The sequence below is a fragment of the Streptomyces sp. NPDC091972 genome, from assembly GCF_044756385.1.
GTDB lineage: Bacteria > Actinomycetota > Actinomycetes > Streptomycetales > Streptomycetaceae > Streptomyces.
The window spans coordinates 1,700-58,881 of sequence record NZ_JBIVSV010000022.1 but is presented as its reverse complement, the minus strand read 5'-3'; the positions used below and the strand labels follow the sequence as shown (position 1 = coordinate 58,881).

Here is a 57,182-nt window from a genome sequence, read left to right as displayed (position 1 = left end):
TGCGTTACGGGGGGCGTGGACTCCAGCAGGTGTGAGGGTGAGTGGTTCAGCGCGGTTCGGTCAGCGGGGTGGCCGGGGCGGGGGCCAGGGCGGCGGCCTCGCCGGTGCGGGTGGCGGTGCGGGTGATCCAGACGCCGACGACGGCCGCGGCGGCGCTCAGCGCCGCCGCCACCAGCCACGCGGCGCGGAAGTCCTGCCGCTGGGCGGGGCCGACATGGGTGCCGACGATGGCTACGAGGAGCGCGACGCCCACGGTGGCGGAGATCTGGCGCACGGAGTTGACCAGGGCCGATCCGGTGGCCGCCCGGTGGGCGGGCAGGGAGCTGACGCCGGCGGCGACCAGGGTGCCGAGGGTCAGCCCGACGCCCACGCCGCCCAGGACCTGACTGGGCAGCAGGTCGAGCCAGTAGTCGGCGTCAAGCGAGGCGAAGCACGTGCGCCAGAGCATCGCGGCGGCGAAGAGCAGTCCGCCCGTCGTCACCAGCGGTCCGTGGCCAAGACGTTGCGCGGCGCGCGCGGTGAGCAGGGTGACCACGGGGACCAGGGCGGGGCCGGGCACCATCGCCACGCCGGTGCGCAGGGCGCTCCAGTGCCAGATCTCCTGGCACCACAGGACGTTGGACAACAGCATGATGGCGAAGGCGACGCCGAACACGAAGGTGCCGGTGCTCGCGGCTCCGAACCGTGGGAGGCGCAGCAGCGGCAGCTCGAACAGCGGGTGGGTGTGCTGGAGCGAGCGGCGGACGAACACGGCGGCGCTGATCAGCGCGAGAGCGAACAGCGCGACACTCCTGGCGTCCAGCCACCCCCAGTCCGGTGCCTGCACCAGTCCGCCGGACAGGGCGGCTATCGCCAGGGTGATCAGCAGGGCGCCCGCCAGGTCGGGCAGGCGGCCCTGCTCCCTGCGCATGGTCGTGGGCAGGGTCCTCAGACCCGCCGCCACGGTGGCGATACCGATGGGGATGTTGATCACGAAGACCCAGCGCCAGTCGACCTGGACCAGCAGTCCGCCGGCGACGGGGCCCGCGGCGGCTGCGAGCCCGCCCACGGCCGCCCAGTTGCGGGTGGCACGGGTCCGGTGCTCCGTCGGTACGGAGGCCAGCAGGAGCGCCAGGGAGGTGGGCAACTGGGCGGCGGCTCCTGCCGCTTGCAGGGCCCGGGCGGCCACCAGGGTCCCGAGGTTCGGTGCCAGGGCGCAGGCGAGCGAGGCGAGGGTGAAGACGCTGACGCCGGTGAGGAACACCGGCCGCTGTCCGATCCGGTCCCCCGTCCGGCCCGCGACGACCAGGAGGGCCGCCAGGACGATGGCGTAGGCGTTGAGCACCCAGGACAGGGAACTCAGTGTGGCCGCTCGGCCGGAGGAAGAGGCGAAGGACGAGCCCATGGCGGGCAGTGCCACGTTGACGATCCACAGATCGAGGTTGGTCATGAAGACCGCCAAGATGATGACGGTCGACGCCACACGTTGCTTTGAAAACCAAACCGATGGGCTCATGAGGGCCAGCGAAGCACGATGCGTTTTGATATTCAAACCACAGCGGGGGCGGACCTCCCGACATTGCCCAAGCTTTGATAATCAAAGCCCACGCGGGATACTCAAAGGTGTGACCACACAACGCATCGACCCGTACGAGGTCCCCGGCCGCCCCTGCTCGATCGCCGCCGCCCTCCAGGTGGTGGGCGACCGCTGGTCCCTGCTCGCCGTCCGCGAGGTCACCTTCGGCAACCACCGCTTCCGCCAGATCGCCAAGAACACCGGCGCTCCCACCGACCGCCTGTCCGCCCGGCTCAAGAGCCTGGTCGCCGACGGGGTCCTGGAGCGCCGCCCGCTGTCCGACGAGCCCCGCCACGACGGCTACTACCTCACCGAGGCCGGCCGCGACCTGCTCGGCGTCATCCGCGAACTGCTGCGCTGGGGGGACCGCTGGCTGGCCACCGACCCGCCCATGAAGCTGCGCCACCACGACCATGACTTCACCGCCCGCCCGATCTGCGCCCACTGCGGGGAGCCGGTCACCCAGGGCGAGGTGCACGCCGAGGTGACCGCGGAGGGCTGGACACTGGCGGGGCCGGTCGCAGACTCCCCCGGCCACTAGGGCGACGACCGGGGGTGAGCCCGTCACACCCGACGCGGGCTGCGCGTGTTCGCCCGAGCGTGGCCGCACGAGGTCGTGCGTGAGGAAATGCGGGACGCGGCCGGCCGAACCGACTCCTGATGAGGTGCCTTCACCGCCTCACGCCTCGTCCACGCGCGGCAGCCCCGCCCCGACCCGCGCGGCCGTCTCGCGCAGCCAGATGTGGGCCGCGTCATGGGTGTGGACCGGATGCCACCACAGTGCTTCGCGCAGTGGCACCGCCTCGTACGGCGGCTCCAGCACCCGCACGGCGGCGATCGGGGCCATCAGCCGCGCCAGCCTCGCCTGGACCAGAGCGATGCGCCGGGTGTCGGCGATCATCAGGGGCAGGAGCTGGAAGCTGTCGACGGACACCTCGACGCGCGGTTCGATCCCGAGCATGCCGAGCTGCCGTACGGCGGGCGCGTCGTAGGTGCGCTGGTACGTCACCCAGGGCAGCCTCGCCAGGTCGTCACGGGTGAGCCGGTCCCCCACGTCGGGGTGGTCCCGTGCCACGAGGAACACCCACCGGTCGTCGTAGAGGTCGGTGGCGGGAAAGTCGCTGATCACGCCGTGGGGCATGAGCAGGCCGTCGGTGGCGCTCAGCAGGGTCGCGGTGCTGTCGATGACGGTCGGCGGGGTCTGGGTGAAGCGCAGCCGGATGCCGGGGGCCTCCTCGTGCACGAGGCGGGCGAGTTCGGTGCCGAAGACGGAGACGGCGTAGTCGGAGGCGACCAGTTTGAACTCGCGGGTCTCCTTGGCCGGGTCGAAGTCCGCCTGGCTGGAGAAGAGGCGTTCCAGCAGGTCGTAGGCGGAGGCGGTGCGGTCGAGGAGGACCTGGCCGAGTGCGGTGAGCTCGTAGTGGCCGCCGACGCGTGCGAGCAGGTCGTCGCCGAAGTGCCGGCGCAGCCGGGCGAGGGCGGCGCTCATCGCGGGCTGGCTCAGACCGATCCGCTGCCCCGCGCGGGTGACGTTCCGCTCCTCCAGCAGGGCGCGCAGGGCTACGACGAGATTGAGGTCGAGACGGGCCAGGTTCACGGATCGGTCCCTTGCGGTGGAGCGGCCAACGATGAAGATAAACGGGGTGGATGCAGATCATCCACAGAATCGATTTCCCTGATCACGTGGTGCGGGTCCAGATTAGTCCCACCGCAATCAGGAGGACATGTCCGTGAAACCCGAACCCGCGTCCGTGCTCTTCGCCGGACCGTTCGCACTCGCCACCCTCTCCGCCCCTGACGGGCCCCGGTTCCCCGCCCTGGTCACCCCCGACGGTCAGGCCCTCGATCTGCGGGACGCCTTCGGCGACGACCGGCTGACGACGCTGGACGTGCTGGACAGCTGGGAGACGGCCCTGCCGCGACTGCGCGTCCTCGCCTCCGACACCGGCCTGAGGCGTACGGCCGTCGCGGACCTGCACGTGCACGCGCCGGTGGCTCCCCGTCAGGTGTTCCAGTCGGGTGCGAACTACCGGCAGCACGTGATCGACCTGCACGTCGCCCACCGCGCCCCGGGAGACGACCGGCCGGAGAGCGAGCGGCGCGCGGAGGCCGCCGAGATCATGGACCGGCGGGCCACCGAGGACCTGCCGTACGTCTTCATCGGCCTGCCCACCTCGATCACCGGCCCGTACGACGACGTCGTCCTGCCCGGATGGGCCGAGCAACCCGACTGGGAACTGGAGCTGGCGGTCGTCATCGGCAAGGCGGCCTACCAGGTGTCGGTGGAGGAGGCGTCCGAACACATCGCCGGCTACACGATCGCCAACGACCTGACCGACCGGGCCACCGTGTTCCGCCGGGACATGCCGCAGATCGGCACGGACTGGCTGCGCAGCAAGAACGCGCCCGGTTTCACCCCGCTGGGCCCCTGGCTGGTGCCGGCCGAGTCGATCGCCGACCCCGACGACCTGCGCGTCACGCTCAAGCTCAACGGCGACACCATGCAGGACGAGTCCACCAAGGACATGATCTTCAAGGTCGCGCGGATGGTCGCGTACGCCTCCCGGACCGCACGCCTGCTCCCCGGCGACCTGGTCCTGACCGGCAGCCCGGCCGGCAACGGCATGCACTGGGGGCGGCTGCTGCGCGACGGCGACGTCATGGAGGGTTCGGTCGCCGGACTCGGGCTCCAGCGCACCCGTTGTGTCGCGGAGGGCGCCGTATGAACCGCCAGGACCCCGAGGGCTCGATCGCCGAGGCCGCCAAGGCGTACTCCAACTGGGGGCGTTGGGGCGAGGACGACCGGCTCGGCACCCTGAACTTCCTCGACGAGGACAAGCGCCGTGAGGGCGCGGCCCTGGTCCGGCGCGGCGTCAGCTTCTCGCTGTCGCAGTCCTTCGACATGAACGGCCCGCAGAAGGGCTGGCGGCGCCGCACCAACCCGGTGCACACCATGCTGGACACCGGCACCGACGCGGCCCTCGGCACCCAGGGTTTCCCGCACGGGATCGGCGGCGCCGACGACGTCATCGCGATGCCGCTCCAGTGCTCGACCCAATGGGACGGACTCGGCCACATCTTCGACCACGGCAAGGCGTGGAACGGCCGCCCGGCCGAGAAGGTCGTCACCTCCGACGGCGACCTCGTCACCGGCATCGAGCACATGGCGCCGCACGTCGCCGGTCGCGGTGTGCTGCTGGACGTCGGCCGGGTGATCGGCACGGACGGGGAACTGCCGGACGGGTTCGCGATCACCGAGGACCATCTGACGGCGACGGCCGAGGCGCACCGGGTGAGCGTCGGACGCGGTGACATCGTGCTGGTCCGCACCGGGCAGTTGGCCCGCGCACGCCGCGAGGGCTGGGGCGACTACGCGGGCGGCAGCGCGCCGGGCCTGTCGTTCACCACCGCCGGCTGGCTGCACTCCAGCGAGATCGCCGCCATCGCCACCGACACCTGGGGGTTCGAGGTCCGCCCCAACGAGTTCGACCACGCCTTCCAGCCCCTGCACCAGGTCGCCATCCCGAACATCGGCCTGCTGATCGGTGAGATGTGGGACCTGGACGCTCTCGCCGAGGACTGTGCCCGTGACGGCGCGTACGCGTTCTGGCTCACCGCCGCACCTCTGCCCATCACCGGAGCGGTCGGCTCACCCGTCAACCCGATCGCGGTCAAATAGCCTACGGAACAAGGGAGTTCCCTCATGAGCAGCCCCCGCACAGTCCTGGTGATCGGTGGTGGCGCCGCAGGCAACGCCGCGACGGTCTTCCTGCGTCGCGCCGGCTTCACGGTGGACCTGACCGAAGCCAAGGACGACTGGAACGCCACCGCCGGCTCCGGAATCACCCTCCAGGGCAACGCCCTGCGCGTCCTGCGTGAACTCGGCGTCTGGGAGCAGGTCGAGGCGTCCGGCTTCGGTTTCGGCTCCGTCGGCATCACCGCTCCCGACGGCACCGTCCTGCACGTCGCCCGGGACCTGCGCACCGGCGGCGACGATCTGCCCGCCACGATCGGCATGCAGCGCCCCCAGCTCCAGCAGATCCTGATCGACGCCGTCCGGGCCAGTGGTGCCGGCGTGCGACTCGGCACGACCGCCGAGATCCTCGGCCAGGACGCGGACGGGGTCTCGATACGGTTCTCGGACGGCAGCGAGGCCCGCTACGACCTGGTCATCGCGGCCGACGGCCTTGCCTCCTCGACCCGCGCGGCGATCGGCATCCACTACAAGCCCGAGCCCACCGGCATGGCCATCTGGCGCATCGCCGCCCCGCGCCCGGCCGGAGTGACCCGCACCGACCTCGCCTACGGCGGCCCCGCCTACATCGCCGGCTACTGCCCCACCAGCGACGCCACCCTGTACGCGTACGTCGTCGAGGCGAACCGCGACCGCGCCGCGATCCCGCCCGGGACGTACGCCGACGAGATGCGGCGCCTCGCCTCCGCCTACGGGGGCCACTGGCCGGAGATCACCGAGCACATCACCGACCCGGCGAAGGTCAACTACACATGGTTCGACCGGCTGTTGGTGGAGGGTGTCTGGCACCGCGGCCGGGTGGTGCTGATCGGCGACGCCGCGCACTGCTGTCCGCCCACACTCGCGCAGGGCGCGGCCCTGTCCCTGGAGGACGCGTGGGTGCTCAGCCAACTGCTGACCGAGTCGGACACCTGGGACGACGCTCTCTTCCAGGCCTACTACGCGCGGCGGATGGCCCGCGTCCGACCGGTCGTGGAAGCGTCCGTGCAGATCGGGCAGTGGCAGCTCGACGGCGTCCGTGACGCCGACGTCCCCGGCCTGATGGGCCGCACCATGACGATGCTGCGGGAGCTGCCGTGACCCCGGCCCCCACCGTGGACGTCCACGCCCACGTCCTGCTGCCCGAAGTCGAGGCCCTGGTGGCCGACCTGCCGGGACTGGCTGAGGCGAAGGCGCTGGACGCCCGGCGCAACGGTCCGGCGGCACTCGCCGTCAACGGGCCGATGGTGCGCGAGCGTGTCCCGCGCATGACCGACCCCGCCGTGCGGCTGGCCGCGATGGACGCCCAGGGGGTGGACGTCCAACTGGTCAGTCCCTCGCCGTCGCACTACCACTACTGGGCGGACGAGGAGACGGCGGAGAAGGTGTACCGGCTCGCCAACGAGGCGACGGCGGCGCACTGTTCCGCCGCTCCCGACCGGTTGCGCGGCCTGGGTCTCGTACCGCTGCAACACCCCCGGCAGGCTGTGCACGCCCTCGAACACGCCATGGAACAGGGCCTGTTGGGCGTCGAGATCTCCAGCCACGCACCGGGGCGGGAACTCTCCGACCCGGCGTACGAGCCCTTCTGGACCCGGGCCGAGGAGTCGGACGCGATCGTCTTCCTGCACCCCTTCGGCTGCACGCTCGACGAACGGCTCGACCGCTGGTACCTGTCCAACACCGTCGGGCAGCCGGTGGAGAACGCCGTCGCGCTCTCCCACCTGATCTTCTCCGGAGTCCTGGACCGCCATCCGGACCTGCGGCTGATCGCGGCCCACGGAGGCGGCTACCTGCCCACGCACATCGGCCGCTCCGACCACGCCTGGCGGACCCGCTCCGACGCCGGAGCAGGCTGCGCCCGTCTGCCCAGCAGTTACCTCAGCCGCCTGTACTTCGACTCCCTGGTGCACGACCCGCACGTGCTGCGCGAGCTCATCCGCGCCGTCGGACCCGACCGGGTGCTGCTCGGCTCCGACTTCCCCTTCGACATGGGCACGGACGACCCGCTGGGCGCACTGCGCGCGGCGGACCTGACCGACGCCGACTTCGACGCCGTACGAGGTGGCAACGCGGCCGCCCTCCTCCGGAAGGACTGACACCATGCGCCTGCTCACCCACCTGCGGCACGTCGACCTCGCCGTGCCCGACTACGACAAGCAGCTCGACTTCTACGCCGGCGTCTGGGGGCTGACCAAGGTCGCCGAGGACTCCGGCATCTCCTTCCTGGCCGCCGAGGGCTCCCCCGAGCAGTACGTCGTACGCCTGCGCAGGGCCGACGAGAAGCGCCTGGACCTCGTCTCCTACGGAGCCGCGTCCGCCGCCGACGTCGACACGCTCGCCGAGCAACTCCTCACCCAAGGTGTGCAGTTGATCAGCCAGCCGGGCAAGGTCGACACTCCCGGCGGCGGCTACGGCTTCCGCTTCTTCGACGTCGACGGCCGCACCATCGAGGTCTCCGCCGACGTCGAGGTGCGGCAGCACCGCAAGATCGAGGAGAAGGAGGCGATCCCGGTCAAGCTGTCGCACGTCGTCCTCAACTCCCCCGACCTGGACCGCACTCGCCAGTGGTACGAGGAGCACCTGGGCTTCCGGCTCTCCGACACCCTCAGCTCCCCGCACATGGGCGAGGTCATGCACTTCATGCGGATCAGCAACCAGCACCACTCCATGGCGCTGGCCAAGGGCCCGCACACCGCGCTGCACCACGTCTCCTTCGAGATGCGCGGCCTCGACGAGTACATGCGCGGCTCCGGCCGGGTCATCCGTGCCGGTCACCGCAAGATCTGGGGCCCGGGCCGGCACATGGCGGGCGACAACACCTTCACCTACTTCCTCGACCCGCACGGCAACACCGTCGAGTACACCACCGAGCTGGAGCTCCTCGACGAGGACACCTGGCACCCGCACGTCTACGACTTCTCGCAGCCCGAGGTCACCGACCAGTGGGGCACGGCCAATCCCATGAACGAACTGATCGCCAAGGAGTCCTTCAACGACGTCGACCGCGGCGTCTTCGTCGCCCCGCCGGTCTGATCCCACGCCCGCCCCCGGGGGCGCGGCCGACCCTGTCACCCGCCCTGACCCGGTCCCGCCGCGCCCCCGGGCCCCAGCCTGCCCGGAGCCGCACCATGCGTTTCGCCGCATACGAACACCAGCGCCGCCGTCGCGTGGCCGTCGTGGAGGACGACGGCACCCTGCTGCCGCTGCCCGGAGTCACCTCGCTCACCACCCTCCTGTCGGAATGCGGCGGTCTTGCCGGCCTGCTCACCGCGGGCGCCGCCGCGCTCGACGCAGCACCCGGCCCGCACGTGTCGGAGGTACGGCTGCTGCCGCCGCTCCAGCCCGTGTCCGTAAGGGACTTCGTCACCTTCGAGGAGCATGTCGAGGGCGTCCGGCGCTCGGTGGACGGGGCCGCCGTCGTGCCCGAGCAGTGGTACGCCGCGCCGACGTTCTACTTCACCAACCCGCACGCGATCCACGGCCCGCACGACGACATCCCCGTCCCGCCCGGCTCGAGTGTGCTCGACTTCGAACTCGAGGTGGCCGCCGTCATCGGCCGCGAGGGCCACGACCTCACCCCCGAGCGAGCCCGCGACCACATCGTCGGCTACACCGTCTTCAACGACTGGTCCGCGCGCGACCTGCAGTCCGCGGAGATGAGGGTCGGTCTCGGCCCCTGCAAGGGCAAGGACACCGCCACCACCCTCGGCCCCCACCTGGTCACCGCCGACGAGCTGGAGCCGTACCGGGACGCCGACGGTTTCCTGCGACTCGCGCTCACAGCCGAGGTCAACGGCGAGGTCGTCGGCCGGGACTGCCTGTCCAACATGAGCTGGACGTTCGAGGAGATGGTGGCCTACGCCTCCCGCGGCACCCGCGTCCTGCCCGGTGACGTCCTGGGTTCCGGCACCTGCGGCAACGGCGGCTGCCTCGCCGAACTGTGGGGTCTGCGCGGCGAACAGACCCCGCCGCCCCTCAAGCCCGGCGACACCGTCACCCTCACGGTGGAAGGAATCGGCACCGTGTCCAACACGGTCGTCCCCGGCACCGACCCGGTGCCGCTGCCGACCGGCCGACGCCGGTCCCGGGAGCGGCCGTGAGCGACCTGCACCCCAAGCGGCTGCTCGGCAAAGTCGTCGTGGTCACCGGTGCGGCCCGCGGCCAGGGCGCCGCGGAGGCGGAGGCGCTGAACCGGGAGGGTGCCCGGGTGATCGCCACCGACGTACGGCCGGAGGGCGGCTGCCGTCGCCTCGACGTGACCAGCGCAGAGGACTGGGCCGGCCTCGCCGCCGAACTGAGGGAGTCGTACGGGCAGGTGCACGGGCTGGTCAAGAACGCCGGCATCACCTGGCGCGCCCGCCTCGGCGACGTCCGGGCCGAGGACTTCGACCGGGTCCACGCCGTCAACGTCACCGGCCCGCTCCTCGGCATCCAGCACCTCGCACCGCTCATGCCGGCCGGCTCGTCCGTCGTGAACGTCGGCTCCTCCGCGGCCCTCACGGCCCATTACCCCGTCGCGTACACCGCGAGCAAGTGGGGGCTGCGGGGACTGTCCAGGACGGCCGCGCTGGAACTCGGCCCGCGAGGCATCCGCGTCAACACGATCCACCCCAGCTACATCGAGACCGAGATGACCGCCTCGGCCGCCCCCGCGTTCCGCGAGGCCAACATCCGGGAGACCCCGCTGGGCCGCACCGGAACCGTCGACGAGGTCGCTCCGCTGGTCGTGTTCCTGCTGTCGGACGAGTCGTCGTTCATCACCGGTGCCGACATCCCCGTCGACGGCGGGATGACCGCGCACGGCGGGGTCAAGTCGGTCTCCGACGCGCTGCGCGAGGTGTCCTCGTGAAGCGGCTCGAGGGCAAGGTCGCGCTGATCTCCGGCACGGCCCGCGGGCAGGGCCGGGCCGCGGCCCTGCGGTTCGCCGCCGAGGGCGCGCTCGTGGTCGGCGGCGACGTCCAGCAGGACTTCGCCTTCACCGTGCGCGCCGGACTCGACTCGGTGTGGCTCACCGTGCGGGCCGCCTGGGCGCACCTGATCGACAGCCGCGGCTGCGTCCTCACCCCGTACGGCGTCCGAGCCAACTGCGTCAGCCCCGAAATGATCGACACGGACGGCTCCCCCGCCGACCTCCTCGCCGCCGACCACCCGATGCGCTCCATCGCCCGGCACATCCCGCTCGGCCGCACCGGCACACCGGACGACGTGGTCGACGCGGCTGTGTTCCTGGCTTCCGACGAGGCGTCGTACATCACGGGCGCCAATCTCGTGGTCGACGGCGGCTGGTCGACCGTCCCGCCCGGTGCCGTCCCAGAAGCAGCCTCCTGAAAGGAGACCCCCCACGTGAACAAGGTCCGCGGCAGCGCCGCAGAGGCCGTCGCCGACATCGCCGACGGCGCCTCACTCGCCGTGGGCGGCTTCGGCCTCAGCGGCGTACCGGAGGTCCTCATCCGCGCCCTGTCCGAGCAAGGCGCGCAGGGCCTGGAGGTCGTCTCCAACAACTGCGGTGTGGACGGCCGGGGTCTGGGCGTCCTGCTGGCGGCCGGTCGCATCACCCGCGTGACGGGCTCCTACGTGGGCGAGAACAAGGAGTTCGCCCGCCAGTACCTGTCCGGCGAGCTGGAGGTCGAGCTCACCCCGCAGGGCACCCTCGCCGAACGCCTGCGGGCCGGCGGCGCCGGCATCCCCGCCTTCTACACTCCCGCCGGTGTGGGCACCCAGGTCGCCGGCGGCGGACTGCCCTGGCGCCATGCCCCGGACGGCTCCGTGGCCGTGGCCTCGCCGCCCAAGGAGATCCGCGACTTCGACGGCCGCCCGCACGTCCTGGAGCACGGCATCACCACCGACTTCGCCCTCGTACGGGCCTGGCGCGGCGACCGTCACGGAAACCTCGTCTTCCGCAGGGCCGCCGCCAACTTCAACCCCCTGGCGGCCATGGCGGGCAAGGTGACCGTCGCCGAGGTCGAGGAACTGGTCGAACCCGGCGACCTGGCGCCCGACGCCGTCCACCTGCCCGGCATCTACGTCCAACGGGTCGTGGCGCTCAGCGCCGCCGAGGCCACCGACAAGCAGATCGAGAAGAGGACGGTACGTTCCTGATGGCCTGGACCCGCGACCAGATGGCCGCCCGAGCGGCAACCGAACTCACCGACGGCTCCTACGTCAACCTCGGCATCGGCCTGCCCACCCTGATCCCCGGCCATCTCCCGCCCGGCGTCCAGGTCGTCCTGCACTCCGAGAACGGCATCCTCGGCACCGGGCCCTACCCCACGCAGGACGAGGTCGACCCGGATCTCATCAACGCCGGCAAGGAGACGGTCACCGTGCTGCCGGGGGCGTCGTTCTTCGACTCGGCGCTGTCCTTCGGTATGATCCGCGGCGGCCACATCGACACCGCCGTCCTGGGCGCCATGCAGGTGTCACAGGGCGGGGACCTGGCCAACTGGATGATCCCCGGCAAGACGGTCAAGGGCATGGGCGGGGCGATGGACCTGGTCCACGGCGCCCGCCGCGTCATCGTCCTCATGGAACACACCGCCAAGGACGGCAGCCCCAAGATCCTCAAGGAGTGCACCCTGCCGCTCACCGGCGAACGCTGCGTCCAGCGCATCATCACCGACCTCGCCGTCCTCGACGTCACGGCGGACGGACTCGCCCTCGTCGAGACGGCTCCCGGCGTCACCGTCGAGGACGTCGCGGAGCGCACCGACACGCCCCTGACCTTCAACGGCCGTACGGTGGCTTCCTGTTGACAGGTTTCCGCCGTGGAACGAAACCGAATCCGGCATCAGCGCGTGTGCCACCGCACCGGGGTTCCGTCACTTCGCCTGGGCGAGCCAGTGCGCGTCGGGGCCGGCGGGGAAGCGCAGTTGACCGGTCGTGTCGTGGACGGCTCGCCACACCGCCTCGGCGACATCGGTCTCCTCGGTGAACTGCTCCTGGGCGGTGAAGGAGTCCATGGCCTTCTTCGCCCACGCTGCGTACGGTTCCGGGACCATCTCGTCCAGCGAGGCGCCGTTCGTGGCGCGCACGGCGAAGTTCGTCGTCAGACAGGCTCCCGGTTGGACCGTCCTGACCCGCACACCGAAGGGCGCGAGTTCGAGCGCGAGGGACGCGGTGAAGCCCTCGACCGCCATCTTGCTCGCCTTGTAGACGGCTGAGAGCGGCATGTGCCCGAGCACCACACTGGAGGTCACGTTGACCACCACACCTGAGCCGCGTTCGCGGAAGCGGGGCAGCACGGCCTGCGTGGTCGCCATGACACCGAAGGTGTTGGCTTCGAACACCTCCCGAACCTGAGACATCGGGGTGCCCTCGAAGACACCGATCGAGGGCACGCCCGCGTTGTTGACCAGGACGTCGACGGGGCCCGCCGCCTCGAACGCGGCCGTGATGCTCGCGGGCTCGGTCACGTCGAGTTCGACGACGCGCAGGCGGTCCGAGTCCGGCAGCACGCCCTCGCGCGGCGTGCGCATCGTGGCGATGACGTTCCACCCCTGCTCGTGGAAGTGGAGGGCGGTGGCCCGACCGTATCCGGACGACGTACCCGTGATCAGAACAGTGTTCATGCTGTGCCCCTCGGCGATGTGACGGGATGCGCGGAGCAACGGCGTCTTCCTGCTCCGCTGAAGAACTTCCAATCCCATTGGATCGCTCTGACCTGCGGGAACGATAGAACGATCCTCTCGCCGCCTTGCCTGATCCTCCTTCGTGACCGCCGTGCCGCTCAGGCCAGGACACCGCTGGGGGCGCGCACCGCATCACGCAGGCGCGCGGCATCCTGACTGGGCGGCGCGCCGAACTGGCGGCGGTACTCCCGGCTGAACTGGGAGGGATTGTCGTAGCCGACGCGCTGGCCGACTCCGGTGACATCGCCCGGGTGGGTGGCGAGCAGCAACCGGGCTTCCTGGAGGCGGATCTGCTTCTGGAACTGGATGGGGCTCATCGCGGTCACCGCCTGGAAGTTGCGGTAGAAGGCCGAGGCGCTCATGCCGGACATCCGGGCCACGTCCTCGACCCGGAAGGGCTGCGCGTAGTTCTCGCGGATCCAGCGCACGGCCCGGGAGACATGGCTGAGGCTGCTGTCGGCGAGGCCCAGCTGACGTACCGTCGCGCCCTGCTCGCTGGTGATCAGCCGCCACAGGATCTCGCGCCTGACGAGCGGCGCCAGTACGGCCCGGTCGCGGGGCTCGTCCAGCAGCCGCAGCAGCCGTACGACCGCGTCTAGCAACGCGGGCGGGGCATCGCTGACGGCGATCGCCGAGGGCGCGCCCGCACGGGTGCTGGGGGTGTCACCGGGGCCGGCCTGGAGGAGCAACTCGGCCACGGCGGACGGCTCCAGGGTGAGTCCGAAGCCGAGGGCCGGCTGTTCGGGATCGGCCTGGGTGAACTGTCCGGTGACGGGGAGGTCGACGGACGCGACCAGGAACTGCCCGGGACCGTACGCGAAGACCCGGTCGCCCAGAGCTAGTCTTTTGGCGCCTTGCGCGATGACCGCGAGCACCATGCCGGACATGGACAGCTCCGGCGGGTCCGAGCGGTCGACCTTGGAGATGAGCACGCCGTCGATGGCAGTGGTCCAGTCAGGCCTGGCGTGGCGGGCCAACAGGGTGCGGAGCTCTTCGAGAGGCATGGGGACATTGCACCACCGTGACAGGCTGGTTCTCCTGTGCTCGGGAGGATCGTGCAAGTACCCGACAGCATCGTTCTAACGTTTCCGCAGGTCAGATGGCTCTAATGGAAGTCGCCCCACTCCACAGCCGACCGAGAGGACGACCATGATCGCCACGTATGGCTTCAGCGCCACCCTGACCGCCGAGCCCGGTGCGGGAGACCGGCTGATCGACCTGCTGCTGACCGGCATGGACGAGGGCAGCCCGGGTGTGAGTGAGCACTGCCTGGTCTACCTGGTCTCCCGCTCCGCGTCCGACCCCGACGTCGTCCAGGTCACGGAGGGCTGGACCAGCGAGGAGGACCATCACCGGGTCTTCGCCGGTGAGACCGCTCAGGCCATCGTGGCGCAGATCGGCCCGCTGCTGGCCAAGGAGCCGGAGTACAGCGACCACGTCCCCGTCGGCGGCAAAGCCGTCCTCGGGAAGCCCTGACCAAGCCCCCACCCGCTCCCCCTGGACCATCCAGCACCTACGAAAGGCCACCACCATGACCACGGCACGCCCCGCTCTGGACCCCGAACTGCGTGACCTCCTGGCCGACATGCCCCTCATGTCCGAACTCACCCCGGACATCCTCGCGCAGCTGCGCCAACTGCCCTCGACGCCCATCGAGTCCCTCCTCGCGCACCGACAGGTCGAGCGGCGCGAGATCACCGTGCCGGCCACGGACGGCACCCCGATCCCCCTGTCGATCCTCAGCCCCGTACGCACCGACGCCGACAACGACGGCACCGCCCTCCCCTGCATCTACTGGATGCACGGCGGCGGGATGGTCATGGGTGACCGCCACTCACAGATCGACATCCCGCTGGAGTGGCTCGACCGGTTCGGCGCGGTCGTGGTCTCGGTGGACTACCGGCTCGCGCCGGAGGCCACCGGCTCCGTCCCGGTCGACGACTGCTACCGCGGACTGCTGTGGGTCGCCCGGCACGCCGCCGAGCTGCGCATCGACCCCGCCCGTATCGTCGTCGCGGGCGTCAGCGCGGGAGGCGGCCTCGCCGCGGGTGTCGGCCTGCTCGCCCGCGACCGGGGCGGTCCCGCGATCGCCGCGCAGATGCTGATCTGCCCCATGCTCGACCACCGCAACACCTCCACCTCCAGCCGCCAGTACGCCAGGACCCCCGGTGTCTGGACCACTGAGATGAACGCGTTCGGATGGCACTCGCTCCTCGGGGACCTCCCCGACGCCGAGGTCTCCCCCTACATGTCGCCGTCACGGGCCCAGGACCTCTCCGGCCTGCCGACCACCTACATCGACACCGGCTCCGCGGAGGTCTTCCGCGACGAGGACACCGACTACGCCACCCGTATCTGGGCGGCGGGCGGTCAGGCCGAACTCCATGTGTGGGCGGGCGGTTTCCACGGGTTCGACGCCCTGTACCCGCAGGCGCACATCTCGACCACAGCCCGCCGCACCCGCACCGACTGGCTCACACGCCTCCTGGGCTAGTGGCTCGTCCCTCGGCGTCGGCCGGGTGGTGGATGTGTCGTCCGGTGGTCGGCAGGCTGCCTTCGTCACCATCGTGTCCGGAGTCGGACCGCCGGCAGTTTCAGCCGCCGGCGGTTCCACCTACCGTCCCTCAGTGCCGACGCTGAGCGGCCATCCACTGCCAGACATGCGTCCCGTCGATGCTGGGGTCGTTGCGAGCGACGTAGATCCACGAAAAGTGGCCGTTGAACTGCCGGCCGTTCCAGATGACGTGGTCGTAGAGCGTCATGAGCGAGCCGGGGATCACATCGTGCGCGTGGACGGTGTTGGCCTGCGCGTCCACGACGGGGTCGTCGGCGGAGGTGACGAGCCAGCTGGGGGTGCTGATCCGTGCCAGCTCGCTGTCGGGGATCAGCGGTGTGTCTCCGGACGGGAAAGGCGCGACGATCCCGCAGATCGGCACGGCCGCGGCGAACAGGGTGGGATAGACGGTGGTCATCTTCATGCTCATGTACCCGCCGTTGCTGCACCCGGCGACGTAGATCCGGGCGCGGTCGATGCGGTTCTTGCGCGCCACGTCGTTGACGATCTCGTGGATCAGGGGGGCGAAGCGGGGGCCGTCCTCCATCCAGTACGAGGTGCTCTGCGGGGCGACGACGTAGGCGCCGTCGAAGATGCGCTGGGCCTGGGGGGTGGCGAAGCCCAGGGCGCCGCGGTTGGCTCGTAGCGGGGTCTCGTTGTCGTAGTAGTTGTTGGGCAGTGAGGCGCCCTCGCCTCCGCCGTGGAGCCAGACGATCAGCGGGCGCTTCCTGTGCCGGGAGAAGTGTGACTCGGTGGGCGAGTACAGCCGGTACTTCATTCCCGAGCCGGAGATGTGTGAGCTGAACGCGTCCACCTCGGGATCGGAGAGCCGAGGGTTCTGCACGAACGTGTCGATGACGACGGATCGGTGGTCGCGCAGGACGATCGGGGTGTGCTGAGTGAGGGTGTAGACGAGGTCGAGCATCACGTTGCGACCCTCGGCCGGCAGGTAGCTGAGTGTGCTGCCTCCGATCTGGCCTTCGCCATGGCTGAGTTCGAGCACGATGTTGCCGTTGCGGTCGAGCCGGACAGCGGTCACCGTGCGGTCGAGGTCGTAGTCGGTGACAACGCCGCCGTCGGAAGCAGTGGCGAACGGCCTGGTGCCCTTGGCGTGCACGCCGAAGGTCGCGGTGGTCAGACAGGCCGGGTCGATCGGGCCGAGCCGGGCGGTCCCCAGGGTGATCGAGGTGACCTGTTCACCGCCGTCGAGCACTTGGGCGTTCAGAGTGAATCTCACGCGGGTTGGCGCACGGTCGGCGGCGTACGCGGCGACGCCGGGCAGGGACAGGCCGGCGGCGCCCACGCCGGCGGACAGCACGGTGCGACGGCTGATACGTGATGCCATGCGGACTCCTTGTGCGGGTCGGAGGCTTCACCGCGGTCCGCGCACTGAACTCGGCGGGGCCGCAGTCGCTGAGAGGAGGGAGTCGACCTCGTCTGCCGGGACTCGCACGAGCCGATCCTTGCCTCTGGTCGGTGGAGGTCGTCATGGAACGTGAAGCGGCTGACGCGGATACAGCCGGCACGAGGTCAGGAGGAGAGAGGCGCGCCAGGTGGGCGAGCCTCCGCCGGACAGACAATCGCACTGCATTGTCTGCGAGTTCGGGTCGCCACGGAAGTCGAGATGTGGCCTTGCAGGGCAGCCGTGCGACGTTCCTGGCAGAGCTGTGCGGCGATCTCACGGTTGGCCCGGCCGCGTGCCACGAGCCACAGAAGGTGATCTCGCGGGGACTGAGGGCGTCGGCGAGTTCCGCCGCGCCCGAAGTGGGCGCCGGCAGGGGGGCGCGTGTCGGCCGCCCACCGAGGCGTCGAGCTGGGTCATACCCGCGTGCGCGAGGCGGATGACCTGAGCGTGTTCGTCGGCCGGCAGGTTCGCCGCTTGAGGAAACGGAAGGTGACCCGGACCCACATGCCGCCCGCCGCCCGGCCCGTCGGGCAACGTCTGGAACTGCCTGCGCCCAGCGATGATCCGCGCAGTCACTCCGACGTGGCCGTGATCACCGCCGTTTCTTCCGGCGCCGTGACGAAGGGCTTCTGACCGGCCGGCCGCACGCCTACGCATGCGAGGGTGAGCATGGCGGTGACGGCCAGGACGACGACGGCGGCCCCCGAGAGCAGGAAGGCGCTCTTCAGTCCGGCGAGAGTGATGGCGGTGGAGGCCACAAAGGGGGAGATCGCCAGGGCTCCTGCCACCCCGGTTTCCCACAGCCCGAGTGCCTTCGCCAGGTGATGGCCCGGTATGCGCCGCTGCACCAGTGCGATCAACGGAATGTCCGTGAGGGCCGAGGCCAACCCAGTGGCGGTCAGGAATGCCGCCGCCACAGCAGGGGAGGTGACCGTTCCCAGTGGAGCCCGGAAGATCCCGAGCAGGGCCCACGCCAGCACAGCGGCCAGTGCGAGTCTGCGGATGCGCAGGCCGGCCAGGAGCAGGGCGCCGACCACTTCGGCGACCCCGGCGACGCCGAGCAGCAGACCGTACTGGCCGCCCTGTCCCACGACTGCGACCAGCCCGACGGTCAGGAAACCGTTCGTCAGGGCGAGGGCGAGCACGAACGTCACGATGACCACGAGTACGTCGGGAGCAGCCAGCACTGCCCGCAGCCCGGCGCTGAGATCGCGCCACAGTCCCGTCTGAGCGCCGGTCGGAGAGGGGCGGGTCACGCGGATGGCGGCCACGGCGGCCGCCGAACCCAGGAAGGTGAGTCCGTCCACCACCAGCACCGCCTGCAGTGAGCCGAAGGCCAGCAGCGGTGCCAGCATGAGCGGGCCGACGAAGAAGGCCGCCCGGAAGGCGACCTGTAGCAGTCCGTTGGCCTGCTGCAAGCGGTCGTCCGGCACGATCTGCGTGACGATGGCGTTTCGGGCCGGGGCGAACGGGGCGCCGATCAGCGCCAGCAGTGCCGTGGTCGCAACGAGCAGGGGCAGGTGCAGCAGGTCGAGGGAGAGCAGGAGGGAAGCCACGGCCACCACGGCGACCCGGGCCAGATCGGTGAAGATCATCAGCTTCCGACGGTCGCGGCGGTCGGCGTACGAGGCGACGACGAAGGTCGCGACGAACGCGGGCGCGAACGCGGAGACGCTCACCACGGCGACGGCCGTGGGGTCCTTCGTCAGGGACCAGGCCAGCCAGGCGGTCGCGGCGGTGTACAGGCCGTCGCCGAAGCGTGAGATGCCCTGGCCGGCGAAGAGAAGCAGGAAGTTGCGGTCCTTCAGCAGTGGCATGCGGCCACTGTCGGGTCCTGCCGGGCCCCTGATCCACTTATTAGGCAGATGGCTAATCAGTCGTGGTCGGACACGTCACCGGACCCCTCACCGGAGCCGTCGCCGTGCAGAAAGCTCTCCAGGCTGGGGGCCAGCCCTGCCAACTGTCCGGAGGCAAGCCGGTACAGGACGTAGTAGCCCTCGCGGCGGCGCTCCAGCAGGCCCGCGTCCGCCAGCACCCTCAGGTGCTTGGACAGGGCGGCCTCGCTGACCCCGACGAGCGGGGCCAACTCCTGCGTGCTGCGCGGACGTTCGGCGAGCAGTCGCAGGGCGCGCAGCCGGGTGTCGTCGGCGAGCGCGCGCAGGGTGCCGACGAGCCTGGTCGGCGGAATCCGCGGGCGGGCTTCCCGGACGATCGAGGAGACGGGGAAGACGAGCCCGAGGGGCCACGGACCGTCGCAGTTGACGCGTACGTGTGGCCACACATAGGCACTGGGGGCGAGTACGAGTGTGTCGTCCGGGCCGATGGCGACCTCGTGGTCGTGCGGCCGCTCCAGCCAGAAGCGTTCGGCCTGCGGATCGCTGCGCACCTCCGGCCACAGGCCGCGGAGCATCCCGTACAGGCCGCGCTGCTCGATCTGGTGGCCGGCCTCGCTGACGCCGGCGGCGAGTTCGGGCTCGAGCCGTGCCCATTCCTCCTCGAACGCCTCCCGCCAGTAGCGCTCCAGCATGCTCAAGAACCGCTCCAGCAGCGCGCGGGGGTCGTCGAGGAGCATCCCGGCCATCGCTTCGTCGCTGTCCCGTGCGAGGCGCTCCCGCACCAGACGGCGTACCTCCGGTTCGTCCAGCACGTGCGGATCCCTGCCCTCGCCGCCGCCCGGCCAGGGCGTGAGCAGAGGGACGGCGAACTCGAGGCGGACCAGCTCCGGATCCGCCCCGCGCAAGTCGGCCAGTCCCTCCGCGAAGTCCGCCAGGCCGCCGGTCGGCCGGGGAAACAGGAACTCGGGGAAGTACGAGCGCACCGCGTAGGAGAACGCCTCGATCTCCCGCTTCAGAGCCGGGGACAGCTTGCGCATCGCACGCACCCAGGCGTGCTGGACGGGGTGGTGCTTGGGCTCGACCAGCACGTGGAGACTCAGTACGGCCTCCATCGTCGGCGAATAGGCGAACCCCACCCGCTCCGCACCGCCGGCGGGGACCCGGAACACGATCGTCATGACCCGTCATCCTCGCCGAACGGCCTCCGCTACGAAAGCCGCGCCACCCGGTGCACCGTTGGCCTGCGCCGCGGTCACGGTGACCGGCCCCGTCCGCCGCCGTCTGCACCGGTTGCCCCGTTCGGGGCAGCGTGACGGCAGCAGGTCAACTCCGTTCGCCGAGCGCTGTTTCGAGGGTGGCGATGTGCTGTGCCTCGGCTTGCCTGCGGATGGCGGCGAAACGGCGGTCGACCATGAGGACGGGGAGGCCCCAGAGGAACCCCCAGACGCTGAAGGTGTCGACGACTCCGGTCTGGCGCAACACCGTGTTGGTCAGGACGCACAGGATGCCGCTGAGGACCCAGACGGCCGTGCGATGGCGACCCAGGAAGCGTACGGGGGCGTTCCACGGCCCGGACAGCGCCTCGACGGTAGCGGCGCGTACGACGGCCTCGCGGTCGTCGACGTTCAGGTCCCCGGTCGCCGCCTCGTCGCCGTGCCGGAGATCCACGGCCAGGGCACGGGCCTGTGCCTCGGTGTCGCGGCCCGCGACCGTGGCGGCCGCCGCTCTCATCCGCAGGTCGTCCCAGTAGCCGCGCCGCGCCCAGCGTTCCGCTGCCGCGAGCCGGTCGGCCTCGGCGGACCGCGGTGCGAGCTGCTTGAGGCGCTTGGACAGAGTGACGGCCCGCGCGGCCCGGCCCGGGTACTCGAAGGAGTCGGCACGAAGGCACAGTTCGGCGTAACCCGCCAGGAGCCCCAGGTGGTCACCGTCGAGAGCGAGTCCGGCGCGGAAGGCCTCCTCCGCGCGGTCGTCGTGTTCGTCGTCGTCCTCGGCGGCGTGCCCGAGGGCCAACCAGCAGTACAGGTCGGGGTGGGGGCCGAGCTCGTCCAGAGCTGCCTGGGCGGCCCGCCTCACGGCCGCGTTCCCTCCGGCCATGAACAGCTGCTCGCAACGCCGCTGGTACTCATCGATCGTCGTCACCCGGGCTCCCCCACTGTTGCCACCCCGTTCCGACAGGGTGTGCACATCTGCGGACCGATCTTCGCAGGTCCCGATCTCCGCGATGGACCAGGGGTGTGGCATGTCACCGCCTCGGGCATCCGTCACGTCGGGTAGCCGAGCCTCCGGAGGTTGGACTTCATGAGGCGGGTGGCTGCGGCTTTCTGCAGCGGGTTCATCTCCTGACGCCAGCGATTCGTCTTCGCCGCGTTGAAAGGCTGCCGGTACAGCTGCTGGGTGAAATAGGCTCCCTCCAGCACTACTCCGACTTCCTGTTCGGTGATGTTCTCCGGGTGCATCTGCCGTTCCTCCGTCTTCAGTCCGAGGAACTCGAAAAGACGGCGGACCTCGTCCTCGGGACGGGTGACGAGGTCTTCGAAGACGACGTGGTGGACCCGTTCGCTCAGGTCCGGTCGGGCCATCAGGTCGAAGTACGCCGAGATGCAGGCGTTCCAGTGCCGGCAGACGCTGAGGAGCGTGTCCCGCTCCGGGTTGCGCTCGCCACGGGCTCGGTAGCGGCGGTTGACGTCCAGGTGGGAGAGCACCACGTCGCGTCCGTCCCGGACCACGTTGACGAACACCGCGTCCGGCCACAGTTCGAGCAGGGTCTCGGCGGCGAGGATGTTGCTGGGTGTCTTCTCCGACAGGAAGGCGGCGTCCGGGTCGCGTTCGGTCACCTGCGTGAAGAAACCCTCGTAGAAGGCCCGGAAACCGTCGGCCAGTTGACCGGCCGTATAGTAGAAGGCCTGGCGGTCCAGGCGCCAGGGCTCGGACATGCGCCGGTACAGGTCGACGATGGCGCCGGTGTGGTCGAACTCCGGCCCACCCGCGATCGCGGAGTGGCTCACCAGGAGCTTCTGAACCAGGGAAGTGCCGGAACGAGCCGACCCTCCGACGAAGATGAAGGGCATAGAGGTTGTCTCCAGGGCGTGCGGCAGGGAAGTGCCGGTGCGGGTGAGGTGGACCGGTGACGGACTGTCGCGTCAGGAGGCACGCTGCAGTGCGCCGCGGCGACCGCCCGGTCGTGCGGTCCGGACCGGAGTGGTGCCCCGCAGGGGTGCGGTGGCGTGGGAGGTCGTGCGGGTGGGTGCGGTGTCCGCCAGGATGGCGTCGTGCAACTCGCGCAGGGGCCGCGACGGTTCGATGCCCAGGTCCTCGACCAGCAGCCGGTAGCCGCTGCGGTAGGTCGACAGTGCGGCCGAGCGGTCACCGGCTCTGCTGAGGGCCAGCATCAGCTGGTAGCGCAGCAGTTCCTGGCGGGGGTAGGCGGCCACCATCCGCCGCAGCTCGGGGATGGCCGCACGGTGGTGACCGGTCTCCAGCATCAGTCCGAAGTACTCTTCGCACGCCATCAGACGCATGTCCTCCAGCACTCCGACCTCGGCGTCCAGGGCGACCGTGCAGGCCAGCGTCTCCAGCGGCTTGCCGCGCCAGAGCTTCAACGCGTCCCCGAACAGCACGACCGCCTGATCGAGGCGGCGGTCCCGGCGGGCACGCGAGGCGTCACGGACCAGCCGGCGGAACACCTCGGTGTCCACCCGCTCGGAGTCGACGTCGAGTCGATAGCCGCGGTCCACCGTGTGCAGGCGGCAGACCGATTCGACTCCGGCGAGCATGCGCCGGATGCGGCCCACGTACAGCTGGACGTTCTTCACCGCGGACGGCGGCGGGTCGTCCCACAGGGCCTCCAGCGAACTGCGCACCGAAACGGGTCGGTTCGCGTTGAGCAGGAAATGCGCCAGCAGTGTGCGCTGCTTTCCCGGACCGAGGGGAATGCTTTTCTCCTGATGGACGACCGACAAAGGTCCGAGCAACAGGAATTGGGCGTCATTCCCGTCGGCCTCTGTGCACCCACGAAGTTCCGCAGGAGGCATCCACGTCATCTCGCATCTCCGTCGCCGGTCCTAGCGCAGGAGAATTGGTCTGCGCTCATTCCACCGTAGCGACATCGTCCCCGGAATTAAGTCACGAGAATCCGCCTCTCGCGGCCTCGCCACCTCACCGCCTCCGTCCCCGGTACCGGTGGTGGCACTGCCCGTTGTCCATCGCCGCCACGGACCGGTGTCGTTTTGAGGCGGCTTGGGAGGTTCATACCCCGGAGGCGCTTGATGCAGGGCAACTTGGTGACGGGCCTCCCTCCCCGTCCCCGCATCCCGCACGGCCAACAATGAAGGCAGACGGCCAGAGAGGAAATGGGGAGCTTGTGAGCAGTCAGGCCACGATGAACGCGTCCGCGCTCAGCGCTCGGGAGATCGAGGTGCTGAAGAACCTGGTGCAGGGCAGAACCTATTCGGCGACGGCCCGGAGAATGCAGATCAGCCCGCACACCGTCGACACCTATCTGCGCCGGATCCGCCTCAAGACCGGTGTGAACAACCGCGCGCAGCTCCTGCTGCTGGCCCTCTCGGTGGCCGGTAGCGACATCGATGCATGACGCCTGACACGGGGCGGCACGTGCGCTGGGTGAACCGGCAGCGCGCGTGCCGCCCGTGGCGTTCCCGCCGGTTCACACGACTCCGGCGAGACTGCTCACGGCTCGCGAGAGCACGACACGCCCTCCCGAGCGGGCTGCAAGCACGTCCGCGGCTTCACTGAACTCCAGCTGCTGTGGCGGGGCGGGCTGCCGCAGGGCGCGCGCGAGCAGGTCCAGGGCGCGCCGCTCGACCGCCGCGCTCGCTTCGTCCACCGCGTTGGGCACGAGGCTCCCGGCCGGCAGGAACTGCTCCCAGAAGCGCGCCGCGTGGTGCAGGCAGCCCCGTACGTTCACGCCGCGCAGGAAGGGCGCCACAAGTTCGTCGGTGAGCTGGCGGACATGCCGGCGCGGGCCACGACTGCCCGGCCGCACCCCGCTGAGGGCGAGCAGGGCGAGAGTGCGGCAGCGGTCGTTGAGCACGCCGCCGTCCGCGACGCCGACCAGGTACAGGGGTGACAGCAGGTCGTGGTACGCCTCCTGCCCTCCGGCCGCCGCCCAGGCCATCCGCTCGAACGAGAAGCCGCAGTCTATGACCGAGAAGTCCGGGGCGGTCGGGCCGTCCACCTCGAAGTACCAGTTGATCTCGCCGAGTTCGATGCCGCCGCTGTTCACGTCGGCCCGGATCCCCCGGTAGGGGCCGTAGGCGCATTCCTCGTCGGTGAGCGCGACGGTGATCTCTCGGGCGTGCAGACCGATGGCCGACAGCCCGTCCAGCCACAGGTCGAGGTGTGCGGGCACACGGTCCACCAGGTCCCCCTCCCCTGTCTCCAGGGAGGAGAGGTTGACGAACGACGAGGAGACGCCCTCTTCTCGGCCGGCGCCGGGCAGGTATCGCCACCGGACGCACGGCTGGGAAAGGATCTGGGTGCCCTGGGGCGGCGGTGCCCCGTCGTGCACGACGGGGTCGAGGTACTGCAGTGCGGAGACGATCAGGTCGGTGTCGCGGGCCACGCCGGTGGGGTCGATGGCGAAGGGCGTCAGGCCCCTGCCGCGGAACACGGCGTGCATCCGCTGCCACTGGGCCGGGACCGGACGGGCCGGCGGGCGGCCGGCGTCCGCCCCGGGGACGGACGCCGTGCCCGGACACCACGGGCTGCCGCACGCCGCCGCCTTCTTGGCGAAGTACCGGCGTCCGCAGTGCGTACACCGGCTCTGCCGCCAGTTGCGTGGGCCCAGGTATTCCGCGAGGGCGCGGGCGAAGGCGGCTGCGGGCGGACGTGTCATGTCAGTGGACCTTCGGGCGCTGTTCCTGCACGGGACGGACGGTGATCACCTCGGTGCCGAGGTAGGGCACCAGGAGTTCGGGGACGCGGACGGAGCCGTCCTCCTGCTGGCAGTTCTCCAGGATGGCCAGGATGAGACGGTCGCAGAACCCGGTGGCGGAGATGGTGTGGGGGAAGCCCTTCTCCCCGCCGATCTTGAAGCGGATGCGTCCTCGTCGGGCCTGGTAGTCACCCATGTTGGTGTTGGACGTCATCTCGCGGTACCGGCCCTGGGACGGCAGCCATGCCTCGGTGTCGTACTTGATCCGGCCGGGCGCGCCGAGGTCCTTGGAGCCGGTCAGCACGACCTGGTAGGGAATGCCGAGCTCCGTCATCAGCCATTCCTCGTTCTCGAGGCACAGCTGGTGGTAGTGCTCGCTGTCCTCCGGACGGCAGTAGATGAACTGCTCGAGCTTGTAGAACTGGTGGACGCGCAGGATGCCGGCGGTGTCGCGGCCGTAGGAGCCGGCCTCGGTGCGGAAGCACATCGAGTCGCCCAGGTAGAGCAGCGGAAGCCGGTCGAGGGTCTCGCCGACGTGCATGCCCAGCAGTGCCTGCTCGCTGGTGCCGATCAGCGTCAGGTCGTCGTCGACGGCGAAGTTGTCCTTGCTCTGGAACGGCAGGTAGCCGGAGGCGAAGAGGGTCTCCCGGCGGGCCAGGTAGGGCGGGGAGACCAGCTCGAATCCCTGCCGGCGGGCCCGCTTGACGAAGAGGTCGGTGAGCGCGTAGCGCATCTGCACGGCCTCGTTCATGAGCAGGTAGAAGCGGGAGCCTGCGACGTTGACCCCGTGCGGGATGTCGATGGTGGCGGTGAGCCGGCCGATCTCCTCGTGGGGGCGCGGCTCGAACCCCAGGGCGGGCGGCTCGCCGACCTTGCGGACGATCTGGTTGTCCTCCTCCCCTCCGACGGGGACCCGCTCGTCGAGCATGTTCGGCAGCCAGGAGAGGACCTCGCGCAGTTCGGCCTCGGCCTTCTCCGCCTCGGCCTCGCGACGGGACCGTTCTTCCTTCAGGGCGACGGCACGACGGCGGTGTTCGTCCTTGTCGGTGGCGTTCTTCCACTGCTGGCCGAGCACGGTGATCTCGTGCCGTGTCTCGTCGAGCCGTCCGATGGCGGCCCGGCGCTCGCGGTCGAGGCGGACGATGCGCTCGATGTCGATGTCGTAGCCCCGGTCGGCGCAGTTTCGGACGACCTCGTCCTGGTGCTGGAGCACGTAGTTCAGGTCAAGCACGGGAATTCCTCACATTGTTTCTCTGGCCGTGGGCTGAGGCACCATGCCTCGGAGCCAGCAAGGCCTGGTAGGCGGCGTACTCCGCATCAGCCACGGTGCTCCAAGAACAGTAACGGCTGGCGAAACGGAGGGCTTCTTCCGACCCTCTCAACTGCGCCTCGTCGGTAAGGAGTTGGTCAAGTCGTCGGGCCATGGCCCGGGCCGATCCGTAGCGCACCGTACTCACCGCGGGTGTGTCCCCGTACACCAGTCGGGCGAAGGGAACGTCGTAGCAGACCGCAGGGAGGCCGCAGCCGAGAGCCTCCAGCAGGCACAGGGAGAAGGTGTCGGCCGATCGCGAGGGGTAGCAGAAGGTCCGGGCCGAGCCCAGGAGCCGGTACTTCTCGTCACCGGTGAGCCAGCCGGCCAAGTGGATCGCGTCGCGCAGGCCGAGCCGGTCACGGGCGGCGAGGTAGGCGCGCTCGACGCGGCGGCTCTCGAAGGAGCCGATCACCACCATGCGCGCTCCGGGGCGGACCCTGCGCAGGTGCCGCATCACGCGGAGGGTGTCGAACAGCCCTTTGCCCTTGGTGAGTTTGGCCATGAAGGCTACGTCGTAGCGGGTTTCGGCGGGTTGCGCGGCGGTGATCGCGGACAGGTCCACCGCGTAGCCCGGGATGGCCCGTGCGGTCGGGGCCCCGGGGAAGTAGCCCTCCAGGTAGTGGTCGACGGTCTCGTTGATGACGACCCGGGGCAGGGTGCGCATCAGGCCGACCTGGTGGACGTGGGTGAGCAGGTACCGCCAGGCGTGGCCGCGGCGCTCACCGGGCAGGCGGCGCAGCAGGTCCCAGGTGAACGACCGGGTGGGCCGGGACACCGCGTCCAGGAACGGCACCGAGTGCGGCATGACCGCGAACGGCACGCCGAGCCGGGCCAGGACCGGTGGCAGCGCGTGCATCAGGTCCCAGATCTCGCGGTAGAGGACCACCAGGTCGGGCCGGTCCTGCGCAACCGCTTCGCGGATCCGGTTCACCAGCGCGGGCAGGTCCCTGACCCGCCAGCCGTCGAGGGCGAACGGCACCACGCGGGTGGACACCTCACTGTCCGCCAGGGCGCGGCCGCAGACGGCGTCGGCCGGGCCCAGCGCGATGAGCGAGACCTCGGCCCGCCGCGCGAGGTGGGGCAGTACGTGGGCGAGGCGGGTCACGGGTCCACGGCCGCTCTCCACGTCCACGTCGCTGATCAGCATGATTCTCATGGGGTTGGGTGCTCCAGTCGGCCTGCGCGGGCGGCGTCGGCCAGCAAGTGGGCTGCGCGGGTGGCCAGGGCCATGATCGTCAGGGTCGGGTTCTGCCAGCCGGGGGTGGTGAAGGCGGCCCCGTCCGCGACGAGCACGTTCGGGGCTTCCCACAGCCGGTTGGCCGCATCGGTCACGGAACGGTCGGGGGTGGTGCCCATGGCCGCGCCGCCCAGTTCGTGGACGGAGGTGCCGGGCACGGCGGGCGCGTCCGTGACGTCGGTGACGTCCCAGCCCGCCGCCGCGGCCATCTCGGCCATCGTGGCGGCCTGTTCGGCGGCCAGCTCACGCTCCTCGGCGCCGTAGCGCAGACGGATGCGGGCCTGGGGGATGCCCCAGGCGTCGGGGGCGTCGGCGAGCTGGACGCGGTTGTCCCGGCGGGCGGGGATCTCCCCGCAGGACCACAGGCGAAACGGTGTGGTGCCGGCCGCCGCGGACGCCGCCCAGTCGGCGCTGCGGGCGCTCAGGGGCAGGACTTCGGGGGCCAGGAGGGTGATGCCGTAGCCGGGCCGTTCCCGCTCGTCGCCGAAGTGGGGCACGTGACTCACCGGCACGAACCCCGGGGCGGCCGACGGCTGCGGCGCGGTGCCGGCCCCCGGCAGCGTGCCGCTGACGGACGGGCCGCTGAGGTGGTCGCAGAAGTAGCGTCCCAGCAGGTCGTGCCGATTGCCCAGGCCGTCGGGGTGCTGTGGGGTGCGGGTGTTCAGCAGGATGCGGACGGACTCCACCGCGGAGGCGCACAGCAGGATCGCCCGGGCCCGCCGCCGGTGCCAGCGGCCGGTGAGCCGGTCGGCGAAGACGACCCCCCGCGCGCGTCCCCCCGCCGGGTCGAGTTCCAGGTGGGAGACGACGGCGTTGGTGCGCAGGGCGGTCCGTCCGGTGTCCAGGGCGGCCGTCAGCACCGCGTCGGCGTCCGCGCGGGCCACGCGCCCGGCCAGGACCTGTCGCTGCGGCCACCGAGCGGCGAGCATGTCGGCGAGCTGCCGCTCCGCGTGCGACGGCCGCCGGTCGTCGACGCTCCGCGGAGCCGGCGCGGCCGGGGAGTGCTCGCCCCCGCCCGTGACCCGCATGAAGGACTCGACGCGTTCGTAGAAGGGGGCCAGGTCCCGGTGTCCGAGAGGCCAGGCCCGTGGCGTGTCCCCGGGCGCGGGACGGGCGGTGAACTCCCGGTCCGACATGCGCAGGCTCACCCCGGCCCACAGGTGAAGCCGGCCGCCGAGCTGCCGGCCCCTGAACCAGTGGAAGGGGGCGTCCTCGTCCGTCTGGTACGGGTGTTCGGCGTCGTCGACGAACAGGTGGGCCGTCATGGGCTCGTAAGCCGAGCACAGGGACTGCACCGACTGACGGCGCGCGCTGTGCACGGCCCGGTCCACCCGGTGGTCGCCGGGCAGCAGCGGGCCGGCCTCCAGGACCAGCACGCGCGCGCCCCGCTCGGCGAGCGTGCGGGCGGCCCAACCGCCCGCGGCCCCCGAACCGACGACGATGGCGTCGTAGTCGTCCGTGTCGCTCATCGTCCGGCCGCCTCGGGCACCGCCGCTAGACCGAGGCGCTCACCGGCATCGCTCAGGAGGCGCGTCAGCTCGTCGTCGTCCAGGACGACCGGCTCCAGACAGGGGGCTTCCGGCAGGAAGGGCTGGGCCAGACGCTCCCCGGGAGGCGCCGTCATCAGCCAGCGCACCACCGAACCCAGCAGGCCGTGGCCCACCACCAGACGGGGACCGGGCACTTCGAGACAGGCGGACAGCCCGCTCAGCATCCGGGCGACCGCCCCGCTCCAGGACTCGCCGGCGCCCGGCGGGGTGGCGTCCCGGCCCGCTTCGGCGAGCCAGTTCCCGTACCGGGTCCACGGGCCCCCTTCGAAGACGCCGTAGTCGATCTCGTCGAGCCGGTGGTCGCTGCGCAGGACGACGTGCCGGTCGCCGAGGAGTGCGTGCGCCGTCTGCCGGGTGCGGGTGAAGCCACTGGTGACGCAGGTGGCGACGGTGTCCAGCCACGGGGCCGACAGGGCGTGGCAGGAGGCCGTGCCCTCCGCGTCGAGGGGCACGTCCACCTTCACGGAACCGTTGACGACGTGACGGGCGCTGTACGCCGTCCGCGCGTGCCGGACGAGGTAGGTGGTGTGCCTGGCGGAGGTCATCGCGGTGTTCCTTCGTTCGTCAGCAGGGGTTCGTACTCGCTCAGTGGCCCGTCGCCGAGCCCCAGCAGTCCGGCGACCGCGGCGATGCAGCGGCCGGTGGCGCGCCCGTCACCGAACGGGCTGACCGCGGCCGCCATCCGTGCGTGCCGGTGGGGGTCGTCCCACAGGGCTTCCACGGCGGCGCGCACCTGCTGCGGTTCCGTGCCCACCAGCGCCACCCCGCCCGTGGCGGTGGCTTCCTGCCGCTCCGTCACCTCCCGCAGCACCAGCGCCGGCGTGTGCAGGCCGGTGCACTCCTCCTGCACTCCCCCGGAGTCCGTCACCACGATGTGCGCCCTGCGGATCAGGCGCAGGAAGGTGGAGTACGGCTGGGGCCCCACGGTCACGATGTTGGACCGGCCGCGCAGTGCGGGCAGCAGCGCGTCGCGGACCCGCGGGTTGGGGTGTACGCAGGCGACGATCAGCATCTCGGGGTGCCGGTCGGCGAGTTCGGCGAAGGTGCGGGCGATTCTGCTCATCGCGGTGCCCCACGACTCACGGCGGTGGACGGTCAGGAGCACCATGCGGCGGGGGTCTCGGTCCAGGACGTCCAGCGCGGGATCGGCCCAGGCGTCGGCCGAGCCGAGCTGGAGGTGCATGGCGTCCAGCACGGTGTTGCCGGTGACGACCACGGTGGACGGGTCCACGCCCTCGTCGAGGAGGTTGTCGCGGGCCTGGGGTGTCGGAGCGAGGTGGAGGTTGGTCACCAGGGAGGTGACCCGGCGGTTGATCTCCTCCGGGTAGGGGGCCCAGCGGTTGCCCGAGCGCAGGCCGGCCTCGACGTGGACCAGGGGCACCATCCGGTAGAACGCCGCCAGGCTGGCGCCCAGGGTGGTGGTGGTGTCCCCGTGGGTGAGCAGTGCCTGCGGACGGTACCGGGACAGCACCTCGTCGACGCCGGTGAGGACGGCGCCCGTGAGTTCGGCGAGGGTGTGCCGCTCGCGTCGGACGCCCAGGGTGATGTCGGCCTCGACGCCGAACTCCGCCAGCGCCTGTTCGACCATGTCGGTGTGCTGCCCCGTGGTCACCACCAGCGCGCGGAACTCCTCGCGTGCGGCGAATCCCTTGATCAGGGGAGCCATCTTGATGGCCTCCGGCCGGGTGCCGAAGACGAGCGCGACGGTCCGCCGCTGCATGTGGGTCACTCCTTCGCGATGGGGCCGTGCGCCCGGGCGTCCTGCTCCGCCCGCTGTCACACCAGCAGCCGGATCCACTCCCGGGGTAGGGGCTGCCCGCGGGCCACCCGGTCGTGGAAGGTCAGGGCCTGATGGGCGAACATCGCGCACCAGGTGTTGCCGTGGCCGGCCACCGCGGACGCACGGGACACGGCGGGCTCGGCGGGCTCGGCGGGCTCGGCGGGACGGGTGCCGCCGTCCTCGAACGGCAGTGCCCCCAGGGGCGAGACCATCGCCGTCAGCCGCCGGGCGAGCAGGGGGAGCGCGTGCCTGCCCGCGGTGTCCAGCCGGTCCTGCGCGGCCAGTACGCATCCGACGCGCAGCATCTGGGCGATGACGTCGCTGCGTACTCGGCTGTCCGGCTGCCGGGCGTACTCGGGCAGGACGCCGTCGGCGACGTGTGCCAGCAGCAGGGCGTAGGACTCCTCCAACTGCCCCCGGTAGGCGTGGTGTCCGGCCAGCTCCGCCTGCAGGAGTCCTTCCAGTGCGTACAGCGCCGGGTGGCTCATCGCGGGCAGTCCCGCCACGAGGCCGGGCGCGTGGCGGTGCAGGGTGGCCGTCGCCGCCGCGGTGAGGGACGGCGTCTCGGTGCCGCGCGCCAGCGCCAGCACTCCCCCGGCGACCTTGAGCAGATGCGGGCCCGCCGTGGTCGACCAGCGCGGTGGCGGTGCCGGGGCCCCGGGGTGGGGCAGGCACGCCAGCCAGCTGCCGTCGCGGTCCCGCAGCCGGTCCAGCAACGCGGCGGTCCTGGCCAACGGCGCCCAGGCGTCCGACTGCTCGGCCCCGGGGCCTGCCGGAAGCGCGGCCGCGAGTCCCCGGTGGACCATGCCCAGGTCGAAGGCGAACAGGGCGTGGTTGCGCCACTCGTCGGCCGGCTCGGCCGCGGGGCGGAGGTAACGGCGCGTGCGCGGGCCCCGCTCCGCGGCCAGTTCCCGTGCGAGCCGGCCGATCACCCCGGCCCGGACGGCGTCGGCCTGCGCGGCCTGCGGCGCGCCCGTGGCTTCGAGGAAGGACAGCCAGGTCAGGTAGTACCCGGCGATCTCCGGATAGACGTAGTCGTGGTCCGGGCCGCAGACGCTCCCCCGGACTCCGCCGGCGTGCGGGCCGGTGGTGACGAGGGGGCGGTCCAGGAGCCAGTCCGCCAGGGCCGTTGCCGTGGCGGGAGGCGTCACGGCCCGTGCGGATGCCGTATCGGTGCGCATCGTCAGTAGAGCCGGATCGATGCGGAGAGGAGGTCGTCGGTGATGCCGGTGACGTTGGACAGCACCGACTTGACGGTGACCTCCACCAGGTTGGCGTCGACGGGGCCCTCGTGGGCGACCACGACCTCCCAGGGGTCGTCGAGAGCACGCCCGGCCTGCCCGACCACCCAGACGCGGAAGCCGGTGTCGAAGGCCGCGGCGAGTTCGTCCGCGATGCGCTGCGCGGCCACGGTGTAGATCTTGCCGGTGTGGTAGACCGGGTTCTTCCCGCAGACCCCCTCCATGGTGTACGGACGGGCGGTGGCGATCAGTCCGTTGGCGCGGTTGCCGCGGCCGACCAGTCCCTCGTCGCCGCTCTCGATGGAGGAGCCGGTGGCGGTGAGGTACAGCTCCGGGATGTCGTACTTGTCGCGGGTGTTGGTGAACAGCTCGACGGTGTGACCGGGCAGCATCCGCGCCGCGAGGTCCAGGACGATGGCGCGGGCGGTCTCGATGTTCGCCGCGTACGCCGCGAGGTCCTGGACCTCGTCGGCGATCTGGGGCAGGCACATCGTCAGGTCGAGGCTCGTGCCCCTGCGTACGGCGAGCACCTTGATGTCGGTGCCGAGCCACGGCAGATCGTGTTCCTCGTGGAGCTCCTTCTCGACCTGGAGCACGAAGGTCTCCAGCGGGCTCAGAGGTGCGTAGGCGGTACCGATCGACGTGTCGTTGCAGACCAGGTGCGTCAGTTCGCGCAGGTCGGACAGGTCGCGCGGCGCGAACCAGTGCCGGCGGTAGGACTCCTTGTCGGAGGAGGCGTCGACCTGGCCCGGGCTGCTGCCGCTGCTGAGGTTCCACAGGAAGGTCAGGTCCTGCTCCGGGTCGATCTTCGGCAGCCTGGCTCCGAGGAACTCCCGGGTGGCGCTGACGATGATGTCCTCGACGGGGATGTCCTCGTCACCGAAACGGTTGCTCGTCCGGCCGTTGACCAGGACGCGGATGGGCGAGGTCATGCGGCCGCGGCCGAAGTCCACCTCGCTGCGGCCGCCGAGGAGACCCACCTTGTCGAAGTTGTGGTGCAGGACCGCACCGAACCGTTCCCGCGTGTAACGGGAATACGCGACAGAGAGTGCTTCCGCCAGTCCGTCGGAAAGCGAGTCCGGGTGGCCCGTCCCTTTCCGCTCGACGACCTCGATATCGGCGACGGGGCCGGCCTCGATGAGGTTGAACCGCATGACTGCTCTCCTATGGCAAGGCGAATGGGAGGGCGTCCGGGCCAAGTGGCCCCGAACACAGGCCAATTGTTGGCAGCGGCCCGAGGAGGGTGTCAAGCACGAGAGCGAGGGGCGGATTCTTTGTATTCCGCGAATATACCGGCGCCGCTTAGCGTGTTGACCATGATGGATCCAATGGCCGCTGACGTGCGACGACTTCGCCAGTCCGGGCTTCCGCGTCCCGTTCCGCGACGTATGAGCATGCAGATCACGAATCTGTGCAACTCCCGGTGCACCATGTGCTCGATCTGGGAGATATACCGGAAGGAAAAGGGGCTCTACAGCACCGAACTGACCGGCGAGGAATGGCTGCGGGTCACCGAATTTGCCCTCAGTCAGGGCGTCACGTCCATTGACGTGACCGGCGGCGAACCCTTCCTCAAGGAAGGCGTGGTGGAACTTCTGAGCCTGGTTCTCCGCAGGACCGGTTTCGTCGCCGTCACCACCAACGGGCTCCAGCCGAAACGGATTCTGGGCATGGTGCGGAAGATCCTCACCGAGGCCCCGGAGGACTCGCTGTTCGTGGTGAGCGTCTCCCTGGACGGCTTCTCCGACACCTACGGCCGGATCCGCGGCGTCAGGAACGGCTACGACCGCGCCCGCGCCCTGCTGCGCGACCTCGGTGAACTGCGGAAGTCCTACCCGCAGCTGAGCCAGCAGATCAGCTTCACCATCATGGACGACAACGTCGACGAGCTGCCGGCCCTCATGGCCGACGCACTGCGCACCGGGCTGGTCAGGGAACCGGACGACTTCGCCTTCCGGCCCGTCGCCTCCGGTCACTACTACGCGAAGAACAACACCCTGGAGGGCAGGCAGAAGCTGATCCGCACGGTGGAGCAGCTGAACCGGGAGTACCGCTTCGAGCGGACGCTGCCCTTCGTCGAGCGCATCCCGCAGAGCGTCAACTCGCCGAACGAGATGATCGTTCCGTGCTACGCCATGTTCGCCTCGCTGTGGATCGACCCCTACGGTGGCATCGCCCCCTGCGTCACCATGACCGAGGACGTCATCGGCAACGTGCGCGACACCGGCTACGACATCCTGCCCCTGTGGACGGGCAACCTCGCCCAGCAGGCCAGGGACCGGATCAGGCGCAACGACTGCGCGATCTGCTGGACGGACTGCCAGGCCATGGAGAGCATCGAGTACGAGAGCGCCGGTGCGCGATGACCGTCCGCGACCAGACCCTGCCGCCCGTCGTCACCCCCGCCAGCCGGCTCGACCCGTACCCGCTGTACCGCCTGCTGCGGGACCGCAGCCCGGTGCACTGGGACGAGGAGACCCGATCCTGGTACGTCAGCCGCCGCGACGACACGGTCGAGCTGCTGCGCGATCCACGACTCGGCGCGCACACCTACCCGGACTGGGTGCACAGCCTTCCGCTGCCCGAGCGTCGCGACGTCGTACCGGTGGAGGACCACCTCGCCCGGTGGCCGGTCTTCTCCGACCGGCCGGCGCAGCAACTGCTGCGCCGGCGGCTGCAACCCGCCTTGTCCCGCACGGCCGTCGCCCCGATGGGTGACGCCATCAGGGAGGTCATCCGGTCGCTGGCCCGCGGGCTGGGCGAGGGGGCCGCCGATCTGCTGACCGGCTTCGCCCGGCCCGCGGCGACCTGGACACTGAGCCGTCTGCTCGGTAGCTCCCCCGACGAGGACGGCCCCCGACTCGTGCGGTGGTCGGACGCGTTGGTGCGCTATCTGGGCAGTACCGGGGTCGACGTACGGCTGGCCGGGGCCGCGCGTGTCGCGGTGGAGGAGCTGACCGGCCACGTCGTCTCGCGCATGCTGAACGATCCCGTGACCCCTGTCGCCCAGGCTCTGGCCCGAGCCCTCGATGAGGAGGAAACGGTCGAACTGGACGACGTGGTGGCGATGGTGGCGCAGCTGGTAACCGGCGGTGTCGAGCCCACCGCGACCGCCACCTGCGTCATGGCCCTGCGGCATGCGCAGTCCCAGGAGCTGCCCGCGCCCGGTACGGACCGCGGCGCCGGCGCCGCGTGGGCGGACCCCGAGGTGTGGGCGGACGCCCAGGTGGAGGAGGCGTTGCGTTTCGACCCTCCGTTCCACTTCGCGCCCCGGGAGGTGAAGGCGGACTTCGACTACCGCGGGCACCCCTTCGTCACCGGGCAGCGGGTGGTACTGATCCTGGCCTCCGCGGGGCATGACACCGCAGGCGGCGAGGCGATGTCCCGCTGCCCGGTGACGGGCGCGGCGGGAGCGACGGCGGTATCGGACAGCGTGGGCCGGCCGCCGGTGGCGCGGGCCGAGCAAGCGGCGGGACACCTGGCCTTCGGACGTGGCCGCCATTACTGCCTCGGCGCGTCGCTGGCCCGGCTCCATCTGCGCATGGCCTGGTCGGCCCTGGCGGAGGCGCGGGTGCTGGAGCGCGTCGACGCCGCAGCCGTGGAGCGCATCCCCGACTTCGGCATGACGTCGTTCCGCACGTGCCCGCTGCGACCGGCCTGATACGGCGACGGTGCTGCCCCGGCATCTGCCCGCGTCGTCCGGGACACCGCCCGCCTCACGGGCAGGAAACGGGGTGAACACGCAGGTCCGAGCAGCGCGGTGACCTCCTCCGACACCTCCCGCGCCTGGCGGAGCCCGGCCGCCCGCCTGGGCTCCTCCGGGAACGGCCCGGGGATGCGTCCGCAAGCCCTCCTGGCTGCCAGGCTAGGAGGGGTGAGGGAGGGCGCCGGTCACTCGTCCGAGAGCCGCACGACCATCTTGCCGGTGTTGCCGCCTCGCAGCAGATCCATCAGGGCTCGCGGTGCCGATTCGATGCCGTGTGCGACCGTCTCGCGATAGCGCAGCCTGCCGTCGCGCATCCATTCGCTCGCCTGCTTGAGGAACTGCTGACGCAGGTCGGCGTGGTCCCTGGCCAGGATTCCCTCCAGCTTCAGCCGCTTGTTGATCGCCAGGATCAGGTTGCGGGGAGCGGTAGGCGTCTCCGTGCTGTTGTACTGCGAGATCATTCCGCACAGCACCACCCGCCCGTGCAGGCGCATGGCGCCGAGAGCTGCCTCCAGATGCTCCCCGCCCACGTTGTCGAAGTAGACGTCGACCCCGTCCGGCGCCGCCTCGCCAAGCTGATCGGCCACCGGACCGTCGTGGTAGTCGAAGGCGGCGTCGAACCCGTACTCCTCCCTGAGCAGGGCAACCTTGTCAGCCGTGCCCGCGGACCCGATGACCCGCGAGGCCCCCAGGAGAGCGGCCATCTGCCCGACCTGGCTCCCCACGGCGCCGGCCGCGCCCGACACGAACACCACGTCACCCGGCTTCACATCGGCCACCCGCACCAGACCTGCGTATGCCGTCAGCCCTGTCGTCCCCAACGCCCCCAGGTAGGCCGACAGGGGTGCCGCGTCCGGATCCACCGGGCCTGCCTGGTCCGCCGGGACGACGGCGTGCTCGCGCCAGCCGAGCATGTGCTGGATGTGGTCGCCCACGGAGATGCCCTCCGCCGCGGACTCGACCACCACTCCGACGGCAGCACCGTCCATGGGCTCGCCCAGCCGGAACGGCGGCACATAGGAGGGCACGTCGTCCATCCGCCGACGCATGTACGGATCGACCGAGAGCCACAGGTTCCTCACGAGGACCTGGCCGTCGCTCAGAGCTGGAATCCTCACCTCGCGCAGTGCGAAATCCGAGGGCTTCGGCTCTCCTGCGGGGCGGGAGACGAGATGCCATGCGCGAGTGAATGCGGGTGTGGTCATCGCTGGTTCACTTCCTGGTTGTTTCCCGCACCAAGTCGAAGGCGCGGTCGGTCAGTTCGATGGGCAGGTCGCTGCCGTCTCCGTTCAGCCACTCGTCCAGGGCTACGCGGAACGCGGCGACGCCGATGCGTGCCAGCAGTGCGGAGGTGGCGGTGTCGAGACGCCGATCGCGTTCCGCCAAGGCGTCGGCCAGCGCTTCTTCCCACTGGGCGTGTTTGAGCATGCTGTAGGGGCGCAGACTCGGTGTGCGCTCGACCATGAGTGCCTGGGCGTGAATGGCCGAGACGTCTCCGGTGAAGCTGCGGTTCAGCGCCTGGAACGCCGCGCGCAGTGACTCCATGGGCGATTCGTCCAGGGGCCTCGCGCGCAGCGCGGAACACAGGGTCTCCGTGGTACCGCGCGCCCAGTCCATGACGATGTCCCCTTTGGTGCCGAAATACCGGAACAGCGTCCGCCGGGAGACCTCGGCGGTGTCCGCGATCTCCTCGACCGTGGTGGCGTCGAAGCCCTTCTCGGTGAACAGCCGCATGCCGACCTCGACGATGACCGCTCGCTGCCGCTGCTGTTTGCGTTCCCGAAGACCCTGGCCGGCCATGACCGCACACCTCCCGGAGGGCGCGCCCGCCGGCGCACCGCCTCACCTCATGACCGCTCCAACGTATAGGCACTGGGTGCCAGATGGCACCAGGTGCCAGTTTTTCTTACGCGATCCCGCCCGACTCTTACCGAGCACTGGGCCACGAACCGGCGGTTGCTCTCGAGCCCTCAGTCCGTGGGCGGTCGCAGATCTGGTCCGTCATGCGGCAGCGTCAGTTCCCCAGCAGCCCCGCCTCGTAGCGGCGCCGTGTCTCGTTGACGCGGACCTTGCCGCTGGTCGTCACCGGGAGCGTCCCCGGCGGGACCAGGACGACCTCCTTGACGAACAGGCCGAGCACTCCGGCCAGGCGCTGCCGCGCGGCGCGGGCGGTCTCGGTGCTGCGCTCCTCTACGGGGGCGGTGTGGTCGTGCTCGGCCACCAGACAGATGTGCGCGGCCGGCGCGGCTTGCGGCCGGCAGGCGCCGCTCGGCCGGCCGCAGGGCTCGGGCCGCGGAGGTCCTGCCGTCCGGAAGACCGCGGTGCGGCCGGGGCGCAGCCCGGGCAGATCGGCCAGGGCGTCCGCGATGTCCGCCGCGTAGTGGTTGCGGCCCTGGTGGACGACCGTGTCGTCCACGCGTCCGAGGACGAACAGGTGCCCTCCGTGCAGGAAGCCGCGGTCCCCGGTCGGATGCAGCCGCCGGATGTCGCGGGAGTGCGCTCCCCTCCCCCAGTAACCGTCGAAGAGTTGGGGTCCGGCGATCCACACATCGCCGATGTGTCCCTCCGGCAAGCGCCGCCCGTCACCGTCCCGCACCACCACCTCGGTGTCGTCCAACGGCGTTCCGGAGGACAGCAGCGTGGTCACCTTGCCGCCCTCGGCGTCGGGCGGACCGGTGACCGGCCGGATGTTCCCGGCCTCCAGAGCGCCCCTGCGCACCGTCAGGCGCCGGGCCGGACGTCGTGGAGTGGCCGTGGTGACCGTGAGCGTCGCCTCCGCCATGCCGTAGGAAGGGCACAGGGAGTGTGCGCGGAAGCCGGCGGGAGCGAAGTGCGCGGTGAAGCGGTCGAGGGTGTCCGCCCGGACGACCTCGCCGGCGTTGCGCGCGACACGCCAACGGCTCAGATCGAGGGAGGCCACCGCGGCGGCGGAAATCTTGCGGACGCAGTGGCCGTAGGCGAAGTCGGGTGCGCTGGAGAGCGTTCCGCGCAGCTCGGACAGCGCGGTCAGCCAGGACAGCGGTGAGCGGGCGAACTCGCGGGGAGCCAGCAGCACCGAGGCGTATCCGCTGTGCAGGGGCCGCAGCACGCCGGTGACCAGGCCCATGTCGTGGGAGAGCGGCACCCAGGTGACGGCTGTGTCCTCGCTCCCTTCCCGGTAGGCGCGGGCTGCCTGCGTGCACTGCGCGGCGACCGCCCGATGGGTGAGCACGGCGCCTTTGGGCCGGCCGGTCGAGCCCGACGTGTACTGGAGGAAGGCCACCGCGTCCGCCGTCGGCCCGGGTGGGCGCCGGAGGGGCGGGGCACCGGGCGGTGCGGGAGCGGACAGGTCCTCCCAGGTGTGCACGGTCGCCGACGGGACCTGTCCGGTCCCGGACGGCGGCCCTGTCGACAGCCCTGTCGACGGCCCTGTCGCGCGGAGCACGGCCTCCGTCTGCCGCGCCCACGGCTGCGTGGTGACCACCCAGCGGGCGTCGCAGTCGGCGGCCATACCGCGCAGCCGGTGCACCGCGGCCGTGCCGGTCCCGGCGAGCGGTGCGGCCGGCACGGCGATCAGCCCGGCGGCGAACGCGGCGAGCAGGGTCGCGGTGAAGGACACGGCGTTGGGCAGCAGGAGGACGATCCGGTCACCGTGCCGTGCGCCCCGTTCGGTCAGGGCCGCGGCTGTCCGGTCGGCGAGCGTCAGGAGTTCGGCGAACGTGACCGTGCCGGCGACGCTACCCTCGCGCCATTCGGTGACGGCCGTGGCCTGCGGGCGGGCGTGTGCGTGCTGGAGCAGCCAGTCGTACGCCGTCGCCTGCGGTCCGCGAATCGCGCCGCTCACGCCGTCGCTTCCCCCGTGGCCGCCCACCAGGTGTCGAGCCCGGCCCGCCGAATCTTCCCGCTGGGGGTCCTGGGCAGGGTGCCCTGGGTGACGATCCTGGTCGCGGGCCGGGGGAAGCCCAGCAGTTCCGCCGCCCTCACGATCTTCCGCGCGGTGCGCTCCTGTTGCCCCGGCAGGGTCTCCACGTAGCACACGGGAACGGTGTCGCCGGTGACCGCGACGTCGGCGACACCCGGCAGCAGGCGGATCTGGTACTCGAGGTGTGCGGTGTCCGGGCCGTCCTGCTGCGTGCCCGTCTTGCGTCCGACGACGAACAGGTAGCCGTCGCCGTCGAGGAAGCCCAGGTCCCCGGTGTGCAGCAGCTCCGGGTCGGCGCTGTCGCGGTCGGCCGTTCGCAGCCTCACGCAGATCTCTCCGGTCTCGCCGGGCGGCAGGGTTCGGCCGTCCTCGGCGATCTCGATGCGGATGCCGGGCAGCGGCCGGCCGACGGAACCCGGGTGCCGCAGCCATTCGTGGGTGGTGATCTGGGTGAGGGTGCTCTTGGAGGTGCCGTAGTACTCGTGCAGGACCGGGCCGAACAGTTCGATCGCGGACCGTTTCACGGCGGGTGGGCAGGCGGAACCGCCGTGGAAGAGGACGCGCAGCCGCCGGTCGGGGCACCGATCCGCCACCACGGCGTCGACGAGCTGGTCGATGCCGAGGAACGCGCTGTCGGCGCCGTGCCGGTCCACAAGCTCAGCGAATCCGTCGGCGGACCAGGTGCGTTGGACGACGACGGTGCTGCCGGCCTGGAGGGCATACAGGGCGGGGCCCAGGGTGCCGAGGTGGTAGGCGGGGTTGCCCATCACGTGCGCTCCGAAGACGAGGCCCGCCGCGTACCGGTGGTCGACGGCTACACCGCGGTAGGGACGCTGTGGGCGGGTGCGCGGCACGGCCTGCGGTTCGCCGGTGGTGCCGGAGGTGACGTAGGCCAGGTGGCCGGCGCGGGCGGCCGACGGCAGGGGGCCGAGGTCGGCGGTGGACGCCAGTGCCTCGTCGGTCAGGGAGGGGACGGGCAGTCCTGCGGTGGCGGCAGCCGGGCCCGGGTCCGTGCCGCCGACGTGCAGGACGGCTCGCGCGTCGGTCATCAGCCGGGCGGCCGTTCCGGAGGCGAACAGGGAGGGGGCGATCGGCAGCAGGCCGTAGCCGTACCTCAGGGCGGCGAGGGCGAGGGCGAAGAAGCGGGGGCCGGTGGGCAGGTCCGTGGTGAGGACGGCGCCGTCCTCGACTCCGGCCGAGCGCAGCCCACGGCCGAGCGCGTCGGCGCGGGTGGTCAGCTCGGCGAACGTGCAGTGCTCCGCGTCGGCCACGACCGCCGTGCGGCCGGGCAGTTCGGCGGCGGTCTGCCAGGGGTCCCACAGGTAGGGCTTCACCGGTCCTCCCCCACGGCCGGGCTCCGGTCGGCGGCCGCGGCCGTCTCCCCGGCCGCCCGCAGGAGGTGGCGCGCGAGGTCGCCGATGCTGTCGGTGCTGAAGATCAGCCGGGAGTCGACGTCGAGGTCGAGCCGTTCTTCGAGGCTGGTGGCCAGTTCCACGGCCGCCACGGAGTCGCCGCCCAGGGCGAAGAAGTCGTCCGTGGCGACGACCTGGTGTCCGAACACCTCCCCGGCGGTCGTCAGGACCAGTGCGAGCAGTGCGTCGGCGTCCGGCGCGCTCGGGGGCGTGGGTTCGCTCATGATGACTTCCTCGGTGTGCGGACGTCCGTGCCGCAGTCGACGGTGAGGTCGGCCGTGAGGCATCCCAGGATGGCCTGGGCCAGTTGCCGGCCCACACGATGTCCGTCGAACAGCAGGTTGATGAACAGGCGGTCGCGGTATTCGTCGCATCGCAGTTGCAGCGCAGACGCGTTGGCGAAGGTGACGCGCCGCAGCGGATAGGCGTCGGCCGTCACCCGAAGGTCGCCGTCGTGCCGGGTCTGCTGGTGGTCCCCTTCGAACCGGCGCAGGTTGATGTGGATGTCCCGGCCCAGCCACCCCTCGTCGGGGGCCAGTTCGCGCAGCATCGTGCGCAACTGCCGGCCGCTGAGCTGCTGGTAGCGCAGCGCCTCGAGGATCTGCCCGCTTACCTCGGCCCTGACCTCGGGGAGCGGGGCCGTGGCGTGCTCCACCTTGAGCGGGGCGACACCGGCGAACATGCCGACGACGTCCCGCTCGGCGGCGCGCCGGGAGTCCATGGACGTCCACAGGCTCAGCCGCCTGCGGCCGGTGCACTGGGCGATGGCGCGGGCGAAGGCCGCCACGACCCACTGCAACAGGATGCAGTGCTCGCGCTCGCAGGCCTGCCGCAGCGCGGCCACCTGGGCTGCACCCAGTTCGGCGGGGACGGCGCCGTCCTCACTGGCCGCCGCGTGGTCGGGACGGTGCCAGGGGTTGAGTCCGGCGAAACCGGCCCGGTCGTACCAGCTGTCCTGCGCCCGTCGAAGGTGTCGCGGTCCGAAGGCGGTGCGCTGGCGCAGGGCCGCCGCGGCGAAGGAGGGGGCCGTGCCGGGGACCTCCTGGCGCCGGCGCAGCGCTTCGTAGTCGCGCCAGATCTCCTGGGCGAACAGGTGGTGGGCTCGGCCGTCGAAGACGAGGTTCTGGAAGGTCGCCAGGAAGGCGTGGTGTTCGCTCGAGTACCGCAACAGGCGCAGGGTGTACGGGCGGTGGCCCGTGGTCCACGGTTCCAGGAAGTCACGTGTCAGCACGGCCGCGGCGTAGACGCCGAACTGCTCGGCGGAGACCGCCTTTACCTCCTGGTGGTGCACGACGCGCTCGTCCGGCCCCAGGGGGCGGACCCGCTGCGCGGCCATCGGGGTGCGCTCGTTCAGCGGCAGGACCTCCATGCGCAGGGCGTCGTGGCGGGCGACGAAACGGTGCACGGCCTGCTCGAACAGGTCCCGGTCCAGCGGGCCGAGGATCTCGTACGACAGGCGTACGTTCCTGTGGACGTAGGTCTGCCGGACGTTGGCGTCGTACCACTCCTGTTCGTAGGTGAACGGCACGGCCTCCGCCGTCTGCGGGCCGGGCGCCGCGGAGTTCAGGCCAGGCACAGGAACTCGCCTCCCGCCGCCCTGAGCGAGGCCGGGGAGCCCGACTCCACGATCCGGCCGTCACGGACCACGAACACCTGGTCGGCCCGGTCCAGCACGGTGAGGCGGTGCGCGATGGCGATCACCGTGATGCCCGCCCGCAGCAGTCCCTCGAAGATCTCTTCCTCCAGGGCGGGGTCGAGGGCGCTGGTGGCCTCGTCGAGGATGAGCAGGCTGGGTTTGCGGGCCAACGCCCGTGCCAGGACGATCCGTTGCCGCTGGCCGCCCGACAGTCCGTGCCCGCCCGGGTTCACCAGCGTTTCGTAGCCCATGGGGAGCGCGGTGATCTCCTCGTGGATCCGGGCGAGCCGGACCGCCTCCACCAGGTCCTCGTGGTCGAGGTCGTCGGCGCCGAAGGCGATGTTGTCGCGGATGGAGGCGCCGAAGAGGTGGGCGTTCTGGTTGACGTAGCCGATCTGCCGCCGGTAGGCGGAACGGTCCACCGCGGCGAGGTCGCGTCCGTCGACTCGGATCGTGCCGGAGCCGGGCTCGTACAGCCCGGCCAGCAGCATGCCGAGCGTGGACTTGCCCGAGCCGGACCGGCCCAGCACGGCGACGAACTGCCCGGGCTGTACCTGGAGTCGGGCGTCGGCCAGGGCCGGCCGGGAGGCGCCCCGGTAGGTGAAGGACACGTTCTCGACGGAGACGGCGGCCGGCTGCCCGGGCGTTGACGGGGCGCCGAGTGTGCCCCGGGGTTCGGGCTCGGCCCGCAGGACGTCGTCGAGGCGGGCCAGTGCGGGGCGGACGGCGGCGAGCTGGGCGGCCGTGTCGAAGACGCTCTCCAGCGGGGCGAACAGCGCGGTGGTCAACGCCATGAAGGCCAGGGTCCCGCCGAGCGATCCGTGTTCCGACAGCACGCGCCAGATGCCGATCACCACCACGGCGAGCGGCGCGGCGAACTGCAGGGTGCGGCTGAGCGCGGTGGACACGGACAGCGAACGGCGGGCGTCCTGCCGCTTGTTGATCTCGTGGATCAGGGCGTGTGACCAGCGTTCCGCGGCCGCGCCCTCCGCTCCGGCCGCCTTGAGGGAGGTCATGCTCTCCAGCAGCTGCACCAGTTCGTTCTGGGTACGGGTCTGGCGTTCCAGCACTTCGTGGCTCAGCCGGACCTGCCGTCGCCAGGCCAGCACCATGACACCGATCTGGACGATGATCAGAGCCACGACGACCGACGCGAGGACCGGGTCGACGATCAGGACCGCCACCAGGTAGCCCGCGATGAGGAGGCTGTCGAAGACGGCCGAGAGCGCGGACAGGCTCAGCACCTGGGTGAGGGTGCTGCTGGTGCGGGCCCGCATCGCCAGGTCACCGGAATTGTGCAGGGTGAAGAAGTCGTAGGGCAGGGACGTCAGATGGGCGACGACACCCCATGTCATGCGTTTCTCGACCAGCGACTGCCGTCGCGTCAGGACGAAGGCCCGGGTCAGCTGCGCCGTCAGGAACACCACGGTCACCAGGGCCAGCACCAGGGCGGTGAGCGACAGCATGTGCTGCCGTCCGCCGGTCATGACGTGCCCGACGAGGAAGCTGAGCGCTGCCGGCAGGGCGGCTTCCAGGCCCATGAGAACGACGGACAGCGCTCCGATACGGCCGAACTCCCCGGCGTTGGGCAGGAAGTGCCGCATCCGGTGCCAGGGGCCGGCCGAGCCGAACCCGCCGGACAGCGGGCGCCTGGTCTCCCCGAGCGGGGCTGTGAACTCCAGTGCCACGCCGGTGAACGCGGTGGAGACCGCGTGTTGGCTGAGCCGGCGCCGGCCGAACGCGGGATCGACGATGTCCGTGAACGCCTCGGTGGCCCGTTCGAGCACGACGAAGTGGTTGAAGTTCCAGAACAGGATGCTTCCCGGCGGCAGCTTCCGCAGCCCCTCGACATCGGTGCGCACTCCCCGCCCCTCGAGACCGTGACGGCGGGCCAGGTCGAGCAGCGTGCGGGCGGAGGCGCCGTTGCGTCCGGAGTTCACCTGGTCACGGACCTCGTCCAGATGCACGTCGATCCCGTGGTGGCGGAGCGTCATGACCAGACAGGCCGGTCCGCAGTCGCTGACCTGGGTCTGGAAGCAGACCGGGACGTTCCGCCTGCGGCGCAGGTCTCGCAGGGCCGTGCCCAGCGCCCGGACGCGAGCGGCGGGGCTCCGGTCGGGCTGCCACGTCTGCGGTTCGTGACCGAACACGGGGCCGAGACCGTCCCGTCCGTGGTGGTGCTCGAGAGCCTGGGTGCGGAAGCGTTGTTCACTCATCGTTCAGCTCTGTCCTTGGGAGCCGCGGCGGTGGGCCGGGGAACGGTCCCCGGCCCACACTCGGTACTGCGGGGGAAACGTGGCGCTTCCATGCCCGGGCGGTCCCTGGGCCGGCGAACCGGCCGACGGGACCGCCCGGAGCGGCGGCCGTCAGATGCAGTTGGCCGGAACCGCGAGCGCACCGCCGACGATGTCGTCGAGCTCCTCGTCGGTCAGGGCGGTGATGTCGACCTGGTTGTTCTCCATGACATTTCCCTTCTTGTTTTCCCGAACGCACCGGAAACCAGGGCGGAGACCGGCTGCCGAACGGGTCCGATTCGACATCCGCATTCCGCGGCGTGCCGTTGGGAAGAACGCTAGCCCGCCTTTCCCGCCCTGATCAACAGCTCACTTCCCGATCCTTTTAATCGCTGAGAATAATTCCCTACATATCGGGCAAAAATTCGTAGCAATCCAGACATAAGGGCCTCCGCTCTCCCCTTTTTCCGTCCCGCCGGCGAGACAAAAAGACGCCGAAATGCGCGCGAAAACCACAGTTGGTTTTCGCGCGCATTTCGGCGCCTGAAAAGGAGTCTCTGAGCCGGGGACGCGGGGTCAGCTCTTGTAAGCGGCAGCCATGTCGGCCAGGGAGATCACATGTCGCGGTGCGGGCATTCTGGCTCGCTGGGAGGCCCGTGCGAGGTCCACCAGTTGCTCAGGGGTCAGCTCGGCCAGCCGGCCGCGGGCTCGCTCGATCAGTTCGGCCGCCGCGTCGGTGATCGACCGGTCGTCCAAGGGGCGGGGGGCCATCTTCAGTCCCTCGAAGGCCGTGCGCTGAAGCGTACGGAACAGCTCGACCACGCCCACCTCACGGATCGTCAGGGACAGGTGAGCCGACAGACCGCCGTCTCCCACCGCCTGGTGCGCGAACCCCCGCGGTATGTACAGGACTTCACCGGCCCGCACCGTCGCGCGCAATACCTCGGCGGGCTCGGCCCCCGCGCAGGGGCCCGGTTTCCAGTCCCCGTCGGCCGGGCCTTCGTGGACGGACCACTGCTTGCTTCCCTCGATCTGTACGACGAGTACGTCGGCATCGTCGCGGTGAAGGGGCAGGCCCTGCCGTCCGGCCGGAGTGACGAAGCAGAAGGCCTCGACGGCCAGGCCCAGTTCACCGGCCAGCGCGGCGACCGTCTCACCGGTCGGCGCGTGCCACTGGTCGACGCATCGCAGGAGCAGGGTGGCCCCGTCCGCCAGCGCCTTGCCGATCTTCGCCTCGTCGGCGAATCCCTCGTGGGAGGAGAAGTGGACGGTGCGTGCCGTCGTATAGGCCTCGGTGCCCAAGGGATCCTCCGCGCGCGCCATTTCGACGTAGGGCGTGCGCAGGAACCCGCTGGCCAGCGCGCCGTCGGCGTCGGCCAGCCCGAAGGGGCTGGGTGCGCCTCCCGGCGGCCGGAAGACGGCCGGCTTCCGGCGCCAGTACGACGTCATGAAGCGGTCGGTGTCACCGACCCACCGAGCGAGAGTCGGACGGTTCACATGCATCCTCCTGGCCGGGACAGGCTTGTCCCCTCAAGGCTCTCCCGGTCCGCACCGGGCGAACAGTCACAGGTTCTCGGGACCGGCACTCGCCTTCTCACCTGACCGCGGTGCGAAGGCAGGCCGGTGGTACCGGCCGGGGCGTCGCGCCACAGGCGTGACCGCCGGCGCGGTGGGCTGGGACGGTTGTATAGGCCGACGCGTGGCGCCACGGGCGTGACCGTCGGCACGGGTGGGCTCGGACAGTGGTATCGGCCGGTACGTGGCGCCACAGGCGTGATCGCAGGCGCGGTCGACGACCGCGCCGCGTGGGCGTCGGACGGCTCTCCGGACCGGTGGGACGGCGGCGTTGGGGCGACAGTGACGGAACACCGGCGTTGGAACGCGTCAGTGACTCGCGTCCGCCGCCCGGTCCGCCAACCGGCGCAGCCATGCCGCGACGTCACCGTCCTCCGCGGCGGCCGCTCGCTGCCACTTGCCCCAGCGCTCCCCGTCCACGTCCAGCAGCAGGCGCGTGGAGGGTCTGGGGCGGGAAGAGGCGCTTCCGTTCACGGCACGCAGGCGGTGCCGGAGTTCGGCCTTCGACCAGCCGTGCTCGGCGGCCTGGCCCAGCCAGTGGTCCTGGTCGTCGGGTGCCAGGGCCGCCACTTCTTGATGATGCTGGAAGCTCAGTTCGGCCCGGCGGCGGCCGACTTCGACCTTGCGTGCCACCCAGGCGTAGTTGCGCAGCGTCTGGTAGTCGAGCGCTGTCGCCTCGGCCGCCTGCCGGTAGCGGTCGGGGAACGCCGTGCTGCCGTACACCAGCCAGTCCCCCGCCCACCAGGCGGCGGAGTCCGCGAGGCGGTGCAGCCGGTGGCCGAGCTGCGACCACGCCGAGAAGGACAGGCCGTCGGGCAGGAGCAGCGCGGTGCGCCGTGTCTGGCCGATGCCGAGCCCCGCGCCGGCAGCCGATGCCCCGGTGGGCCTGGTACCGGGTTGCCGGGATTCGCGATGGTGCCCTGCGTGGGCCGGGGCCTCCGGACGGGCGCGTCGGCGAGCCGTCGGCGGTGCAGCCGTCGGCGGCTGGAGCGGGCCTGCGCCGGAACCATGGGGCATGGGGGTGTCCTTCGCTTCACGGGTACGTGCCGGTGTGGAGGCCACCCGCCTGACCGGTCCGGTGGGTGACACGGGCCCCGGCCGAACGCCGTGGGCCCGTGGAATGCGGGACGAAGCCTCGCAGTCGATCACCCGGCCGGAGACCGGAGGCAGGTCACTGGATCAGCCACCCCAGCCGGAGTCGTCGTTGCCGCCGGCGCCGCCGTTGCCCCCGCCCGCCAGCGTGGACACGTGCTGCGCGCCCTGTGAACCTGCCTCGCCGAACGGGGTGGCACCCGTCGCTTGACCGAGCAACCCCAGGGCTGCGGCGACGATCATCACGGTGGCGAGCGCGTGACGCATTACTGACTCCTGTACTTGTTCGTGCCGAGAGGCGACCGTTGTCGTAGTCACCAGACTGCCGTGCCGGGAGCGGCCGCTCCAACGATCAGAGCTGTCACCAAGTTGCCACGCAACAAGGCGTCGCGGAGAAAAATCCGGCCACGCTCCAGGAAAGGGACATAAGTGCTCCAATCCTGGGACCGCGGGGACGTCGCCAGGCGGGGCACGTGTTCCGGTACCGGGAACACGTGACTCGTGTGTGCCCGGCCTCTCGACGACCATGGGGCGGCTCCCATCCGCCGGACGCGGCTGCGCATTTCGAGCCCCGAGCGACGATCGGTGCTTCCGTCACATACCCACCCCGACGGCCAAGGATTGCTGCGACGATGCCCGCTCCCGGCGAAAACGAAGACGAGGACATGTTCTTCCGCGACATGGCCGAGTGCGTGTCCACCCACAGGGAGGCGGGTCCGGCCCTGGTCTGGCCGCGCAACGCCGATGGAGTGCTCAAGCGGCTGAGGGCGGAGCACGAGCGCGCCCTCGAAGCCGGCAGCGCACCGGACCGGCCGGCCGACCGACCCGCCGACCGGCACAGGAACGCAGACACCCGGCCCCTGGCGCGCCTGGTGGCCTCCCGGCTACGGACGCTGGTGGGAGCCTCGGCCGTGCGAGCCGACTTCCATGACCTGGCCGCCGGGGAAACCCGGGAGATCCTGCTGACGGACGCCGACGCCCTGCTGATCACGGTCCGGGGCGGGCTGGAGTGCTCGGTGCGGTCCGCCTCCGCGTCCCCGCCGAAGCGCCATCTGCCGTTGACGCTGCGCATGCGCGTGGGTGAGGTCCTGTACGTGCCCCACAGCTATCCGTTCTCCCTCACCGCCGGGCGATCGTCCTCGACGGTGCTGCAACTGGGCCTGGTCCCCGCCGCTCCGCGGCCGGCTCTCTGACCGGTCGTCCCTCGCCCGTCGACGACGCCCGAGGGCGAGGCTCGCAGGGTCGAAGCACGACACGCCTCCGCCAAAGTTTGTTAAAGGTGCAACCACTTGTCGATCTTCTGTGGACAGCTGGGGGAAGCTGGGTGGCGTTGCCGTGTGTGCGCCGACGAGTTGGTCGGCGGCTGTGCGAGAAAGGCCTTGGTGGTGCAGATCTCTTCGGGTGGCGGAGCCCTGGGCATGACGGGGATCACTCGCCCGTCGAAAGCCGAGGCGAGTGTGTACGGCTGGGTCGCGGTGCATGAGCGGATGGATGTCGACGCCGCCTCCGCCGAACTGGACTTAACGCCCGAGGAGGTCGAGGAGGCACTGGAGGCGCTGCTGGAGCGGCGGTTGGTGCACCGGTCGGGCGAGGATCCCGTCCTGTTGCGAGCGGTGGATCCTGATCTGCTGGCCGCGGTGGCGACCAGCTCGATCGAAGAGAAGATCAGGAACCAGAAGAGGCTCCTGGAAGAGGTGCGCGAGCGCTTCGCCGGTCTGCGCGAGCACTACGTCAACGGCCTGAGCCGTCGGAACGCGCTCCTCGAGCTGATCCCGCGGGTCGAGGAGGTGCGGGTTGCGCTCAACCACGCCTCCGCCCAATGCCGACGGGAGTTGCTGACCAGCCAGCCAGGCGGCAGCCGCGATCCGGAAGCACTGGCCGACGCGCTGGCCCGCGACACGGCACTGCTGCGCCGGGGCGTGCAGATGCGCACGCTCTACCACCACACCGCACGGTTCAACGGGCCGAGCCAGTCCTACGTCGCCGCCGTGTCGGCACTGGGCGCGCAGTACCGTACCGCGCACGAACTCTTCGGACGACTGATCGTGTACGACCGTGAGGTCGCCTTCATCCCCGACGCCTCCCACGCCTGGGGAGCCGTGCTGATCAGGGAACCCTCGATCGTCCGCTACCTGTGCGACATCTTCGAGCAGACCTGGAGCCTGGCTCAGCCCTTCTCCGAGGCCGCGATCGACGGACTCGAAGCGGTCTCCAAGGACATCGACCGCACCATCGTCAAACTCATGGGCGCCGGCCTCAAGGACGAGACCATCGCCCGCCGCCTCGGCATGTCCCTGCGCAGCGTCCGCCGCCACATCGCCGACATGATGGAGTCCACCGGGGCGGAGAGCCGGTTCCAACTCGGAGTCCTCCTCACCCAGCAGGGCCTCCTCAATCCCGACGTCCCCTGACGCACCGTCACACCCGGGCGGCCGACGAGAAGTCGGAGAGGGTTACGGGCCGCCCTGCGAGGGATGTCCCGTTGGGTGCCGAGTCTGCGCTCGCCGGCCCGAGTCCGGTTCCGAAGTCGGTCTGGTGACACCCGGCCACGGAGGTGAGAATTCCGTCCATGGTCAACTCCCACCAGTTGCTTGCCTTCTGCGCCATGTCGTTGCTTCTGTCAGCCGTCCCAGGACCGAGCGTGCTCTTCGTCATCGGACGAGCCCTCACCCACGGGCGCAGAACGGCGTTGTCCTCTGTCCTCGGCAACGCGCTCGGCGGCTACGTGCTCGTCATCGCGGTGGCCATGGGCGTCGGGAGCGTGGTCGAACGTTCTGTCCTGCTCTTCAACGTGATCAAGCTGGCCGGAGCCGCCTACCTCGTGCTTCTCGGCGTGCTGGCGCTGAGGGCGGCCTGGAGGGACCGGGCGACGACCAGGACCGCCCCGAGCACCGCGCCCAGCGGTGACGGTGGCAGTGGCTCGGTCCGGGCGGGGTTCGTCGTCGGGGTGACCAACCCGAAGAGCATCGTCTTCCTCACCGCCGTCCTGCCCCAGTTCGTCGACCCGGAAGCCGGGCACGCTGGCGTCCAGATGCTCCTTCTGGGCCTCGTCGGAGCCCTGCTGCAACTGGTCTCCGACAGCATCTGGGGGTTGACCGCCGCCACCGCCCGTGCCTGGCTGGGCCGTTCTCCCCGCCGCATGTCACTGATCGGCGGGACGGGAGCCCTGGCCATGATCGGCCTTGGGGCGTCCGTCGCCGTCACCGGCCGGGCGGACTAGCGCTTACGGGCTGTGACCTCGTCGTTTGCAGTGGAAATTGCGGGCCTGCCGTTGGCATCTCCGCGCCATGTCGACCAGCGTAGGGCGGCGATCGGTGAGCTGGATGGTCAGACGTCTGATTTCGGCGAGGTCGAGGCGGAAGAGGTGGGAGCATCCGTCCCCTGCCCGTGCTGAAACCATGGGCCGCGTCTGCCGCCACCCACCGGCGGGGCGACGCGGTGACGGCTGATGGTGGCCCGTCCGACCACAACACGGTCTGCCTGGACACCCGCAAGAACAGCCCGTGGTGGAGCACCGACTGCGTCGCGACAGGCCGACGCACCGGGCCCCGGCTCCTCCGGGTCGTCACACGGCGTCCGCCACAGGGCCGTTACGGCAGTCGGTGACGCGTGGACCGCGGGAGCCACGGCGACCTGATCCTCGCCCTGCGAGCCGGCCTGTCCCTGCGCACGCACCCTACTCACACTCCTTTTCCGGACACCCCATGTTTGCCACGGTTGTTGCAGGGTTGGATTCGGTGTTCCTGGGCAGGGAGCGGGAATTTTTGTCGCGGGGGTAGACACCGACCACACCGGTACCCACTAATCCATCCCATGTATCGATGGAGTGGATCAACAGAGTTGAGACCGGCCGCGGTACGCGCATCGCGTCCGTCCGCGACCGTTCGTCAACCACGGGTCATGCAGCGCCCGTTGAGGCACTCCACCACTTCTCTCGCACGGTAGCCCTTCCAGCGTTCCGCCTTTCGTCTGCGCGAAACTTCGACCATCGTTCGGTATCACGAACATGCGCACTCAGGAAAGAGGACTCCATGCTCAGACGTACATTCGGCCGCCCGCACCTCTCGGCGGTGCTCGCGGTACTCGTCGCGCTGGCCGCACTGCTCGTCGCGGACCCCGCGCAGGCAGCTGCCACCGGTGCCGTACGCGGCCTCGGTTCGGGCCGGTGCCTCGACGTGTCGGGGGCCGGCCAGACCGACGGTACGAACGTGCAGATCTGGGACTGCACGAGCGGGGCCAACCAGCAGTGGACGCTCACGGACAACAACCAGCTGACCGTGTACGGCAACAAGTGTCTCGACGTTCCGGGCCACGCCACCACCGCCGGCACCCGGCCGGTGATCTGGTCGTGCAACGGCGGCACCAACCAGCAGTGGCGAGTGAACTCCGACGGCACGATCGCCGCCGTGGAGTCCGGCCTGTGCCTGGACGTCAGCGGCGGCGCCACGGCCAACGGCACGGCGGTGCAGCTCTGGAACTGCGTCGGCAGCAACAACCAGAAGTGGACGGGCCCGTCCGGCGCGTCCAACTCGTGCCCTCTTCCGTCGACGTACCGATGGAGCTCGACCGGCCCGCTGGCGCAGCCGGCGAACGGGTGGGCCTCACTGAAGGACTTCACCACGGTGACGTACAACGGCAGGCACCTCGTCTACGCGACCGCCTCTGACGGGTCGTCGTGGAAGTCGATGGCGTTCCGTCCCTTCTCGAACTGGTCGGACATGGCCTCGGCGGGCCAGACCGGGATGAGCCAGGGCGCGGTGGCACCCACGCTGCTCTACTTCGCACCCAAGAACATCTGGGTGCTGACCTCGAACGGGTGGGGGACCCAATGGCCCTTCGTCTACCGCACGTCCAGCGACCCCACCAACCCCAACGGCTGGTCCGCGGCTCAACCTCTGTTCACCGGCAGCGTCCCCGACGGCAGCGCGATCGACCCGACCGTGATAGCCGACAGCCAGAACATGTACCTGTTCTTCGCCGGTGACAACGGCAAGATCTACAAGTCGACCATGCCGCTCGGCAATTTCCCGGCCAGCTTCGGCTCCTCGTACACGACGATCATGAGCGACACGGTGAAGAACCTGTTCGAGGCACCACAGGTGTACAAGGTCCAGGGCCAGAACCAGTACCTCATGATCGTCGAGGCCCGGGGCGCGACCGAGCAGCGCTTCTTCCGTTCGTTCACCGCTTCCAGCCTGAACGGCCCGTGGACCCCGCAGGCCGCCACCGAGAGCAACCCCTTCGCCGGCAAGGCCAACAGCGGTGCCACGTGGACCAACGACATCAGCCACGGTGACCTGGTCCGCAACAATCCCGACCAGACCATGACCATAGACCCCTGCAACCTGCAACTGCTCTACCAGGGCCTCGCCCCCAACACACCGTCAGGCACCCCCTACATCCAACTGCCGTACCGCCCCGGCCTGCTCACCCTGCAGCGCTGACACACCCGACCGACGCCCACCGTCCCCGCAGCCCAGCCGCACGCCGGCTGGGCTCCAGGGTGTTCCGGCGGCAACGTGCGGGCCGTCCGGCGGGTTGCACAAGTCCCGGTCGGCCGGACCGGGTCCGCTGTCAGGGCTCCTGGCCCGGCCGACCAGGCGCTCCGGCGCGGAGCGCGTCCATGACGAGGTCCAGCAGGCGGGTCGCCCGTGACTGCCAGTCGCCGTGCGGGTCGAGTGTCCACAGGCCGCCGATGGCGAGAAACAGGTCGTCGACCGTGATCCCGGGGCGGATGGCGCCGGCCTGCTCGGCGGCGCGCAGCAGGCACTCGGCCGCCTCGGTCACCGGGGCGTGGCCCGGCTTCTGTACGCCCGGTGCACCGGTCGCCTGCCGGATCGCGTCGGCCAGTCCCGCCTTGGTGATGGCGAACCGGGCGAGCCCGTCCATCCACTCACGCAGCGCCACGTCGGGTTCCCGGCTGTGCAGCAGCCGCACCGCGGTGTCGGCCACCTGCTGCATCTCGTGGCGGTAGATCTCCAGGACCAGGGCCTCACGAGTGGGGAAGTGGCGGTAGAACGTCCCCTGCCCGACCCCGGCCTTCTTGGCGATCGTGCTCAGCGGGGTGCCGGCCGAGCGGGTCAGTTCGGCCAGTGCCACCTCCAGGATGCGCGCACGGTTGCGCTGCGCGTCCGAGCGCAGGGGCACGTCCCTGTTCTGGCCCACGGACCCTCCTCGCGGTGACGGCCGAAACCCGGTCCTCGTGGAGCGGCCAGTTGTCCGTTGCGTTTCCGGGTAACGGACAGATGTCCGCATGTCTCATCATATCGGCGTGCCGTCCGTGCTGGACAGCCCGGGGCGGCCAGAAGCTGCCCGTCTGCCCCGCATCCTGCTCGGTCGCGCACCGGCGGCGCCAGACACTGCGCCGCTTGCCTGCACCGACCGCCTCACCACGTGAGAGGGCAGGCGCCCATGGCCTCATCGACGCCGGCGACCTCACGCTGTCCGGCAACGGCGAGAAGTACACGTTGACCGCAGCCCTTCTTGGTGCGGTCAGGCCGAACCGTTCCTGCAGGGCGTCGAGCATCCAGGCCGTGGCCCGCGCCGCCGAGGCGAACGGGGCTGCGGCATGAGGGAGTTCGGCTACCGCCGCGCCTACGCCGTCCCCGGCGCCGTCGCATTGCTCGACGGTGCCCCGGACGCCCGCTTCCTGGGCGGCGACACCAGCCTGGTCGACCTGATGAAAACCGGTGTCGAACATCCGGGCCGCCTCGTCGACGTACGCGAACTGCCCCTCGACGCAATCGAATGTGTGCGTCGGCCGCCTTGAGACGGCCGGGGGTCCGCTCGACCGCTGCCAGGTATCAAGCATGCGCTCGACCCGCATGTGACGTTCATGACCGAAATCTGGAGTGAGGTTCCGCTGATACACGACCGAGCCCCTGTCGAGGTGTGCCTGATACGCGGATGACGCCGACCGGAAGAGTGCTGGGCCGAAGATCGAGGCTGGACGGGGGCGGCCCGGTGCTGCGCTCCGTGCGGGCCCGTCGGCGCGGTAACCGGCGGCAGATCAAGGGAGATACACGCGTGTTCAAGTGCATCGGTGTGAGAGCGGCTGCCGTCCTCGCGACGGGGGTTGCTATGACCGCAGCCCTGATGGCCGCCCCGTCGGCGCAGGCCGTCGTGGGTGGCACCGAGTCAACCCGGGCGTACTCGTTCATGGGCTCGTTCCAGCCTGCCTACCCGGCACCGCCGCGTCCGGACGGGCATGGCTGCGGAGTGATGGTCCTCGCACCGCAATGGGTTCTGACCGCCAGTCACTGTGCCGGCAGGAACCCGACCAACGCGAAGGTGGGCGTCCCACGCGGCTGGAAGGTTCGGGTCGGGTCCTTGGACACCACGACCGGGGGTGAGGTCGCCGAGGTCGATCATTACTACCGGCTCGCCACCAGCCGCGATGAGGGAGGATTCTGGGGCAGGGACACGGCGTTGATGCACCTACGGAGTCCGGTTCGGGCCAAGCCGGTGCCGATCGCGTCGGCCACACCGCCGGCCGGCACACCCGTACGCATCATGGGGTGGGGCATGACCTGCGACGACAGCGACAACACGGCGTGCTTCCCCACCCGGCTGAGAGAGGCTGACACCGTGGTGCAGCCGATCTCGGCGTGTCCGTCAGCCGCGCCCGTCGGAGAGTTGTGCGTGGGCAGCGCCGACGGCCGGGTCGCCGCGTCGAACATGGACTCCGGAGGACCGGCGCTGGTCCGCCAAGGCGGCCGGTGGGCCGTGGTCGGCGTGGTCAGCGGTCCCGACGAGAGCGGCAAGACGCTCTACACCGATGTCACCCGGCACACCGACTGGATCAACGGCATCATCGCCGGCACCGACGTGCCCCCTGACGATCAGATTCCGAACGTGGAAGGTGCCACGGATCTGGGCAACTGCGTGGGTTCAGTGATCACCACGGCGGTGTCCCGGCCGCAGGACCGGGCGTTGCTGCTGACCAACGGTCACTGCGTGCAGGGACAACTGCCCGCACCTGGTGGCGCGTTGGTGGACCGGTCGGCCGACCGTGAGGTGCCGATCGCCGATCCGCAGGGATATCCCCGGATTATCGCCCGTGCCGATCGGTTGGTGTACGCGACGATGACCGGAACCGACATCGCCCTCTACCGCCTGGACAGGACCTACGCACAGCTGAAGGCCGAGCGTGCGAAGGTCTTCCGGCTCACCTCAACCGCCGTACGCGCAGGTGACCCTCTGACCTTGGCCTACAGCGGCGGTCGGCTCGACTGCACCGCCGAAGCCGTGGTGGCGCACCTTCGGGAGGGCGGCTACCAGCAGGATCACTCGATCCGTTACGCCACCGGCGGGGGCTGCGCCCCCTGGCACGGCACCTCCGGTTCGGCGCTGCTCGCCCCTGACGGCAGCACGGTCGTGGGCATCCACAACACCCACAACGAGTCCGGCGAGCAGTGCACCGACAACAACCCCTGTGAGGTGGATCAGGGTGGAGCCGTAACATCCGTGCAGGGCCGTGCTTACGGCCAGCAGGTTCACATGCTCGGCGCATGCCTGACAACAGGATCACAACTGGACCTGTCCCGGCCGGGTTGCACGCTCATCGGTCCGTCCCCATCGACACAGAAGGCCCGAAGCGGAGTCCTGGAGAAGAAGGGCCCCACTGGCGACCAGCCGAACTCCACCGGTCACCCCTCCCGACGTACCAGTTCCCCACCGAGCCGCGAAGTTACGGGCGCCTGACCGCACCCGCAACGGATTGCCGCAGGCCACTTTTCACCAGCTGCGCATGAACACGTGGATCAGTACGAAGAAGAGCACGGTGACGGTGATGCCGAGTAGCACCGACCAAGCGGCCCTACCGTCCTCCGCCAGATACCGGATCATTCGATCGCTCGCTTCGGTGGCGTTTCCCGTCGGCTCGTCACCTCTCCCCTCGCCTGCGAAGCAGAGCCTGCCAGCTGTGTGCCCGGCGGACGCGCGGTTCGGTGTCGTGCCGCCGGACCCGGCAGCTTGATGTGCAGTGTGCGGCCGTTAGGAAGCAACGGCCGCTCCCCCCTCCCCCGCGACGTGCACTTCCAGGGGTTTCCGGTGTCCTCAGTGGTTGCTGTGTTCCGAGGAGGCGTGGTCCCGGGCACCGGGTGTGGCGTCCCTTGAGGACTCGCCGCCCGTGCGGGACCACGCCCTCACGATGTCAGTGCGATCTACGCGTGGTCAGGCGACCTTGGTCCGGTCCCAGGTCCAGGATCCGGTGCCGGAGTCCCATACCTTGACGGGTGCGTTGATGCCGGTGCCGATGGAGGTGAAGGTCCACAAGGCCGAGTGACCGCGTCCGTCGGAGGTGTTGGCGTACTTGTAGAAGGCGCCGACGTCGGACTTGCCGTCACCGTTGAAGTCACCCGTCACCAAAGCGGAATTGTCCCAGGTCCACGAACCGTCGCCGGAGTCCCACTTCCTCACCGGCGCACTCATGCCAGAACCGGTCGAAGTGAAGGTCCACAACGCAGTATGACCGCGTCCGTCGGAGGTGTTCGCGTACTTATAGAGGACGCCAACATCACCGAGACCATCACCATTGAAGTCACCCGCCACCGGAGCGGAACTGTCCCAAGTCCACGAACCGTCACCGGAGTCCCACTTCCTCACCGGCGCACTCATGCCAGAACCGGTCGAAGTGAAGGTCCACAACGCAGTATGACCCCGACCATCAGAAGTGCTCGCGTACTTATACAGCACGCCAACATCACCGAGACCATCACCATTGAAGTCACCCGCCACCGGAGCGGAACTGTCCCAAGTCCACGAACCGTCACCGGAATCCCACTTCCTCACCGGCGCACTCAAGCCAGAACCGGTCGAAGTGAAGGTCCACAACGCAGTATGACCCCGACCATCAGAAGTGCTCGCGTACTTATACAGCACGCCAACATCACCGAGACC

The 57,182-nt window shown here is 70.4% G+C and carries 50 protein-coding genes and 2 pseudogenes; 22 read left to right on the top strand and 30 right to left on the bottom strand.

Going from position 1 to position 57,182, the window contains the following annotated elements; genetic code table 11:
• Positions 1-46 precede the first annotated feature (46 nt).
• Positions 47-1,495 (bottom strand): MFS transporter, encoded by a 1,449-nt coding sequence (locus tag ACIQJT_RS40105; RefSeq protein WP_402650424.1) that lies wholly within the window; start codon positions 1,493-1,495, stop codon positions 47-49.
• 109 nt (positions 1,496-1,604) lie between these two features.
• Here ACIQJT_RS40105 and ACIQJT_RS40100 point away from each other — a divergent pair, with 109 nt between their 5' ends.
• Positions 1,605-2,096 carry a helix-turn-helix domain-containing protein gene (locus ACIQJT_RS40100; protein ID WP_365464735.1) on the top strand — a complete coding sequence of 164 codons (492 nt, stop codon included), beginning with the start codon at positions 1,605-1,607 and terminating at the stop codon, positions 2,094-2,096.
• Between the two features lie 138 nt (positions 2,097-2,234).
• Here ACIQJT_RS40100 and ACIQJT_RS40095 read toward each other — a convergent pair whose 3' ends face one another.
• Positions 2,235-3,152 (bottom strand): LysR family transcriptional regulator, encoded by a 918-nt coding sequence (locus ACIQJT_RS40095; RefSeq protein WP_365464732.1) that lies wholly within the window; start codon positions 3,150-3,152, stop codon positions 2,235-2,237.
• Between the two features lie 127 nt (positions 3,153-3,279).
• On the opposite strand from ACIQJT_RS40095, the gene ACIQJT_RS40090 reads away from it, so the two are divergent.
• From ACIQJT_RS40090 to ACIQJT_RS40045, 10 genes are all read left to right on the top strand, one after another.
• Positions 3,280-4,281, top strand: a complete 1,002-nt coding sequence (locus ACIQJT_RS40090) for a fumarylacetoacetate hydrolase family protein (protein ID WP_402650423.1) — start codon at positions 3,280-3,282, stop codon at positions 4,279-4,281.
• Positions 4,278-5,234 (top strand): cyclase family protein, encoded by a 957-nt coding sequence (locus tag ACIQJT_RS40085; protein WP_402650422.1) that lies wholly within the window; start codon positions 4,278-4,280, stop codon positions 5,232-5,234. Before ACIQJT_RS40090 ends, ACIQJT_RS40085 begins: the two co-directional genes overlap by 4 nt.
• A gap of 24 nt (positions 5,235-5,258) precedes the next feature.
• Positions 5,259-6,389 (top strand): FAD-dependent oxidoreductase, encoded by a 1,131-nt coding sequence (locus ACIQJT_RS40080; RefSeq protein WP_402650421.1) that lies wholly within the window; start codon positions 5,259-5,261, stop codon positions 6,387-6,389.
• Entirely contained in the window at positions 6,386-7,387 is a 1,002-nt protein-coding gene (locus ACIQJT_RS40075) for an amidohydrolase family protein (RefSeq protein WP_402650420.1), read from the top strand. Before ACIQJT_RS40080 ends, ACIQJT_RS40075 begins: the two co-directional genes overlap by 4 nt.
• A gap of 4 nt (positions 7,388-7,391) precedes the next feature.
• Positions 7,392-8,324, top strand: a complete 933-nt coding sequence (locus tag ACIQJT_RS40070) for a VOC family protein (RefSeq protein ID WP_365464718.1) — start codon at positions 7,392-7,394, stop codon at positions 8,322-8,324.
• A gap of 95 nt (positions 8,325-8,419) precedes the next feature.
• Positions 8,420-9,391 (top strand): fumarylacetoacetate hydrolase family protein, encoded by a 972-nt coding sequence (locus ACIQJT_RS40065; protein WP_402650419.1) that lies wholly within the window; start codon positions 8,420-8,422, stop codon positions 9,389-9,391.
• Entirely contained in the window at positions 9,388-10,140 is a 753-nt protein-coding gene (locus ACIQJT_RS40060) for an SDR family NAD(P)-dependent oxidoreductase (protein WP_402650418.1), read from the top strand. The genes ACIQJT_RS40065 and ACIQJT_RS40060 overlap by 4 nt, the downstream gene beginning before the upstream one ends.
• Positions 10,137-10,619, top strand: a complete 483-nt coding sequence (locus ACIQJT_RS40055) for an SDR family NAD(P)-dependent oxidoreductase (protein WP_402650417.1) — start codon at positions 10,137-10,139, stop codon at positions 10,617-10,619. The genes ACIQJT_RS40060 and ACIQJT_RS40055 overlap by 4 nt, the downstream gene beginning before the upstream one ends.
• 15 nt (positions 10,620-10,634) lie before the next feature.
• On the top strand, positions 10,635-11,390 hold the full coding sequence (locus tag ACIQJT_RS40050) for a CoA transferase subunit A (RefSeq protein WP_402650416.1): 756 nt from the start codon (positions 10,635-10,637) through the stop codon (positions 11,388-11,390).
• Positions 11,390-12,043 (top strand): CoA transferase subunit B, encoded by a 654-nt coding sequence (locus ACIQJT_RS40045; protein ID WP_402650415.1) that lies wholly within the window; start codon positions 11,390-11,392, stop codon positions 12,041-12,043. Before ACIQJT_RS40050 ends, ACIQJT_RS40045 begins: the two co-directional genes overlap by 1 nt.
• 66 nt (positions 12,044-12,109) lie before the next feature.
• Here the strand turns inward: ACIQJT_RS40045 and ACIQJT_RS40040 are convergent, their stop codons facing one another.
• Positions 12,110-12,859, bottom strand: a complete 750-nt coding sequence (locus ACIQJT_RS40040; RefSeq protein WP_402650414.1) for an SDR family oxidoreductase — start codon at positions 12,857-12,859, stop codon at positions 12,110-12,112.
• A 158-nt stretch (positions 12,860-13,017) separates the two neighbouring features.
• Positions 13,018-13,923: an AraC family transcriptional regulator gene (locus tag ACIQJT_RS40035; protein WP_365464699.1), complete on the bottom strand. Its 906-nt coding sequence runs from the start codon at positions 13,921-13,923 to the stop codon at positions 13,018-13,020.
• 145 nt (positions 13,924-14,068) lie between these two features.
• Here ACIQJT_RS40035 and ACIQJT_RS40030 point away from each other — a divergent pair, with 145 nt between their 5' ends.
• Both ACIQJT_RS40030 and ACIQJT_RS40025 read left to right on the top strand, forming a co-directional pair.
• Complete coding sequence (locus ACIQJT_RS40030) at positions 14,069-14,395, top strand: putative quinol monooxygenase (RefSeq protein WP_402650413.1); 327 nt, start codon at positions 14,069-14,071, stop codon at positions 14,393-14,395.
• Between the two features lie 55 nt (positions 14,396-14,450).
• A complete protein-coding gene (locus ACIQJT_RS40025; RefSeq protein ID WP_402650412.1) occupies positions 14,451-15,413 on the top strand; it encodes an alpha/beta hydrolase in 963 nt (320 codons plus the stop codon).
• 130 nt (positions 15,414-15,543) lie between these two features.
• Here ACIQJT_RS40025 and ACIQJT_RS40020 read toward each other — a convergent pair whose 3' ends face one another.
• The 6 genes from ACIQJT_RS40020 to ACIQJT_RS39995 all read right to left on the bottom strand — a co-directional run bounded on the left by ACIQJT_RS40020 (position 15,544) and on the right by ACIQJT_RS39995 (position 22,744).
• Complete coding sequence (locus ACIQJT_RS40020; RefSeq protein ID WP_402650411.1) at positions 15,544-16,818, bottom strand: prolyl oligopeptidase family serine peptidase; 1,275 nt, start codon at positions 16,816-16,818, stop codon at positions 15,544-15,546.
• Positions 16,819-17,450: 632 nt separating this feature from the next.
• A complete protein-coding gene (locus ACIQJT_RS40015; RefSeq protein WP_402650410.1) occupies positions 17,451-18,695 on the bottom strand; it encodes an MFS transporter in 1,245 nt (414 codons plus the stop codon).
• A gap of 56 nt (positions 18,696-18,751) precedes the next feature.
• Positions 18,752-19,891: a DUF5937 family protein gene (locus tag ACIQJT_RS40010; protein ID WP_365464684.1), complete on the bottom strand. Its 1,140-nt coding sequence runs from the start codon at positions 19,889-19,891 to the stop codon at positions 18,752-18,754.
• A gap of 145 nt (positions 19,892-20,036) precedes the next feature.
• On the bottom strand, positions 20,037-20,852 hold the full coding sequence (locus ACIQJT_RS40005; protein WP_402650409.1) for a hypothetical protein: 816 nt from the start codon (positions 20,850-20,852) through the stop codon (positions 20,037-20,039).
• 122 nt (positions 20,853-20,974) lie between these two features.
• Positions 20,975-21,781 (bottom strand): sulfotransferase family protein, encoded by an 807-nt coding sequence (locus tag ACIQJT_RS40000; protein WP_402650408.1) that lies wholly within the window; start codon positions 21,779-21,781, stop codon positions 20,975-20,977.
• Between the two features lie 72 nt (positions 21,782-21,853).
• The gene (locus ACIQJT_RS39995) at positions 21,854-22,744 is read right to left on the bottom strand and encodes a BTAD domain-containing putative transcriptional regulator (RefSeq protein ID WP_402650440.1); all 891 of its coding nucleotides are present in this window, start codon (positions 22,742-22,744) and stop codon (positions 21,854-21,856) included.
• A 329-nt stretch (positions 22,745-23,073) separates the two neighbouring features.
• Here ACIQJT_RS39995 and ACIQJT_RS39990 point away from each other — a divergent pair, with 329 nt between their 5' ends.
• Entirely contained in the window at positions 23,074-23,304 is a 231-nt protein-coding gene (locus tag ACIQJT_RS39990) for a helix-turn-helix transcriptional regulator (protein WP_365464676.1), read from the top strand.
• A gap of 72 nt (positions 23,305-23,376) precedes the next feature.
• On the opposite strand, the gene ACIQJT_RS39985 is transcribed toward ACIQJT_RS39990, so the two are convergent.
• The 8 genes from ACIQJT_RS39985 to ACIQJT_RS39950 are packed head-to-tail and all read right to left on the bottom strand — an operon-like array spanning position 23,377 to position 32,880.
• Positions 23,377-24,567, bottom strand: a complete 1,191-nt coding sequence (locus tag ACIQJT_RS39985) for a hypothetical protein (RefSeq protein WP_402650407.1) — start codon at positions 24,565-24,567, stop codon at positions 23,377-23,379.
• A gap of 1 nt (position 24,568) precedes the next feature.
• Positions 24,569-25,837 carry a serine--tRNA ligase gene (gene serS, locus ACIQJT_RS39980; RefSeq protein WP_365464671.1) on the bottom strand — a complete coding sequence of 423 codons (1,269 nt, stop codon included), beginning with the start codon at positions 25,835-25,837 and terminating at the stop codon, positions 24,569-24,571.
• Positions 25,830-27,074, bottom strand: coding sequence for a glycosyltransferase family 4 protein (locus tag ACIQJT_RS39975; RefSeq protein ID WP_402650406.1), 1,245 nt, complete (start codon positions 27,072-27,074; stop codon positions 25,830-25,832). Before ACIQJT_RS39975 ends, serS begins: the two co-directional genes overlap by 8 nt.
• Positions 27,071-28,624 carry a GMC oxidoreductase gene (locus ACIQJT_RS39970; RefSeq protein ID WP_402650405.1) on the bottom strand — a complete coding sequence of 518 codons (1,554 nt, stop codon included), beginning with the start codon at positions 28,622-28,624 and terminating at the stop codon, positions 27,071-27,073. The genes ACIQJT_RS39975 and ACIQJT_RS39970 overlap by 4 nt, the downstream gene beginning before the upstream one ends.
• Positions 28,621-29,250: a histidine phosphatase family protein gene (locus tag ACIQJT_RS39965; protein WP_402650404.1), complete on the bottom strand. Its 630-nt coding sequence runs from the start codon at positions 29,248-29,250 to the stop codon at positions 28,621-28,623. Before ACIQJT_RS39965 ends, ACIQJT_RS39970 begins: the two co-directional genes overlap by 4 nt.
• Complete coding sequence (gene wecB / locus ACIQJT_RS39960; protein ID WP_402650403.1) at positions 29,247-30,425, bottom strand: non-hydrolyzing UDP-N-acetylglucosamine 2-epimerase; 1,179 nt, start codon at positions 30,423-30,425, stop codon at positions 29,247-29,249. The genes ACIQJT_RS39965 and wecB overlap by 4 nt, the downstream gene beginning before the upstream one ends.
• A gap of 56 nt (positions 30,426-30,481) precedes the next feature.
• Entirely contained in the window at positions 30,482-31,636 is a 1,155-nt protein-coding gene (locus ACIQJT_RS39955; protein WP_402650402.1) for a hypothetical protein, read from the bottom strand.
• 32 nt (positions 31,637-31,668) lie between these two features.
• Positions 31,669-32,880, bottom strand: a complete 1,212-nt coding sequence (locus ACIQJT_RS39950) for a methionine adenosyltransferase (RefSeq protein WP_402650401.1) — start codon at positions 32,878-32,880, stop codon at positions 31,669-31,671.
• A 234-nt stretch (positions 32,881-33,114) separates the two neighbouring features.
• Here ACIQJT_RS39950 and ACIQJT_RS39945 point away from each other — a divergent pair, with 234 nt between their 5' ends.
• Together ACIQJT_RS39945 and ACIQJT_RS39940 are read left to right on the top strand one after the other, a co-directional pair.
• Positions 33,115-34,092 carry a radical SAM/SPASM domain-containing protein gene (locus ACIQJT_RS39945; RefSeq protein ID WP_402650400.1) on the top strand — a complete coding sequence of 326 codons (978 nt, stop codon included), beginning with the start codon at positions 33,115-33,117 and terminating at the stop codon, positions 34,090-34,092.
• Complete coding sequence (locus ACIQJT_RS39940; RefSeq protein WP_402650399.1) at positions 34,089-35,387, top strand: cytochrome P450; 1,299 nt, start codon at positions 34,089-34,091, stop codon at positions 35,385-35,387. Before ACIQJT_RS39945 ends, ACIQJT_RS39940 begins: the two co-directional genes overlap by 4 nt.
• 230 nt (positions 35,388-35,617) lie before the next feature.
• On the opposite strand, the gene ACIQJT_RS39935 is transcribed toward ACIQJT_RS39940, so the two are convergent.
• From ACIQJT_RS39935 to ACIQJT_RS39890, 10 genes are all read right to left on the bottom strand, one after another.
• Entirely contained in the window at positions 35,618-36,637 is a 1,020-nt protein-coding gene (locus ACIQJT_RS39935) for an NADP-dependent oxidoreductase (protein WP_402650398.1), read from the bottom strand.
• A gap of 7 nt (positions 36,638-36,644) precedes the next feature.
• On the bottom strand, positions 36,645-37,232 hold the full coding sequence (locus tag ACIQJT_RS39930) for a TetR family transcriptional regulator (RefSeq protein ID WP_402650397.1): 588 nt from the start codon (positions 37,230-37,232) through the stop codon (positions 36,645-36,647).
• A gap of 214 nt (positions 37,233-37,446) precedes the next feature.
• Positions 37,447-39,255, bottom strand: coding sequence for an AMP-binding protein (locus tag ACIQJT_RS39925; protein ID WP_402650396.1), 1,809 nt, complete (start codon positions 39,253-39,255; stop codon positions 37,447-37,449).
• Positions 39,252-40,667, bottom strand: coding sequence for a class I adenylate-forming enzyme family protein (locus ACIQJT_RS39920; protein WP_402650395.1), 1,416 nt, complete (start codon positions 40,665-40,667; stop codon positions 39,252-39,254). The genes ACIQJT_RS39925 and ACIQJT_RS39920 overlap by 4 nt, the downstream gene beginning before the upstream one ends.
• Positions 40,664-40,969 carry an acyl carrier protein gene (locus tag ACIQJT_RS39915; protein ID WP_402650394.1) on the bottom strand — a complete coding sequence of 102 codons (306 nt, stop codon included), beginning with the start codon at positions 40,967-40,969 and terminating at the stop codon, positions 40,664-40,666. The genes ACIQJT_RS39920 and ACIQJT_RS39915 overlap by 4 nt, the downstream gene beginning before the upstream one ends.
• Positions 40,966-42,321: a condensation domain-containing protein gene (locus ACIQJT_RS39910; RefSeq protein ID WP_402650393.1), complete on the bottom strand. Its 1,356-nt coding sequence runs from the start codon at positions 42,319-42,321 to the stop codon at positions 40,966-40,968. The genes ACIQJT_RS39915 and ACIQJT_RS39910 overlap by 4 nt, the downstream gene beginning before the upstream one ends.
• Entirely contained in the window at positions 42,309-44,597 is a 2,289-nt protein-coding gene (locus tag ACIQJT_RS39905; RefSeq protein WP_402650392.1) for a peptidase domain-containing ABC transporter, read from the bottom strand. The genes ACIQJT_RS39910 and ACIQJT_RS39905 overlap by 13 nt, the downstream gene beginning before the upstream one ends.
• A gap of 594 nt (positions 44,598-45,191) precedes the next feature.
• On the bottom strand, positions 45,192-46,112 hold the full coding sequence (locus tag ACIQJT_RS39900) for a JmjC domain-containing protein (protein WP_402650391.1): 921 nt from the start codon (positions 46,110-46,112) through the stop codon (positions 45,192-45,194).
• A 387-nt stretch (positions 46,113-46,499) separates the two neighbouring features.
• Positions 46,500-47,207, bottom strand: a complete 708-nt coding sequence (locus tag ACIQJT_RS39895; RefSeq protein WP_365464622.1) for an LmbU family transcriptional regulator — start codon at positions 47,205-47,207, stop codon at positions 46,500-46,502.
• Positions 47,208-47,369: 162 nt separating this feature from the next.
• On the bottom strand, positions 47,370-47,549 hold the full coding sequence (locus ACIQJT_RS39890; RefSeq protein WP_402650390.1) for a hypothetical protein: 180 nt from the start codon (positions 47,547-47,549) through the stop codon (positions 47,370-47,372).
• Positions 47,550-47,914: 365 nt separating this feature from the next.
• On the opposite strand from ACIQJT_RS39890, the gene ACIQJT_RS39885 reads away from it, so the two are divergent.
• From ACIQJT_RS39885 to ACIQJT_RS39870, 4 genes are all read left to right on the top strand, one after another.
• Entirely contained in the window at positions 47,915-48,475 is a 561-nt protein-coding gene (locus tag ACIQJT_RS39885; protein ID WP_402650389.1) for a hypothetical protein, read from the top strand.
• Between the two features lie 225 nt (positions 48,476-48,700).
• Positions 48,701-49,693 (top strand): LuxR family transcriptional regulator, encoded by a 993-nt coding sequence (locus ACIQJT_RS39880; protein WP_365464613.1) that lies wholly within the window; start codon positions 48,701-48,703, stop codon positions 49,691-49,693.
• Between the two features lie 158 nt (positions 49,694-49,851).
• On the top strand, positions 49,852-50,502 hold the full coding sequence (locus ACIQJT_RS39875) for a LysE family translocator (protein ID WP_402650388.1): 651 nt from the start codon (positions 49,852-49,854) through the stop codon (positions 50,500-50,502).
• Between the two features lie 811 nt (positions 50,503-51,313).
• Positions 51,314-52,726: a non-reducing end alpha-L-arabinofuranosidase family hydrolase gene (locus ACIQJT_RS39870; protein ID WP_402650387.1), complete on the top strand. Its 1,413-nt coding sequence runs from the start codon at positions 51,314-51,316 to the stop codon at positions 52,724-52,726.
• 130 nt (positions 52,727-52,856) lie between these two features.
• Here ACIQJT_RS39870 and ACIQJT_RS39865 read toward each other — a convergent pair whose 3' ends face one another.
• Positions 52,857-53,447 carry a TetR/AcrR family transcriptional regulator gene (locus tag ACIQJT_RS39865; protein WP_402650386.1) on the bottom strand — a complete coding sequence of 197 codons (591 nt, stop codon included), beginning with the start codon at positions 53,445-53,447 and terminating at the stop codon, positions 52,857-52,859.
• Positions 53,448-53,850: 403 nt separating this feature from the next.
• Here ACIQJT_RS39865 and ACIQJT_RS39860 point away from each other — a divergent pair.
• Positions 53,851-54,030: pseudogene (locus ACIQJT_RS39860) on the top strand (FAD binding domain-containing protein); the annotation flags it as partial.
• 332 nt (positions 54,031-54,362) lie between these two features.
• The gene (locus ACIQJT_RS39855) at positions 54,363-55,985 is read left to right on the top strand and encodes a trypsin-like serine protease (RefSeq protein ID WP_402650385.1); all 1,623 of its coding nucleotides are present in this window, start codon (positions 54,363-54,365) and stop codon (positions 55,983-55,985) included.
• Between the two features lie 471 nt (positions 55,986-56,456).
• Here ACIQJT_RS39855 and ACIQJT_RS39850 read toward each other — a convergent pair.
• Positions 56,457-57,182 (bottom strand): annotated as a pseudogene (locus ACIQJT_RS39850) (esterase); the annotation flags it as partial.

Bases quoted from the DNA above. Each gene is read 5' to 3' on its own strand.
- ACIQJT_RS40105 (WP_402650424.1), bottom strand. From the start codon at position 1,495: ATGAGCCCATCGGTTTGGTTTTCAAAGCAACGTGTGGCGTCGACCGTC.
- ACIQJT_RS40090 (WP_402650423.1), top strand. From the start codon at position 3,280: ATGTCCGTGAAACCCGAACCCGCGTCCGTGCTCTTCGCCGGACCGTTC.
- ACIQJT_RS40085 (WP_402650422.1), top strand. From the start codon at position 4,278: ATGAACCGCCAGGACCCCGAGGGCTCGATCGCCGAGGCCGCCAAGGCG.
- ACIQJT_RS40080 (WP_402650421.1), top strand. From the start codon at position 5,259: ATGAGCAGCCCCCGCACAGTCCTGGTGATCGGTGGTGGCGCCGCAGGC.
- ACIQJT_RS40070 (WP_365464718.1), top strand. From the start codon at position 7,392: ATGCGCCTGCTCACCCACCTGCGGCACGTCGACCTCGCCGTGCCCGAC.
- ACIQJT_RS40065 (WP_402650419.1), top strand. From the start codon at position 8,420: ATGCGTTTCGCCGCATACGAACACCAGCGCCGCCGTCGCGTGGCCGTC.
- ACIQJT_RS40045 (WP_402650415.1), top strand. From the start codon at position 11,390: ATGGCCTGGACCCGCGACCAGATGGCCGCCCGAGCGGCAACCGAACTC.
- ACIQJT_RS40040 (WP_402650414.1), bottom strand. From the start codon at position 12,859: ATGAACACTGTTCTGATCACGGGTACGTCGTCCGGATACGGTCGGGCC.
- ACIQJT_RS40035 (WP_365464699.1), bottom strand. From the start codon at position 13,923: ATGCCTCTCGAAGAGCTCCGCACCCTGTTGGCCCGCCACGCCAGGCCT.
- ACIQJT_RS40030 (WP_402650413.1), top strand. From the start codon at position 14,069: ATGATCGCCACGTATGGCTTCAGCGCCACCCTGACCGCCGAGCCCGGT.
- ACIQJT_RS40025 (WP_402650412.1), top strand. From the start codon at position 14,451: ATGACCACGGCACGCCCCGCTCTGGACCCCGAACTGCGTGACCTCCTG.
- ACIQJT_RS40020 (WP_402650411.1), bottom strand. From the start codon at position 16,818: ATGGCATCACGTATCAGCCGTCGCACCGTGCTGTCCGCCGGCGTGGGC.
- ACIQJT_RS40015 (WP_402650410.1), bottom strand. From the start codon at position 18,695: ATGCCACTGCTGAAGGACCGCAACTTCCTGCTTCTCTTCGCCGGCCAG.
- ACIQJT_RS40010 (WP_365464684.1), bottom strand. From the start codon at position 19,891: ATGACGATCGTGTTCCGGGTCCCCGCCGGCGGTGCGGAGCGGGTGGGG.
- ACIQJT_RS40000 (WP_402650408.1), bottom strand. From the start codon at position 21,781: ATGCCCTTCATCTTCGTCGGAGGGTCGGCTCGTTCCGGCACTTCCCTG.
- ACIQJT_RS39995 (WP_402650440.1), bottom strand. From the start codon at position 22,744: ATGCCTCCTGCGGAACTTCGTGGGTGCACAGAGGCCGACGGGAATGAC.
- ACIQJT_RS39985 (WP_402650407.1), bottom strand. From the start codon at position 24,567: ATGACACGTCCGCCCGCAGCCGCCTTCGCCCGCGCCCTCGCGGAATAC.
- ACIQJT_RS39975 (WP_402650406.1), bottom strand. From the start codon at position 27,074: ATGAGAATCATGCTGATCAGCGACGTGGACGTGGAGAGCGGCCGTGGA.
- ACIQJT_RS39970 (WP_402650405.1), bottom strand. From the start codon at position 28,624: ATGAGCGACACGGACGACTACGACGCCATCGTCGTCGGTTCGGGGGCC.
- ACIQJT_RS39965 (WP_402650404.1), bottom strand. From the start codon at position 29,250: ATGACCTCCGCCAGGCACACCACCTACCTCGTCCGGCACGCGCGGACG.
- wecB (WP_402650403.1), bottom strand. From the start codon at position 30,425: ATGCAGCGGCGGACCGTCGCGCTCGTCTTCGGCACCCGGCCGGAGGCC.
- ACIQJT_RS39950 (WP_402650401.1), bottom strand. From the start codon at position 32,880: ATGCGGTTCAACCTCATCGAGGCCGGCCCCGTCGCCGATATCGAGGTC.
- ACIQJT_RS39945 (WP_402650400.1), top strand. From the start codon at position 33,115: ATGAGCATGCAGATCACGAATCTGTGCAACTCCCGGTGCACCATGTGC.
- ACIQJT_RS39940 (WP_402650399.1), top strand. From the start codon at position 34,089: ATGACCGTCCGCGACCAGACCCTGCCGCCCGTCGTCACCCCCGCCAGC.
- ACIQJT_RS39935 (WP_402650398.1), bottom strand. From the start codon at position 36,637: ATGACCACACCCGCATTCACTCGCGCATGGCATCTCGTCTCCCGCCCC.
- ACIQJT_RS39930 (WP_402650397.1), bottom strand. From the start codon at position 37,232: ATGGCCGGCCAGGGTCTTCGGGAACGCAAACAGCAGCGGCAGCGAGCG.
- ACIQJT_RS39915 (WP_402650394.1), bottom strand. From the start codon at position 40,969: ATGAGCGAACCCACGCCCCCGAGCGCGCCGGACGCCGACGCACTGCTC.
- ACIQJT_RS39905 (WP_402650392.1), bottom strand. From the start codon at position 44,597: ATGAGTGAACAACGCTTCCGCACCCAGGCTCTCGAGCACCACCACGGA.
- ACIQJT_RS39895 (WP_365464622.1), bottom strand. From the start codon at position 47,207: ATGCCCCATGGTTCCGGCGCAGGCCCGCTCCAGCCGCCGACGGCTGCA.
- ACIQJT_RS39890 (WP_402650390.1), bottom strand. From the start codon at position 47,549: ATGCGTCACGCGCTCGCCACCGTGATGATCGTCGCCGCAGCCCTGGGG.
- ACIQJT_RS39885 (WP_402650389.1), top strand. From the start codon at position 47,915: ATGCCCGCTCCCGGCGAAAACGAAGACGAGGACATGTTCTTCCGCGAC.
- ACIQJT_RS39880 (WP_365464613.1), top strand. From the start codon at position 48,701: ATGACGGGGATCACTCGCCCGTCGAAAGCCGAGGCGAGTGTGTACGGC.
- ACIQJT_RS39875 (WP_402650388.1), top strand. From the start codon at position 49,852: ATGGTCAACTCCCACCAGTTGCTTGCCTTCTGCGCCATGTCGTTGCTT.
- ACIQJT_RS39870 (WP_402650387.1), top strand. From the start codon at position 51,314: ATGCTCAGACGTACATTCGGCCGCCCGCACCTCTCGGCGGTGCTCGCG.
- ACIQJT_RS39855 (WP_402650385.1), top strand. From the start codon at position 54,363: ATGACCGCAGCCCTGATGGCCGCCCCGTCGGCGCAGGCCGTCGTGGGT.